A 57,671-nucleotide genomic window follows, 5' to 3' on the forward strand; every position below is an offset into this window, starting at 1 on the left:
TTAAAGTCATTGCTGACTTGTCTTGAATTCCCACCATTGGCGGAAATTCACTCTCAAGATACTGACGAACCTTCTTGCGAAGGTTACGTTTATTTCTTGTGAGCGTTTGATGCTATATTTTGAGCTGTCGGGGCCGAAGCCCCGGGCACATCATCAAACGCCCACACTTATCGACTGTTGATTGTTAAAGAATTCTGCGCTTTTCAGCGATTCTGCTAGTTCGACAAAGCGTTGTGTTTGTCAGCAGAGGAGCGAGATTATCTGGTGTTTCGTGATAACCGTCAAGCTTCTTTTTGCCCCGCTTCAACTTGCCGTCGTCACTTTCGTGCTAATGCGTTGCTGCGAGGGACAGAACTATAGCAAACGTGCCATCCGTCCGCAAGCCCCTTCCTGAAGCATTTTTGCAACGTCACGCGCGGCGCGTGCGCAATCCGTCGACTTCCGCCCGAAGCGCGGTACGGTCGGCATTCAGCGCTTCGAGCTGCGCACGCAATGCCTTGAGTTCGGAAGCATAGTTATCCCGCGCGGTAACGGCGCCAACCAGGTCCATTTCCGCGGCCAGCCGTGCGTCCGAATCGGTCGCGGCCAGTGTCACGCTGCGTTCCAGTTGCGAGCGCAGGTCGGCCAGCTGGCGATCCTTGCCATCGATCGCCAACTGGTCCTTGGCCTTGCCGACCAGCGCATTGCTGGCGACTTCGCGCGCATCGCGCAGCTCGATCGTCAGGCGTTCGATCTGTTCACCGCGCTCGGCCGCCAGGGCGTTCGCCGTCGACAGCTGCGCGAGCAGATCGTCACGTTCCGCTTCGAGCAGCTCTCCCGAGCGGGCCAGTGCTTCCAGGTCGCTTTCGGCCTGTGCCAGCTTGTCGCGATTGCCCGCCCCGGACTGTTCGGCGAACTGCCGCGCCCAGTCGGCCAGCGCCACTGCCAGCGGCTCGGGAATCTCCGCCTTCGGTACTTCGGCGGGCGGCACATTGTCCGCGCGCCAGGCGGCGAGCTGCTTGTGGATGGCGTTGGGTGATCCGCTGCCGCCGATTGCGTCGCGCACTGCCTCGACCGTTACCGGCTGGCCTTCGTTATGCAGGGCGCTTGCCGCCGCTGCAACTTCGTCGAATGTGGGTGTCTGGTCCAGCATGTTTTATCCGTGTCGTGAAGCGCGCAGCTTACTACAGATGCATCCTGGAAGGCACGAGCTTGGGATGCACTGCTCAGGAGGCTGATGCCGGGCGGACCTGGACGGTGGGTGACAGGCGGCGTAGCCGGTGCCGGCCTTCACGCCTGCTGCGACGCGACCAGCGCCACGCCCTCGCCTTCTCCGGTGCGCTGGATGCGTACGATGTGCAACGCATCGGCATTCTCGACCAGTACGCACGCCTTGCCGGTGCGCTTGCAGTGATCCTGCACGCGCCAGTAGGCGCCGTGGCTCATGCAGCCGGTCTGGCAGATCACCAGGTCGGCGGCCGCCAGATCGGCTTCCAGGCCCGCAAAGTCGTCGGCGGGCGATGCCGGCGCGGTTGACGTGCCCGCGCGTTGCGGTGCCGGCTGCCGGTCGCGCCGCTCCAGTTCGTCCATCAGCTCCCGGACACGCGCCTGCAACGCTTCCACGTTCCGTGCCAGCGTGACGCGTTTCGCAAGGCCGGGCATGGCGCGCTCCAGCGCGGCGCGGTCTTCCCTGGCCCAGGCCAGCGCGGTGGTGCGCTTGACCAGCTCAGCCCGCAGTTGCACCGTTTGCCCGTTCAGCCTCTCGATCTCGCGCGCCTGCGCCTGGATCTGCCTGGAACAGCGCACCTGCACCTCGCCGTATGCACGCAGCAGCGCGGCATGCTCCTGCAGCAACTGGTCCAAATCTTCGGCGGGAACCTGCATCTTGTATTTCCTTTGTTGAATCGTGGCACGGGCGCCCCATGCATTTTAAATGCGAATGATTATCATTACAAGGAAAGCACTCTTCATTTGTCCTGCGTCATGAAATGTCCTGGGGCCTGACCCGAGGACATTGCTTGATCTGACGCAAAGGTTACGGCGCTCGCAATACCGTCAGGACGCCAACGCGGCTGGCGCCCGGGTCCGCTTCCTGTGACTCGCGCGCGGAGGCGCACGCAATAGCTGGCGAATACGTTCGTCACTTCGGCGCGGCCGATCCGGAAGCCGCGCATCGTTTCGCGGTGCGCCATGGCTGGCCGCTCGTCCGGGCAGGCGCGCCTGAAGCTGGATTCCGTCAATCCAGCCGGTTCAGCCGTTCAGCGTAATGAACCCGCCATCGATCGGATAATCGCTGCCGGTGATGAACGACGCCTCGTCGCTGCACAGGTACAGCGCGAGCGCCGCCACCTCGTCCGGCTGCGCCATCCGCCCGATCGGCTGCGTCTTCGACAGCTTCTCGAACATCTCCCCTTCCCGGCCCGGGTAATTCTTCGCCAGGAAGCCGTCGACGAACGGCGTGTGCACGCGCCCCGGGGAAATCGAATTGCAGCGGATGCCGTCCCGCAGGTAGTCCTTGGCCACCGACAGCGTCATCGCCATCACCGCGCCCTTGGCCGTGGAATAGGCGAAGCGCTCGGCCACGCCGACCCAGGCGGCCACCGACGCCATGTTGACGATCACGCCGCCGCCGTTGGTGCGCAGTTGCGGGATTGCGGCATGCAGGCAGTTGTAGACGCCTTTCACGTTGACGGCCATCACGCGGTCGAAGTCGCCTTCCGCGGTGTTGTCGGCCTTGCCGATGTGGGCGATGCCGGCGTTGTTGACGAGGATGCCGAGCGGGCCGATGGCGTCGAACGCGGCCAGCACGTCGGCCTGCACCGCCACGTTGCAGGCGTGCGCCGTGGCCGTGCCGCCTTCGCGGCGGATTTCCTGCGCCACCTCGCGGGCGGCGTCCTCGCCGATATCGAGCACGTGGACGGCGGCGCCCCGGGCGGCGAGCAGCTTCGCGATGGACCGGCCGATGCCGCTGCCGGCGCCGGTGACGACGGCCTTCCTGTCGTTCAGATTAAACACGTTTCAATGCTCCATTGGTGAGGGGAGGAACCGGCGCCGCCCGGCGCTCCGCCGCGAGCACCGTGCGGGCGAACCAGGCAACGACGAGGAAACACACCAGCGGCACCACGTAGCCCAGCTGGATGCTGTGCGTGACATCGCTGACGAAGCCGAACGCCAGCGGCAGCAGCGCGCCGCCGACGATCGCCATGATGATCAGACTGCTGCCCATTTCCGTGTCGGCGCCGGCATCCCTGATGCCGAGGGCAAAAATGGTCGGAAACATGATCGACATGAAGAATACGATGCCGATCACGGCCGCCACGCAGGCGATGCCGCCGGCGAACATCGTCACCGCCGCCAGCAGCGTGCATAGCAGCGCATGCACCAGCAGCAGCCTGGCCGGCGCCACGTACCTCATCGCGCAGGTGCCGGCGAAACGCCCGACGACGAAGGCCACGCCGCAGCCCCAGCCCAGGTAATCGGCGGCAGCGACGTGCGACAGGCCCGCCGAGTCGGCGGCGAACAGGATGAAGAAGCTGAACACGCAGACCTGCGCGCCCACGTAGAAGAACTGCGCGATGACCGCGCGCCGGACCGGCCCGCGCCGCCACGCCCGCGCGATGGCGCCGGCGGCCGCTTCGTGCCGCCCATCGCACGCGTCGGGCCTGTGGGGGCGATCCGGTTCCGGCAGGCGGATGAACCAGAACACGATGGCGATGGCGAAGATCACCAGGCCCAGCACCAGGTACGGCCCTTTCACGCTGGCCGCTTCGGCCGCCAGCGCCGCCGTTCGCGCGCCGGCGCTCATCGCCTGCAGCTGCTGGTCGCTTGCCCCCTGCACCAGGATCAGCCGCGCGCCGACGATCGGCGCCACCGCGGCGGCCAGGCCGTTGAACGACTGCGCCAGGTTCAGGCGCTGCGTGGCGCGTTCGGGCCGGCCCAGCAGCGCGGCATACGGATTGGCCGCCGTTTCCAGCAGCGTCAGGCCGCACGCGATGATGAACAGCGCGGCCAGGAACACCGCATAGCGGTGGGTATCGGCTGCCGGGATGAACAGCAGCGAGCCACTGCCGAACAGCAGCAGGCCGGCGATGATCGCGGGGCGGTAGCCGGCGCGGCGGATCAGCATGCCGGCCGGCAGCGCCATCACGAAGTAGGCGACGTAGACGGCCGAATCGACCAGCGCGGCCTGCAGCACCGTCAGGCTGAACGAGCGCCGCAGGTGCGGAATCAGGATCGGATCGAGGTTGTGAACGAAGCCCCACAGGAAAAACAGCGTGGTGATCATCACAAAGGCGAACTTGTACGAACGCCGGGGGGAAAGTTCGGTCATGTCCAACGTCTCCAGTGGGGGCCGCGTACATTGCGCGGCCCTGTTCGTTCCAGACGATTCCCTGCAACCTTCGCCGCGCCGTGCATGCGCGGCGGCGCGGCGCTATGCGTCGAGCAGCTCCGCGTTCCACGCATGCACGGTCTGCCGCTGCTCGCCCAGCCCGGTGATGCCGAGCCGCATCACGTCGCCGGCGCGCAGGTACACGGGATCGGGCTTCTGGCCCAGGCCCACGCCGGGCGGCGTACCGGTGCTGATGATGTCGCCCGGGTGCAGCGTCATGAAGCGGCTGATGTAGCTGACCAGCTGCGCCACCGTGAACACCATCGTGCGCGTGCTGCCCTGCTGGTAGCGCCTGCCGTTCACTTCCAGCCACAGGTCGAGGTCCTGCGGATCGGGCACTTCGTCGGCCGTGACCAGCCACGGACCGACGGGGCCGAACGTGTCGCAGCCCTTGCCCTTGTCCCACTGGCCGCCCCGCTCCAGCTGGTACTCGCGCTCGGACACATCGTTGACCACGCAATAGCCGGCCACGTAGTCGAGCGCGTCGGCTTCCTCCACGTAGCGGGCGCGCGTACCGATCACCACGCCGAGCTCCACTTCCCAGTCGCTCTTGACGGAATCGCGCGGCAGCACCACCGCATCGTTGGCGCCGGCGATCGCGCTGGTGGCCTTCATGAACAGCACCGGCTCGACGGGCACCGCCATGCCCGATTCGGCCGCATGGTCGGAGTAATTCAGGCCCACGCAGATGAACTTGCCCGTATCGGCCACGACCGGCGCCAGGCGCACGGGCGCGGCGGCCGGGGCGGGCAAGGCGCGCCAGTCCAGCGATTTCAAACGCGCGAGCGATTCCTTGCCCAGGTAAGCCGATTCCACGTCGGGAATGTAGCCGGACAGGTCGCGCACGCGCCCTTCGGGGTCCAGCAGGCCGGGTTTCTCGTCGCCCTTCGGGCCGTAGCGCAGCAATTTCATGGGGTTTCCTTACATTGACGTTGACAACAAAAACCGTTGACTATCCCACCGGCACGGGCGCGCGCGGATCGATCAACCCGTCGCGTGCCAGCGCGTGCCAAAGGCCCGGCGGTATCGGCTGCGCGAACCAGGCCGCGTTCTGGCGCAACTGCGCCGGGCTCTGCGCGCCGGGGATGCACGAAACCACGGCCGGGTGGGCCATCGGGAATTGCAACGCGGCCGCCTGCACCGGCACGCCGGCCGCCCGGCATGCCGCGGTGATCGCGGCGACACGGGCGACGACATCCGCCGGCGCATCCTCGTAATTGAACTTGCGGGTGCCGGCCAGGATGCCCGAGTTGAACGGCCCGCCGATCACGATGCCGATGCCGCGCCCGGCGCAGCGGTCCAGCAGCGGTTCGAGCGATGCCTGTTCGAGCAGCGTGTAGCGGCCGGCCAGCAGCGCGCAGTCCAGGTCGCATTCTTCCATCGCGTCGGCCACCACTTCCCATTCGTTGACGCCGAGGCCGAAGGCGCGCACGCTGCCTTCGTCGCGCAGTTGCGCCAGCGCGCGAAAACCGCCCCCGTGCGTGAGCTGTTGCCAGTAGTGTTCGTGCCGGCTGCCATGCGTGACGCGGCCGATGTCGTGCACGTACAGGATATCGACGCGGTCCAGGCCCAGGCGCTGCAGGCTGTCCTCGTGCGAACGCAGGATGCCGGCGTACGTGTAGTCGAACTCGGGGCGGAACGGCAGCGGCGCGCCCCAGCCGCCCTCGCCCGGCCTGACGGACGGATCGGGCCGCATCAGCCGCCCGACCTTGGTGCTGATCACGTAATCGGCGCGCGGCCGGTGGCGCAGCGCGGCGCCGAGCCGGTGTTCGGACAGCGTGAAGCCGTAATAGGGCGCGGTGTCGAAATAGCGGATGCCGAGGCCCCAGGCCGCGTCGACGATGGCGTGCGCATCGGCGTCGTCCATCGGCTCGTACAGGCCGCCGAGCTGGGCGCAGCCCAGCCCCATGCAGGTCAGCGGCATGCGGCCGAGGCCGCGCATGCTGTGCTCGTTGATCCGGTGCGCGCCGGTGCGGACCGTGTTCATCAGGCGGCCCGCAACGGGAAGCATCCCGGCCCGGACGGCTCGAACTGCTTGTACGTGAGGATGAATTCCTGGTGGCCCAGCGCTTCCGAGCATGTCGGCTCGCCGTTCGCCACGCGCGCCACCAGTTCCACGATCTCTGTGCCCACCTGTTGCAGCGACGCCTGGCCGGTCAGGATGCGGCCGGCGTTCACGTCCATGTCTTCCGCCAGCCGTTCGTACGTGGCCGGATTCGCGCAGACCTTGATGACCGGCGCGATGGCCGAACCGACCACCGAGCCGCGCCCGGTGGTGAACAGCGTGACATGGGCGCCGCACGACAGCAGCTCGACGATTTCCGCGTTGTCGGAGATGTTCGGGAAGCCGAAGCGCACTTCGCCGTCCGGCACCACGTCCAGCAGGTACAGGCCGCCGGCCCCGGGCACGTCGCCCGGCTTTAGGATGCCCGAGATCGGCGAGGCGCCGCTTTTCGCATAGGCGCCCAGCGATTTTTCCTCCTGCGTGGTCAGCCCGCCATCGGCATTGCCCGGTGCGAAGCTGCCGTGGCCCAGCACCGTGTAGTAGCGCGCGGCCTTGTCCACGCAGCGCACGATTGCATCGCCCAGTTCCGGCGTGGCGGCACGCCGCTTCATGTGGAATTCGCAGCCCACCAGTTCGCCCGTCTCCTCGAAGATGCAGGTGGCGCCCGCCTCCACCAGTTGGTCGAATGCCACGCCGACCGCGGGATTGGCGGTGATGCCGCTGGTGCTGTCCGAACCGCCGCAGATGGTGGCGACGACGAGCTCATCGAGCCGCATCGGCACGCGCGGCTGCGCCGCCAGGGCGTCGAGCGCCCAGCGCACCCATTCCACGCCGTCCGCCACGCTGGTGCGGGTGCCGCGGTTTTCCTGGATCGTGATCGTGTGCACCGGCCGGCCGCCGGCCGCCACGGTCTCTTCCAGGCCGCGGCGGTTGAAGCTTTCGCAGCCCAGCGCCACGATCAGCGCCGCGCCCACGTTGGGATGCGTGACGAGCTGCTTCATCATGCGGTCGGCGTAGTCGTTCGGATAGCAGCCGGGAAAGCCGATCAGGTGCACGGGCTGGCCGTGGAACGCGTTCACCACCAGCCGCGCCACGTGGTGCGCGCATTCGACCGTGTAGACCACGACCACGACATTGCGGATGCCCTTGCGGCCGTCGGCGCGCAGGTAGCCGGCCAGCGCCGGCGGGGAGGAAGGAGCAGAGGAGTGAGCGGTCATGGTCGGTGCGTGCTTCCGGTGATGGACAGGCCGTCGCCGGCCTGCGCGGGAATGGAACCGGCATTTCCCGAAGTGGAATGCGCCGGGCCGGCATCGGTCGGGCTGCCATGCGGGGGGCTGTAATGCGTGGGGAGGTAGTCGCTGACCAGGTTATGCGTGTGCAGGATCGCGCCCCGCGCCACCGGCGCCGTGACGGTGCCGATCAGCGCGCCGTAGCGCAGCACCTTGTCGCCGGGCGCCAGCGCCACGCGGGCCACCTTGTAGCCCAGCGGCACGGCCTCGGGCAGTGCCACGCCGGCACCGTCGATGTCCGCCACGTCGCCGGCGGCGAGCGGCGTGCGGGCGATCAGGCAGTTGTCCTCGGGAGACATCAACAGAAACTGGGGCGCTGGGTGCGCCGGTTGCTCGGGCATCACGGTTCCTTTGCATCGCGGTTCGAATCCACGTCGTTGCCTCGAGAAACACGGTCTGGCGCGCGCCGTCGCGAGGTTGAGTCCAACACAATGTATTAAATATATTCTGTACCGTCAACCAGTTTGTGCACCGATGGTTACGGCAATCATCGACGTGATTGATTGCGCAAACATTTTCGCCACAGTGTTGTGAGCGCAAACAAAAAACGTTTTACTTACCGGGCACATGTTTCTAGAATAAATAAAAACAAAGACAACGGCATCCCCCACGGAGGAGACATGGATACCCTGCCCGATGGCGCCCATACTGGCACCTGCACTTGCGCCCATTCCCCTGCCCGCGTCCGGGCCCGCATGGCCACCGGCACCCTTGCCGGCACCCTCGCGCCCGCCCTGCTCGGCGCTTTCCTGCTGCTCGGCAGCGGCGGCGCCGCCGCGAAGGACCGCACCATCGTGGTGGCGCCCGACGGCACCGGCGACCACCGCACCGTCCAGGAAGCCTTCGCGGCCGTGCCCGACAACAGCGCCGACCGCACCGTCATCCTCGTCAAGCCCGGCATCTACGACGGCCAGAAGATCCTGCGCAAGGAAAAGAACAAAGTGACCCTGCAGGGCGAGGCCGCGGACACCACGATCCTCACCTGGCACATCAACACCAACGAGGAACAGCCGGCCGGCACCGACCCGCGGTACAAGGGCACGGCGCTGGTCGTGCTCGCCGACGATTTCCGCGCCGACAGGCTGACCTTCCGGAATACCTCGGGCGACCACGGCCAGGCGCTGGCGCTGCGCATCGACGGCGACCGCGCCGTCGTCACCAACAGCCGCCTGCTGGGCTGGCAGGATACCGTGATGCTCAACAACGGCCGGCACTACTTCCGCGATAGCTACATCGAAGGCCGCGTCGACTTCATCTACGGCAGCGCCACGGCGGTGTTCGACCGCTGCGAAATCCGGAGCAAGAACGGCGGCTACGTGACCGCGGCCAGCACGCCGCCCGAGCGGCCATACGGCTTCGTCTTCATCGACAGCAGACTGACGGGCGATCCCGCGCCGTGGATCGACCCGGCCGGGAAGATCGAAGCCAGGCCTCCCGGCGCCCTCGCCTTCCTGGGCCGCCCGTGGCGGCCCTACGGCAGCGTGACCTTCGTCAATACCGAGATGGGCGCGCACATCCGGCCGGAAGGCTGGGACAACTGGCGCAAGCAGGACAACGAGAAAACCGCCCGCTACGCGGAATACAACAGCCGCGGCGAAGGCGCCGCTCCCGGCAAGCGGGTTGCGTGGTCGCGGCAACTGGGCGATGCCGAAGGGCGCGGGCTGACCGTCGAGAAGATCCTCGGCGGCGCCGACGGCTGGCGTCCCGCCATGTAAGGCCGCCCGCCGCGTCGAGCCGGCTACCCGCCTCGCACCAGGCAAGCCGGCCACAAACCCGATTTCGTTTCATGACAAGCCAGGAAGCGGCCGGCACCGGCTCGCCCATATAAAACCATCACAAGCGCAATGGAGGAGACCATGGATTACAGCAGCCGCAAGCTCAGGGTTAAACGTTTAACGCAAGCGGTGTCGATCGCTCTCGTTTCGATCGCCACCAGCAACGCCGCGCATGCCCAGCAGGCCGCACCGGATGCGGGCACCACGGCCGACGGCGCGCCGATCCAGAAAGTGCAGGTGGTCGCCACGCGCGCCTCGCAGCAGTCCGGCATCGAGCGCAAGAAGAACGCGGCCACCGCGATGGATTCGATCGTGGCCGAAGACGTGGGCTCGCTGCCCGACCGGAACGTGGGCGAAGCGATCTCGCGCATGGCCGGCATCGTGCTGGATCGGGGCGACTATGGCGAAGGCGTGACGGTCTCCGTGCGCGGCAACGGCGCCGACCTGACCCGCGTGGAGCTCGATGGCCAGAGCGTGCAGTCCGCCGGTGGCACCGACGCCGGCGCCACGGGCGGCGCAAACAGCCGCGGCACCGAGTTCCGCCAGCTTTCGGCCGACCTGATCAAGAGTGTCGACGTGGTGAAAGGGTCGACGGCCGACATGACCGAGGGCGCACTGGGCGGCGGCATCGTCATCAAGACGCGCACGGGCCTGGACTTCAAGAAGCCGTTCGCCTCGCTGCGCCTGGGCGGCAGCCAGAACTCGCTGGACAAGAAGTGGAAGCCGGACGCCAACCTGATCCTGGCGAACAAATACCTGGACGGGCGCCTCGGCCTGATGGTCAACGCCTCGCACAGCACCCTGAACAACGAGGCGCACTCGATGCAGGTGTCGCAGACGGCGCAGCAGGGCTACTACCGCCTGCTGGACTTCGACGGGTCGCCGGAAAAGACCTACACGTTCCTGCCCAGTACCGTCAACGGCAACGACCTGACGGCCACCACGCCGATCGTGCGCACGCCGCTGGGCGGCAACAACTTCCTGAACTCCGAATCGCCGCTGTCGCTGATCACCAAGTCGGCCGGCGCGAAGACCAAGGCCGAATGCGCCGCCCTGTTCCCGAACTTCAGCGCCGCGCAACTGGCGCAGATCCCGCAGGGCAGCCGCGCCGCGGCGCTGACGCAGCGCGGCAACGAGCTGTTGACCTGCCTGAACCAGTGGAACGACTACACGCCGTCGAACGTGCGCTACTTCATGAAGAAGGAGCACGACCGCAAGGACAACCTGGACCTGCGCGCCGATTTCAAGGTGACCGACCGGCTGACCGTGTACGCCAAGGGCAGCTTCAACCGCCGCGAAACGCGCATCGAGCAGATGACCTACCAGCTCGGCCTGGTGAAGAATCCGAACCAGCTGCCCAATCCGCTGATCACGCCCGGCTACACCGGCACGGTGGTATCGGACGATACCGTCAACGGCGTGCGCACCGCGGCGCCCGGTTCCGGCTTCTACACGTACAACGCGCCGTACACGTATTCCACGCGCTCGAACAACTATCCGTTCATGGGCGCCGTCACCAACGTGGACCCGGCCTCGGTGCTGGTGGACGCGAGCCACCACCTGACGCGCTTCACGGTCTCCGACGGCCAGGCCATCCCGGACCAGACGCTGGAATTCGCCCGCACCGTCAGCCGCTACCTGCAGACGGGCGGCACCTACCGGAACAACGGCCTGACCGCCGAATTCTTCTTCGCCGATGCCCAGTCGGATTTCCGCCGCGTGCAGCAGCGCATGAGCTACACGCTGAACACGGGGCCCACCACGTTCGAGCTCGATCCGAGCGGTCTGTGGGGCTTCCAGTTCCCGGCCGGCGTCAACCAGGCCGATCCCGCCGGCTATGCGGCGCTGTTTCCGCGCACCGTCGGCGGGGCCGCGCTGGGCAACACCAACACCGTGTTCCGGCCGAACTACACGGCGGCGCAGCAGCCGCTGCGCACCACGGCGGCCGGCATCCTGTGGCTGCCGCAGATCCGCGAAACGGGCGAGCGTACCGCCAAGCTCGACGTGACGTACATGACGCCGGAAAGCATTCCGTTCTTCAAGCGCATCAAGGCCGGGTTCAACCTGCGCGACAACTTCAGCAACTCCTGGGAAGGCGGCGCCGGCGACAAGATGGTCAAGGCGCCCATCGGTACCTACGGCCAGGCCGGCTACGTGCCGGGCGTCTACCTGCCGCAGGCGCGCGTGGACAACCGCTTCGAAGGCTGCCAGAACACGCCCGGCTCGCTGGCCGCCGGCGGCGACGCCTGCAGGTACGGCTTCTCGCCTTCCCCGGACCCGCGCAACGGCCGCGACACCACGCTGGTGCTGACGCAGCAGGACTTCCAGAACCTGATCGCCCGGACGCTGACGAAGCCGGCCACCGGCACCTCGTATTTCAACGGCGCCAACGGGCGGCCCGGCATCCTGCCGCAGAACTGGACCGGCATCGACATCGCGAAGGCCGTCGAACTGACCAACTTCGCCAACCGCAACTGGGATTGCGTGCAGACCTGCACGGCCACCGACGGCAAGGTGTACGACCAGCCCGTGAACAAGCTCGAAGAGCGCATCGACGCGTTCTACCTGATGACCGACTTCGGCCTGGACCATGTGCCGTTCACCAGCCGCGCCCTGCCCTTCGGCCTGGAATTCGACGGCAACGTGGGCGTGCGCTACGTGCGCAGCCGCGTGCACGGCACCGGCACGATGACGTTCCAGTCGTATTCGAAGACGGCGGCCTACGACCCGGACGATCCGACCAATTCGGCCGGCTACGTGCAGTCGTCGATCGTGCAGAATACGGCCGTGGACGCCGAGACCACCGACGTGCTGCCGAGCCTGAACCTGGCCACGTGGCTGCGGCCCGATGAACTGGTGCTGCGCTACAGCGTGGCGAAAACCGTCGCGCGCCCGCCGATCCAGCAGCTGCTGCCGGCCAGCACCTGCATCTACGACGAACGCGCCGCCGACCTGGATTCCGACGGCACGCAGCGCTGCAACGGCGTGATCGGCAACCCGGCGCTGCAGGCGCGCAAGAACGTCAACCAGAACGTCTCGCTCGAGTGGTACCCGAACCGCGACACGATGTTCAGCCTGGCGTACTTCAACCAGAAGGGCAAGGTGGGCCAGTTCATCACCGAAGGCGTCAGCGGCGGCCAGCTGTTCGCCGGTTCCGACCTGGTGGACCCGCAGACCGGCGTGAAACTGTCCGACCTGCCGTTCAACTATTCCACCTACGTCAACGGCCCCGTTTCCACCCGCAACGGCGCCGAGTTCAGCACCAAGACGGCGTTCACGTTCCTGCCGGGGCTGCTGGGCTTCACCGGCTTCGACGCCAACTACACGAAGGTGAAGTCGAAGCACGTGACGGCCTCGATCGTCGACCTGCTGACCGGCACCCCGCTGCCGCCGGCGCGCGAGTCGGAATCGCAGTACAACATCGCGCTGTGGTACGACGACGGCAAGCTGTCGGCACGCGTTGCCCTGCAGGGCGCCGCCGCCTGGTTCACCTGCATCTCGCCGTGCGGCCAGACCCCGCGCGAGCTGATCAACTACCCGGCGCAGGGCGTGAACGTGAATGCCTCCACGCCGATCATCTACTCGCCGGGCTCGCCGAACTTCAAGGATGCGACGCGCTTCGTGGACGCCAAGATCGCGTACAGGTGGCGCCCGGACGTGGAATTCTTCCTCGAAGGCCGCAACATCGGCAACGCGACCACGTCGAACAGCCAGGGCCCGTATGCGCCGCTCAGCAACGGCGTACCGAACCTGCTGGACTACGCGTATGCCGGCCGGCGCATCATGTTCGGCGTGTCGTTCCGCACGCTGTAGACGAGGACCATGCCGCTCTCCGGTGCCGGATACCTTCAGGTGTCCGACACCGGTTTCGCAAACGTCTGCCAGCATCCGGGCAACAAGCCGGCCGGTCCGCCACAGCGGTTCGACACCGAATGGCAAACCCGGTCTTGCCCTCTCGCAGTCGCCCCTTATGCGTAGGTATCGACGACGCTGCCCAGCGTCGCCGTGCCGCCCGGCTGCGTCGACGCCGCGCTGTTCGTGCCCTGTTCCTGCGCCGCCTGCCGCTGGGCCGCCTGCTGGGCCACCTGCTGTGCCGCCTGGGCCTGCAATTGCGCGATCCGCTGCTGCAGGGCCTGGATCGCCTGCTGGATCTGCTCCGCTTCCTTCTGCCCCGTTTCGCTGGTGTCCTTCTGCGCTTCGGCCAGTTCCTTCTGCTTGCTCACCAGCTGCCGTTGCAGCGTGGCCAGTTGCCCGCCGCCCGCACTGGCGGACGATACAACTGTCGTGGCTGAACCTGCAGCCGAGCCGATCGATGCCACCATGTCTGTTCCTTTCGCTGTCGCCTGCGCTGTTGCATGCGCTGTTGCCTATTGTCGTCCATGCATTATCGGCACGTGCTGCGCGAACTGAACCGCCGGCGATGTAAAGCCACGTAAAGATCGGTCCGCCCCGGCCGAGCGTGTACACTGCGGCGGCGCCGGCTTTTCATTGCAAAAGCGCGCATCGCACGTCAACGACAGAGAGAATGCCATGAAGATTTCAAACTCGCTGCCCGCCTGGGCCATTGCCGCGCCCGTTTGCGCGTGGCTGCTGCTGGCCGGGAAACTGGCCGGCGCCGACCAGATGCTCGGCGGCGCGTACATCGCGCTGCTGGCCGCCGGCCTGTTCGCCGGCGTGCTGGCCGCCGTGTTCCACGCCGAGGTGGTGGCGCACCGGATCGGCGAACCGTACGGCACGCTGGTGCTGGCGGTGGCGGTGACATCGATCGAAGTGGCGCTGATCGTATCGCTGATGATCGCCGGCGGCGAATCGACCACCGGCCTGGCGCGCGATACGGTTTTCGCGGCCGTGATGCTGATCCTGAACGGCATGGTGGGCATCTGCCTGCTGGCCGGCGCGCGCCGGCACGGCGAACAGCGGTTCACGCAGACCGGCGTTTCCGCCGCGCTGGCCACGCTGTCAGCCATCGCCGTGCTGACGATGGTGCTGCCGAACTACACGACCACCACGCCGGGCCCGGTCTACAGCAGCAGCCAGCTGATCTTCATCGCCGTGGTATCGCTGGTGTTGTATGGCACCTTCGTGCTGGTGCAGACGGTGCGCCACCGCGATTATTTCCTGCCCGAGGCCGCCGTCGACAACGAGGAAGTGCATGCGCCGCCGCCGCCGAAGAGCGTTGCCTGGCGCAGTGGCGCCCTGTTGCTGGCGTGCCTGGCGGGCGTGGTGCTGCTGGCGAAATCGCTGTCGCCGCCGCTCGAGGCGGCGGTGCTCGCGCTCGGCGCGCCGAAGGCGCTGGTCGGCATCATCATCGCCGCCGTCGTGCTGCTGCCCGAGGGGATCGCCGCCTACCAGGCGGCGCGCGCGAACCGGCTGCAAACCAGCCTGAACCTGGCACTCGGTTCCGCGCTGGCCAGCATCGGCCTGACGATTCCCGCGGTGGCGATCGTGTCGCTGGCCAACGGCTGGACGCTGTCGCTGGGGATCGACGTCAAGTCGACCGTGCTGTTGCTGCTGTCGGTCGTCGTGGCCACGATATCGCTCGGCAACGGCCGCACCACGATCATGCAGGGCACCGTGCACCTGGTGATCTTCGCCGTCTACCTGTTCATCACGATCGTGCCCTGAACGTCCGAAAGTGCGTGTCCCGTGCCGCCCTCGCAGGCACGGGACACGCACTTTTTTTGTTGTCGGATTCGCCACGCCAGCAGTGCATCGCTTGTTCTTTTTACATGGTAATCTGCTCACATCACCGGCATCCGGAGCCGGGAAGCGCAAGCACCAGACACCCCCGGACCAACCATTCGTAGACAACGCAGACAAGTGAACGTGATGAAAAAGAACGTAGCAATTATCGGGGCAGGCTTCTCCGGCGCGGTCATAGCGCACCAGCTCGCCAAGGCGGGCCATCAAGTCGAAGTGTTCGAATCGCGATCGCACATCGCCGGCAACTGCTATTCCGAGCGCGATGCCGAAACCAGCGTGATGGTGCACGTGTACGGCCCGCACATCTTCCACACCGATAACGAACGGGTGTGGAAATTCGTCAACGAGTTCGGCGAGTTCATGCCATTCGTCAACCGCGTCAAGGCGATCACGAACGACCGCGTGTTCACGTTGCCGATCAACCTGCTGACGATCAACCAGTTCTTCAACAAGACCTTCCGCCCGGCCGAGGCGCAGCAGTTCCTGGCCGAACAGGGCGACAAGACGATCGAGAACCCGGTCACGTTCGAAGACCAGGCGCTGCGCTTCGTCGGCCGCGACCTGTACGAGGCGTTCTTCAAGACCTACACCGTCAAGCAATGGGGCCTGCAACCGAGCGAACTGCCGGCCAGCATCCTGAAGCGGCTGCCGGTGCGCTTCAACTACGATGACAATTATTTCAGCCACAAGTACCAGGGCATGCCGAAGGATGGCTACACGGCCATCGTCGAAAAGATCCTGAACGTGCCGGGCATCACCGTGCACCTGAGCACGCCGTTCAAGCCGGAACAGAAAGGCGATTACGACCACGTGTTCTACAGCGGCCCGATCGACGCCTGGTTCGGCCACCGCGACGGCCGCCTGCCCTACCGCACGCTCGATTTCGAAGTGCACCGCGACCAGGGCGACTACCAGGGCAATGCCGTGATCAACTATTGCGACAGCGCCAAGCCCTACACGCGCATTACCGAGCACAAGCACTTCTCGCCGTGGGAACAGCACGAAGGCACGCTGTGCTACTTCGAGTACAGCCGGCAGTGCGAGGAAGGCGATACGCCGTATTACCCGATCCGGCTGGCGCGCGACAAGGTACAGCTGGAAAAATACGTGAAGCTCGCGCAGGACGAACCCAACGTGACCTTCATCGGCCGCCTGGGCACCTACCGTTACCTCGACATGGACGTGACGATCGACGAGGCGCTGAAAGTGGCCGACAAGTTCCTCGCCTGCGCCACCGAGAACGCGCCGATGCCGGCGTTCGTCATCGATCCGCTGGCCTGACGAACCGGATCGCCAATCCACCGGCATCGGCCACCATTCCAGCGGGATGGTGGCCGATGCCGCTTTTGCCCCTGTTCTCGATTCCGCTTTTACTCCAGCGCCCGCGGGATCGCCTGCAACTGCGCGCATCCCATATCTTCCGGCGCCAGCAGCGACGCACGTGGCATGCCCGCGTGGGCGACGTGCCGCCCGAATGGCTGGTCGTGATCAGCCTGGTAAATAGGAACGCCGGATTACGTTGATGTTGCGCGTCAACGCCAGCGTGCACATCCGCTGCCGTGCGTGGTGAAGGTGTTCAAGGCGGCATCCGGATCGCCGACGCTGCCGGGCAAGGTCGGCCGGCAGGACCGACCAGCGCCGATCGGTACTGACTCGGATATCTGTAGAATCGAATTCTGCTGCGCCATCAACGGACTCACGACATGATTACCTGCCACGTAAAGTATATTATCGACCCCTATCAAATGGACGCCTTCGAACGCTATTCACGCGATTGGGTCCGAATTGTCAGGCGAATGGGAGGGGAGCACCATGGCTATTTCCTCCCTGCCGAGGGGGCTAACAATATCGCCTATTGTCTATTCAGTTTCGCCAGCCTGTCCGATTATGAACGGTATCGCCGGGAGGCCGCGGAGGATCACGAATGTATTGAACTGGTGGGCAAGGCCACTCAGCAGAAGTTTATCCTGAGCTATGAACGCAGTTTTTTGCGGCCGGTGCTTCAGTAAATACATTGCTTCCACCCTGAGTGTCCGACGCCAGGCTTCTGGCCGATGGCAGCCGGCGCAAAGCGAACATGACCATTTCAAACGCGAGCCGCTACACCCAGGTACGGGCCGGATGCGGTAACGCCGTTCACCCAAGCGAATCCCGATAGCGTTTGAAATCACGGGTGTCGGGTAGCGGTCTTCGCCGACATCCCATCACTTCGGCGAAAACCGGTGTCCGACACCAGTACTCCGGCGCTGCTGGCAGCATCGGGCGTCGCCGACCGACCGGCTTGGGCCGGATGCGGCAATTGCATGAATTTAATTAGGATGCTAAACTTTTCCCTCCTAACAAAAAGCGCACGCCATGACCGACTTCGACAAGACCCTGATGTCCCTGACCCACACGCTGATCCACGCGGCGCGGGCATACAAGGCGGCGGCGGACCGCGTGGCCGGCAACTTCGCGCTGTCGCACGCGAGCGGCTGGCCGGTATTGATGATTGCCCGGCTCGGCGACGGCGTGCGGCCCGGCCTCGTGGCCGAAGCGCTCGGCGTCGAGCCGCCGTCGCTGGTGCGCATCATCGACCAGCTGGTGGCGGCCGGCCTCGTGCTGCGGCAGGACGATCCGGCCGACCGTCGCGCGAAGACGCTGCACCTGACCGCCGAAGGCCGCGAATGCGCCGCCCGGCTGGAGGAATTGCTGCTGCCGTTCCGGCGCGGCCTGTTCGCGGAGATCGAGCAGGGCGACATCGAGGCCTGCCTGCGCGTGCTGACGCGGCTCGATGCCGTGCTGGCCTCCCAGGCGAAGGGCTGAGCGGCGATGGCGTTGCCGAAGTTATCGCTTGCGCCGGTGCAGCCGCGCGAGCTGCTGTTCTCGGCGAAGTGCTTCGCCGCGTCGATGCTGGCGCTGTACGTGTCGCTGGCGGCCGGCCTGCCGCGCCCGTTCTGGGCGATGATGACCGCCTATATCGTGGCCAGCCCGCTGGCCGGCGCCGTGCGTTCGAAGGCGCTGTTCCGCGTGTGCGGCACGCTGATTGGCTGCGCCGCCACGGTGGCGATGGTACCGAACCTGGCCAACGCGCCGGAGCTGCTGTCGCTGGCGCTGGCGTGCTGGGTGGCGGTGTGCCTGTACGTATCGCTGCTCGACCGCACCCCCCGCTCGTATATCTTCATGCTGGCCGGGTACACGGCCGGCCTGATCGGTTTTCCGGCCGTCACCGATCCGGCCACCGTATTCGATACCGGGCTCGCCCGCGTGGAAGAAATCAGCGTGGGCATCCTGTCCGCCACGCTGGTCCACTCGCTGGTGTTCCCGCAGGGCGTGGGCCCGGCGCTGCTGGGCCGCCTGGACCGCGCGATCGGCGATGCGCGCCGCTGGATGCTCGAAGTGCTGCGCCCCGGTGCGGGCAGCCGCGATGCGCATGTGCGCCTGGCGCTGGCGGCCGAGATCAGCGACATGCGCATCATGGCCACGCACCTGCCGTTCGACACATCGCACCTGCGCTGGACCGGCGCGATGGTGCACGCGCTGCACGACCGCCTGGCGGTGATGGTGCCGCTGCTGCTGGCCGTCGAAGACCGGCTGCAGGCGCTGGCCGAAACCGGCCCCGTCGATCGCGCCTGGCAGGCGATGCTGGACGACGTGGCGCAATGGATCGGCGAAGGCAAGGCCGCCGACCCGGGCCGCGCCGCGGGCCTGCGCGCACGGTTGCGGGAACTGACGCCCGAACTGGCGCCGCATGCCGAATGGCGCACGATCCTGCAGGTCAACCTGGCCCAGCGCCTGGGCGCGCTGGTCGCGGCCTGCGAGGAAAGCCTGGAACTGCGCGACAGCATCGATGCCGTCATGCGCGGCGCGCCGCCGGCGGCACCGAAACACCTGACACCGTCGGTACTGCACCGCGACCACGGCATGGCCCTGCGTTCCGCGCTGGCCGCGGCGATCGCGATCCTGGCCTGCTGCGCGTTCTGGATCGCGACCGGCTGGCCGGCCGGCGCCGCCGCGCCGATGCTGGCCGGCGTGGCCTGCTGCTTCTTCGCGACGATGGACGACCCCGTGCCCGCGATCACCGGCTTCGTGAAATTCACGCTGTGGTCGGTGCCGGTCTCGGCGTTCTACATCCTCGTGGTGCTGCCGGCCGTCCACAGCTACGAGATGTTCGTCCTCGCGCTGGCCCCGGTGTTCCTGGTATTGGGTGTGTACATGGCGCGGCCGGCCACGTACGGCAACGCGCTGACGTTCGTGATCGGCATCGCCGGCACGCTGGCGCTGCACGACACCAACCAGCTGGACATGGCCTCGTTCGTCAACGGCATGCTGGCGCAGCTGATGGGCTATATCGTCGCGGCGGTGGTCACGAAGACCTTCCGCACGGTCGACGGTCCGTGGATGGCGCGCCGCATGCTGGGCCACGCCCGCGCCGAGCTGGTGCAGCTGGCGCGCTCGCCCCGCGCGCCGGCCCTGCTGGAAGTATCGGCCCGCGTGGTCGACCGCGTGGGCCTGCTGATGCCGCGCCTGGCGCTGGCCGGCGCCGCCCCGGCGGTCCGCGCGGATGCGCTCGAGACCATGCGCGAACTGCGCGCGGGCCTGCACATCGCGCAGCTGCGCGCGCTGGCCCCGCGGCTGGAACCGGCGGGCGTACCGCTGGCACGGCTGTTCGACCGCGTCGCCGCGCATTTCGACACGCGTGCGGGCAACAGCTCGCATGCCGGCCTGCTGGCGCAACTGGACGGCACGCTGAGCGCCGTGTGCCGCGTGGCCGAAGGCGATGTCCGTACCACGGCCGCCGCCGCGCTGGCCAGCATGCGGCGCGACCTGTTCCCGCGCGCCGACATGTACCAACCCGCCCATCAACCGCACCAGGAGGAACCGCGATGATCGCCGAAATCAGCCTGCACGGCCTGTACGTGCCCACCCTGCTGCTGCTGGCGATGGCCGCGCTGGCCTGCACCCGCGTGCTCGGCAAGCTGCTGCTGCGGCTGGGCTTCTACCGCCTGGTATGGCACCCCGCCCTGTTCGAATTCGCGCTGTTCGGCATCCTGCTGGGCAGCTTCTCCATCCTGGTGAACCGTTATGGCTACTGAACTTACCCTGAAATCTTCCGCGCTGGCTCTGGCGCGCTTCCTCGTGACGCTGGCCGCCCTGTCCGCGGCCGGCGTCCTCGCGTGGCGCCTGTGGCAGCACTACGAGGTGGAGCCCTGGACCCGCGACGGGCGCGTCAAGGCCGACGTGGTGCAGGTGGCGCCGGACGTCACCGGCCAGGTCACGAAGGTGCTGGTGCACGACAACCAGCAGGTGAAGGCCGGCGACGTGCTGTTCGAGATCGATGCCGCCCGTTTCGCGCTGGCGCTGCGGCAGGCCGAGGCCGCCGTGGCGGCGCAGCGCGTGGCGCTGGACCAGGCGGTAAAGGATGCGCGCCGCAACGCCGAACTGCGCGAGCTGGTCGCGCAGGAAGTGCGCGACCAGTCGTCGGCGAAGGTCGACGAGCTGCGCGCCGCGCTGGCGCAGGCGGTCGTCGGCCGCGACGTGGCGAAGCTGAACCTGGATCGCACCCGCGTGGTGTCGGCCGTCAACGGCACCGTCACGAACCTGGACCTGCGCGCCGGCGCCTATGTGACGGCCGGCCACCCGGTGATGGCCCTGATCGACCGCGATTCGTACTATATCGAAGGCTACTTCGAGGAGACCAAGCTGGCCGCGATCGGCATCGGCGACCCGGTGCTGGTCACGCCGATGGGCGCCTCGGCGGTGCTGCATGGCCACGTGGAGAGCTTTGCCGGCGGCATTGCCGACCGCGACCGCAGCACATCGCCGAACCTGCTGTCGAACGTGAACCCCACGTTCAACTGGGTGCGGCTGGCGCAGCGCATTCCCGTGCGCGTGAAACTCGATGCGCTGCCGGCCGGCACGCGCCTGGTGGCCGGCCAGACGGTAACGGTGGACGTGCGCGCTCCTGCCCCGGCCGCGGTGGCCGGTGGCCCCGGCGCCACCCGTTCGTGAAGAGGACATCATGCGCAACCTGATCCGATTTCCCCTGTTTGCGTCGCTGGCCGTGCTGACGGCCTGCGGCACCGTGGGGCCCGACTACCGGCTGCCGGAACAGGCGGCCATCGGGCGCCCGGCCGCCGCCGCGCCGTTCGTCAGCGCCGCCGGCGCGGACGCGGCACTGTTCCGCAGCGAGCCGCTGCCGCCGGACTGGTGGCGGCTGTACAAGGAGCCGGCGCTCGACGCGCTGGTGACGAAGGCATTCGCCGCCAACACCGACCTGCGCGTGGCCGCCGCCAACCTGGCGCGCGCCCGCGCGGTGCAGCAGGAAGTCGCCGGCGCGGCCGATCCCGTTGTCGCTGCTTCCGGCGGACCGGCCTATGGCCGCGCTTCGGCGGCGGCCAAGGGGCTGCCCACGGCGCTGGCCGATGGCTACAGCCATGACGCCGGCATCGGCGTGTCGTACCAGCTCGACCTGTTCGGCAAGATCCGGCGCGGCGTCGAGGCGGCCGGCGCCGATCGCGAGGCCGCCGAAGCGGCGCTGGACCTGGCGCGCGTGACCGTGGCGGCCGACACCGCACGGGCGTACGTGGACGCCTGCGGCGCCCGCCACCAGCTCGGCGTGGTGCGCCGGTCCGTCGACCTCCAGCAGCGCTTCGTGGACTTGACGGCCAGGCGCATCCGCGCCGGCCGCGGCACCGCGCTCGACGACTCGCGCGCCCGTGCCCAGCTCGAACAGTTGCGCGCGGCGATCCCGCCGCTGCTGGCGCAAACCCGCACCGCGCAATTCCGGCTGGCCGCGCTGACCGGCCGCGCGCCGGCCGACATGCCCGAGGGCGAGATCGCCTGCGGCGCCGCGCCCCGGCTGGCACAGGCCATCCCGGTCGGCGACGGCGCCCGGCTGCTGCGCCGCCGGCCGGACGTGCGCGGCGCCGAACGCAGCCTGGCCGGCGCCACCGCGCGTATCGGCGTTGCCGTCGCCGACCTGTATCCCAGCGTGAGCCTGGGCCTGTCGGCCGGCAGCACCGGCGCGCTGGACCGCTTCGGCTCAGGCAACGCCTTCCGGTGGAGCCTGGGCCCGCTGATCTCGTGGACGCTGCCCACCAGCGCCGGCCGTGCCCGCGTGGCCGAAGCGGAGGCCGGCGGCGCGGCCGCGCTGGCGCGCTTCGACGGCGTCGTGCTCAATGCGCTGCGCGAAACGGAAACGGCGATGACGGCCTATGCCCGTGAACTGGACCGCAACGCCGCGCTGCGCGCCGCGCGCGATCAAAGCGCGCTGGCGGCCGGCCAGTCGCACCGCCTGTACCAGGCCGGCAAGATCGATTTCCTGTCGGTGCTCGATGCCGACCGCACGCTGGCTTCCGGCGAAGGCGCGCTCGCCGTCTCGGATGCGCAGGTGGCGGCCGACCAGGTCGCGCTGTTCCTGGCCCTCGGCGGCGGGTGGGAGTGAGCGGGCAAGCCGACGAAGGCCGCGCCGCGCAATGTCGGCTATGTCATTCGCGTATCGGGGCTGGCGCACTTCGGAAAAGCAAGCGAGAATGTGGTTCGCGCAGTGTTTCGAGGGTTTGACAACCGCAGCGCCTCAAAAAAAAGCGGCGGCCGGGAAACCGGACCACCGCGAAGGGAAGCGCGCCATGGGGCAGGCGCTGTCGAAACACTGTGCGAGCTGTATCGGTTGAACCCAGTGTAAAGCGTCTTGGCCAAACATATAAGACGAACTAATTTGAACGTCGGTTCGTAAAATACGAAGCATTCGCATCGGCTTGCGGCATTTCGCTGTGCACGGGCAAAAAAAAATGCCGGCACTGTGGCCGGCAAATTCCAATCCCGAGCGGAGTTGGAGGAGACAGGCATATCCTCTCACTCTCCCCGGCACGGCGCCACTTTATTCTGGCGATACCTCTCATCACGGGAACGCATGAGCACGGGTTTCCAGGTGCGGGCTCCGGTCCGGCTTGAAGCGCATGCCCGGAGCGCGCAATTGGAGTGCGTCATGAAAACGCGCGTCTGGAGGCACGCATCGAAGACCGTGCCGGCGCGGGCCGTCAGCCCGGCAGCCCGCCGCGTTCCGGCAGCGAGCCCACATAAGGGTTGTACGAATCCATGTCCTTGACGCCGGCGGCCATCAGTTCGACGAAATCCTTCAGCTTGCGCGACTTGTAGCGCTGCTGCTGGTAGGCGCAGTAGATGCGCGTGCGTTCCGGCTTCCAGTTCGGCAGCACCGGTACCAGGAACCGGCGCGACACTTCGGGCTGCACGAAAAAATCCGGCAGCAGCGCGATGCCGAAGCCATCCAGGCAAAAGGTCTTCATCACCCAGTGGTCGTTCGTGGCCACGCCGGTGCGCGGCACGTACGGCTGGCTGTGCCGGTCGCTGTGCAGCATGGTTTTTTCAGGCGGCGCGTCCGCTTCGCCCAGCACGATGGCGTCGTGCCGGGCGATATCGAGCGGCGTGACGGGAATGCCCTTGCGTTGCAGGTACGACGGGCTGGCGTACAGGCCGTAGCTGATCCGGCCCAGCAGCTTGCCGACCAGGTTCGGCACGTCGGGCGGCACCGCGCACACGTAGCAGTCGACATCCGCGACGGCCGGCGAATCGATGCGGTGCGCCATGTCCAGCCGGAACGCCACGTTCGGGTACCGTTCGCGGAACAGCCGTGCGACATGGCAGACGAACGTGGTGCTGAACACGCTTTCGGCGAGCACCGTGAGCGATCCGGTCACGCCGCTGTCGAGTTCCTGCACCTGCACGCGCGCCGTTTCGATACGCCCGGCCAGGTCGGCCAGCAGGCTTTCGCAATGCGCATGGAAGACACGGCCCGACTCGGTGGGCACGACACCGCGCGGCCCGCGCGTCAGCAGCGTGGAACCGAGCTCCGTCTCCAGCGCCAGGACCTGCCGGCTCAGCGTGGCCTTCGAAATGCCGCTCGCCTCCTCCGCCCGGGACAGGCTGCCGTGGCGCACTACCAGCGCGAACGCTTCGATCAGCCGCAGGTCCAGTCCCATTCGCCACCTTTCAGTCATGCCATGCATCCGCCCGGGCCGGCTTGCCGGAACGCGCGACAAAAAAAAAGCCGGCTCTGGGAGCCGGCAAATTCCAATTCTTGGGAAATTGGAGGAGACAGGTGCATCATGCCACCCGCCAGCCGGTCAGGCCAATTTATTCTGGCCATACCAATTATCACGCAAGTGGATAACTTGTCACAATTCGTCGCCTTGCCGTGGCCGGCCCGTGTGGCAGCCGCCGCGGCCCGCCGGCAGCGTCACCGTGAAGGTACTGCCCTGCCCCAGCCCGCCACTGCATGCCGACACCGTGCCGCCATGCAGCTGCACCAGGCTTTGCACGAGCGCCAGCCCGATGCCCAGGCCGCCCTGCGAACGGTCCGGCGTGCGCTCGGCCTGCGTGAACAGTTCGAATACGTGCGGCAGCACGTCGGCGGCGATGCCGACACCGTTGTCGCGCACCTCGACGACGACCTTGCCCGCCGCCGCGGACACCGCCACGGCGATCGCACCGCCCGGCGGCGTGTACTTGGCCGCATTGTTCAACAGGTTCGTGACGATCTGCACGAGGCGCACGCGGTCGCCGGTGACGGGCGGCAGCGTATCCGGCACGTCCAGCGCCAGTGCATGGCCGCGCGCGTCGAGCAGCGGGCGCACCTGCTCGACGGCGCTGGCCAGCACCGTCGGGATGTCGACCGCGTCCAGCTCCAGCTCCACCAGCCCGCGCGTGACGCGCGACACATCGAGCAGGTCGTCGACAAGGCTGGTCATGTGCCGCACCTGCCGCACGATCACCTCGCTCGTCGTCTGCACCTGCCGCGCATCGAAGCGGCCCAGCGCCAGCATGTGCGCGGCCGTGCTGATCGGCGCCAGCGGGTTGCGCAGCTCGTGCGCGAGCATCGCCAGGAATTCGTCCTTGCGGCGCGACTGCATGCGCAGCTCGTCCTCGCCGGCCTTCTTGTCATGGATATCGGTCAGGGTGCCCAGCCACCGGGTGGCCTGCCCATGCGCATCGATGGACGGCACCGCGCGGTTCAGCACCCAGCGGAACTGGCCGGAATGGTGCCGCAGCCGGTGTTCGATCTCGAAGCGCTGGCCGCTGGCGATGCTGGCCAGCCAGGCGTTCTCCAGCAACGGCAGGTCGTCCGGGTGGATCGCAGGGCGCCAGTCCCAGTCCGGCCGGCGTGGTCCCGGTTCGCCCGTGTATTCGAACCACCGGGTATTGACGTAGTCGTTGACACCGGCACCGTCCGCGGCCCAGACGATCTGCGGAATGTCGTCGGCCATCAGCCTGAACCGCGTCTCGCTCTCGGCCGCCCTCATCGAGGCCTCGGCCGCGGCGCGTTCGCTGGCGATGCGCCGTTCCTCCGCCAGCTTGTGGTCCGTGATGTCGACGGCGATGCCGGCGAACTTGCGGCGTCCGGTCCCGGGATCGGCGAATACCTTGCCGCGCGCATTGACCCACGCATCGAGCCCGGAGCGCTGTGGAATGCGGTATTCGATGTCGTACAGCGTTTCGGTGAGGATCGCGTTATCGATCGCCGCCAGCACGCGGGCGCGGTCTTCTCCATGAATCATGTCGGTGAAACGCGCCAGCTCCGTGCCCGAGCGGGCAATGGCGGCATCGACCTGGAACATGCGCGCGAAGCGCTCGTCCACATACGTGGCCGCCGTTTCCAGGTCGAACGACCAGATGCCGATATTGCCGGACGCCTCCAGCGACAATGCCAGCCGTTCCTCCGCTTCCTTGTGCCGCGCCAGCGCCAGCACCTTGTCGGTCACCTCGATCACGGTGCACATCAGGCCGCGCACGGTGCCCGCCTCGTCCCGCACGGGGCTGAACGAGAACGTGAACCAGGCCGCTTCCGGTTCGTCGCCGCGATACAGCGTGGTGGCATAGTTCTCGAAGAAGAACGATTCGCCGGCCATCACCCGCGCCGCGTAGGGGCCCAGGTCGTTCCACACCTCGCTCCATATCTCCGGGTACGGCAGGCCCAGCGCGCCGCCGGCCTTCTTGCCGAGCATCGGCACGTAGGCATCGTTATGGAACAGGTGGTAGCCATCGCCCCAGGTGACGAACGTGGGGAACGAGGAGCCGAGCATGATGCCCAGCGTGGTGCGCAGCGCCGCCGGCCATTGCGGCAGCGGGCCGAGCGGATGGCCGGACCAGTCGCGGTCACGTATCCGCGCCCCGGTGGCGCCGCCGTTGAGGGTAAAGGCGAAAAGCTGGTGCTGGTCTGTCACGAAGTCGGTCCGTATCGGAAGGTGAGCGATTCTACTGCACGAGCGGGTTGCAATGCCGCAGCAGGCACCTTTCCACGGGGGCGCGCCGCCCGTGCCGGCACGGCTGCGGGTGCCCGGACACCCGCGATGCGCAGTCCGGGTTATGCTGCCGTACCGCTCACCCTGTTTGCACGATCATGCCCACATTCGAAAAACGCCATTCCCACGCCATCCCGTCGCTGCGCTCGACCATCGAGGTCTATGTCGAACCGCTGTCGGGCGCACAGCACATCCACGTCGCCAACGAACACAGCGAACTGGCGTTCCTGGTGGCGTTCCCGACCGTGCCCGACACCAGCGACGGCCGCGCGCATATCCTCGAACACCTGTCGCTGGCGGGCTCGAAGCGCTACCCGGTGCGCGACCCGTTCTTCGCGATGATGCGCCGCTCCACGGCGCCGTTCATGAACGCGATGACGTATGCCGACCGCACCGTGTACCCGTATGCCAGCACGGACCGGAACGATTTCTTCAACCTGCTCGACGTGTACCTCGATGCCACGTTCTTTCCCCGGCTCGACTACCTGAACTTCCTGCAGGAAGGCTGGCGGCATACGCTGGCCGACGGGCAGCTGGGCTACCAGGGCGTGGTGTTCAATGAAATGAAGGGCGCGTTCAGCGACCCGATGCGGGCGATGTATGGCGGCATCACCGCGGCCCTGCTGCGCGGCACGACGTACGAATTCGTCTCCGGCGGCGATCCGCTGGCCATTCCCGACCTGACGCACCGGATGCTGAAGGATTTCCACGCCACGCATTACCACCCTTCGCAGGCGGTCTTCATGACGGCGGGACCGATCGCCGCCACGGAAATCCAGGAGCGCATCGCGCAGCGCGTGCTGGCGGAGATTCCCGGCGTGCTGCCGCGCCTGCAGCCGGAACTGGCCGATGTGGCGACGCCGCGCACGGCCGTCATCCGCGTACCGGCCCAGGCCGGGCGCGACGACGACTTCGGCTTCCAGCTGGCCTGGGTGACGGGCGAATCGGCCGACGCGGCGGTGCACTATGAAACACGGCTGCTGCAGGCGGGCCTGCTGGGCGATGCGTCGGCACCGCTGGCGCGGGCCATGGAAACGGCGGGCTTCGGCCGCCCTTCCCGCCTGAACGGCATGGATCCCGGCGCACGCCAGATGCTGTTCCACCTCGGCATGGCCGGCCTGCGCGAAGAGCAGGCCGACAGTGCCCGGCAGCTGCTATGGCAGGCACTGGAACGCACGGCGGAGGAAGGCGTGCCGCACGCGATGCTGCGCGCCGCCCTGCGGGACATCCGCTTCGGCCAGCGCGACACGTCGTCCGGCGGCATGCCGAACGTGTTGCAGCGCATGCTGCAGGCGGTTCCCGTCGTCATGCGCGGCGGCGACGTGCACGGCGCGTTCGACAGCGACAAGGCGCTGGGCGTGCTCGAAGAGCGGATCGCCGACCCCGCGTATTTCAGGAACCTGGTGCGCGCGATGCTGGACAACCCGGCGCGGCTGGAAGCGGCGATCGTTCCCGACCCCGGCTATTTCGACGCGCGCGCGGCGCTGGAAAAGGAGCGGCTCGCCGGGCGGCAGGCGGCACTGACCGAAGCGGAGCGCGCCCGCATCGTGGCCGACAGCGCGGCGCTCGACGAACAGCAGCGCCGGCGCGGCGACACGTCGGTGCTGCCGCGCATCCATCCTTCCGAGGTGAGCCGCGTCACGCGCACCCTGCCGGTCGTGCCGGCGGCGCCGGGCGGCGCCTTCCTGTTCCCGGTCGCCTCGAACGGGATTTCGCAGGCACGCGTGCAATACGATATTTCCGCGCTGCCGCCGGCCGACTGGCCATGGCTGCAGCTCTACTGCGAACTGCGCCAGGGCCTCGGGGTGGACGGACGCGATTACCAGGCCGCCAGCGCATGGCGCAAGGAGCGCGTTCCCGTGTTCGCCATCGGCCTGCAGCCGAGCCTCGGCGCAGGCAAGCCGCTCGCGCTGGAATTGCAGTTCCTCGCCAGCGGCCTGGAAGAAGATCATGCCGGCATCGCCGAAGTGCTGACGGCTTACGTGGGCAGCCCGCGCTTCGACGAGTACGAACGCATCGGCTTCCTGGCCGCGCGGCTGGCGCGCAGCAGGCTGACCAACCTGGCGCAGGCCGGCAACCGCTACGCCGCGCTGGCCGCCGAAGCGCCGCTGTCGGCGCTGCGGCGCTTCGAGGATGCCGTGGGCGGCGCCACCGCCCTGCCGTTCACCGGCGAGATCGAACGGCTGGCCGGCACCGGCGAAGGCCGCGCGGTGCTTGCCGCGCGGCTGGCGCAGGTGCATGCCGCGCTGCTCGGCTGCCCGGTATCGGTATTGTGCGCCGGCAGCAGCGGCGAACTCGCCGCGCTGGCCGGCGCGATCGTCCTGCCGGCGCCGGCCGCCGCGGCGGCCCGCTCGCCCGCCGCACCCGATGACGCGGCGCCATTGCCCGACACATCACTCGCCGCGCCGCTTGCCAGGCCGCTTGCCACGCCGCTTGCCAATGCTGCGCTGCATGCACCGGGCCAGGTCAACCATTGCAGCGCCGCGTGGGCCGTGCCCGGGCCGACGCACCCGGACGCCGCGGCACTGTCCGTCGCGGCGCAACTGATGACGAACCAGCTGCTCCATACCGCCATCCGCGAACAGGGCGGCGCGTATGGCGGCCATGCGAGCAACTCCCCGCATGCCGGCATCTTCAGCCTGGCGTCATACCGCGATCCACGCCTGGCCGCCACCTACGCCGACTTCGCGGCGGCCATCGAAGCGATGGCGACCCGCGACTTCGATACCGAGCAGCTGGAGGAAGCCATCATCGGCGTGATCAAGGGCCTGGACCGCCCGCTGTCGCCGTTCGACGCGGTGGGGGTGGCATGGACCGAGCACCGGCGCGGCATGGATGCTGCGACTCGGCAGCGCTTCCGCGAGCGCGTACTGGACTGCACGCTGGCCGAAGTTCGCGCCGCCGTGGACACGTGGTTGCGCACCGCGCCGGCCAGCCGTGCGGCCTTTGCCGGCAACCTCGCACAGGACCTCGATGGACTGGTGCCGGTGGACCTGGCGCAGCTGGCCGGCGCGGTGGGAGTGGCGGCCTGACGCGGCGAACATGGCGGATTGCCAGTACGCTCTCGCGCCGCCATGGCGGCGGCGACCGTTCTTCGGGCTGCGCTTCGTCTAACCCTGGCCGATGCCGCGCGTGAACGCGGCGATCTCGGCCAGCGCGAAGGAACAGGCGCAGTCGCTGCGCCCTTCCGGCTGGTCGAGCGGGGGCGGCGGCAGCCGTTTCACCGTCGTGGGAATGCCGCACTTGATCAATTTCGCGCCATACTGTTCCGCTTCGTCGCGCAACGGATCGTCCTCGGCGGACAGGATCAGCGCCGCCGGCAGGTTCTTCAGCCGGGAAGACTGCAGCGGCGACGCATACGGGTGCGTGCGGTCCGCGGCATTCGGCAGGTAAGCGCGGTAGCCGGCCGCGCAGCCACCCGCCACCTGGTCGGCGACGGCCGCCTTGTCGATACAGGCGGGCATGTCGCGCATTGAGCACGTGGACAGGCCCGGATCGAGCATCGGCATGATCAGGACCTGCGCCGCGAGCTCCGGCCCGCCCCTGTCGCGCGCGACCAGCGACACCACGGCGGCGAGATTGGCGCCCGCCTCGATGCCCGCCACCACGAGCCGCTTGCCGTTCCACGACAGCTTCGCCTTGTTCTTCTTCGCCCACAGCAGCACGGCATGCGCATCCTCGACCGCGGCGGGAAACGGTCTCACCGAAGCGAGCGTGTAACCGGCGGACAGCGCGACCTGGCAGCGATCCTCGCTCACCAGCCGCGACAGAAAATCGTCCGCCTCGTCGACCGCACCACCGACAAAGCCGCCGCCATGGAAGAACACCACCAGCGTATCGCGCTTGGTAGCCGGCACGCCGGCCAGGTACAGGCGTGCCGGCAGCGGGCTTTCTGCGCCCTGCACTTCCAGGTCGCGCAGCACGAGATCGCCGGCCAGCGGCGTGATGCCGGTCGTGTTCATCGTGTCACCAACACTTGCAGTGCACTTGCCGGGCGTGCACGGCACATCTTTTTACACTCATTCATCGGGTATTCCTTGAAACCATTGGGTGGACTCGGCAGGGGCCACCGTTACTCTGGCAAAAGCCGGTACTGCATGCGTCGCCGGCAATGGCGATCATCGAAACGGCCAGCAGCATAACCGCGTCGTCGCTCGTCCGGCGCCCGATATGGCGCGTCGTCGCACGAAACACGATCCGTGACGGCGCCTTTCGCCGCCGGCATGGGTCATGCGGCTGGCACTGGCTGCGGCCGGATGAAGCGTGCATGCATCTCACCCTGCAACTCTCCCTTTTGATGGATGTGAGGGCGGATGGACCGAATGCAACCGCGATACGTACATCGGCGGCAAGCCGTTGATGTAGGTTCGAAAATCGGCTGGTGTTGTACCCTGGCACCATGCCTTTCCGAGCTCGATCCAAAGTAGTCTGAAAACCACCATTCGATCGAATACAGCCCAGAAATGGCGGGAAACCACGCCAGGCAGATCGAAATAGCTTCCACCTCGGGCTGGGCAGATCAGTTTAAAACTACTGCCACGCCGGTTTGATCTAATCGGGGCCGCACGCTTGTCGATGCGCGGCGCCCATCCCTCGGCGATCTACGATGAACCGGATAAGCTGCGATAACCGACCAAAGGCAGGCCTATCGGTTTTAAATCGCTATCAGAGATTATTTGGCAACAGTTTCAATCGCGTTGACATCGGATTTTCAGGCAGCTAGAGTCGTATTCGCATTTGGCGAATGATTTACATGGAGCTAGCGCCCCCCTCATTGCTTGATCAACTTAAAGGTTCGAAACATGAAGACTTCAGCTCGTTTTGTTCTCGCGGCAGCTGCTTTTGTTTGTGGCTTGACCGCGCCTGGCGCTCACGCAGCAGGGAATTTCTGGGATCTTGGTTACGGCATCACGGTTTCGGGTTCTTCGGCTGACGGCAGCGTGATTGGCGCTTATGTTCAAAACGGGTCGTATTACATGTGGACCGCCGCCACCGGCGTTACGTCCATTGGGGGGACATGGCATGGTGGCGTGGCCAGCGTGTCGGCTGACGGATCGCGCATATCCGGCTCGGCCTACGGAAGCGACGGCCTGAGCTACGCCGGCTATTACTCGGTCGGCACTGGCCAGTGGACGACACTGGGCGGCATCGGCGGCAGCTCGGATGCCTCGGCCAGCTCCAGCTGGAACATCTCCGGCGATGGGAAGACCGTGGTTGGCCTGGGGTGGGTCAATGGAGGCACTGCCCATGCAACTGCCTCCACTTCGGCCGGCGCCATGAGCGACCTTGGCTCGCTCGGGGGATCGTCACGTGCCAACGGCGTGTCGTACGATGGCAGCGTCATCGCTGGATGGGTCGAGCAGCCAGACGGGCAATGGACCGGTGCCTACTGGAAGAACGGCACGTTGCATAACATGGTGGATGACCAGGGCAATGCGCTACAGGAGGCGGGTGCGGTATCGGCCGACGGCAACTGGATTGTCGGGCAGGGTCACTTCGGCCAGACCTGGCGATACAACACCGGCACCCAGCAGACGGAGTGGCTGGGTGACCTGGACGCGATGGGAGACTTTCAGGGGGCAACCGGCATCTCGGCGGATGGTCACATTATCGTTGGCTACGACCGTGGTTTCGGCCCCGCTGTCTATGGCCAGGGCACCATCTGGATCGAAGGTCAAGGCATGCTCAATTTTACCGATTACATCACGAGTCAAGGGGTAGACCTTGGCGGTCGTACCCTGGCATTGCCTCTCGGCGTTTCGGCCGACGGAAGAACATTCTATGGCATGGACAGTGCCGGCAGCGGCTTTGTCGTTACCGTGTCACCGGTTCCCGAACCAGCCACTTACGCCATGATGGCCTTGGGACTGGTGGGGCTGGCAGCACGTCGACGTCTGTGCGGTGGCAAGAAATGAATCAGTGAACGGAGTACGGGTTCGCTTATAAACAAGACATGCCTGCGAACCCGTCTACGACCCTCGTAAGAGTCGCAGCCGGTAATTGTCAACAATCGAAAAAGTTGCTGGCAGACTTTTTCGACGCAACAGCCCCCAAGCAGACATTTATATTGCTGAGGAAACGATCATACACAGGACACGAAGGCAGCAAAGGACCTCGAAAGCGGTCCTCCGGCAATCAGTCCTTGCTCCGTACCTTGCTGTTTGCATACACCCATGTGTATTCAGCGCCAAACAGGAAAATCTGGGCCGAATAGTAGAACCACGCGACGAGAATCACAATGGAGCCGGCCGCACCAAAACCGGAGGCCACGTCCGATTTTGCCAGGTACAAGGCAATCAGCGATTTGCCCACGTTGAAGAGCAAGGCCGTTACTGCCGCCCCCATCCACACGTCGTGCCAGGATATCTTTGCACTTGGCATGATCTTGTAGATCATCGCAAACAGAACCGTGAAGATGCCCAACGTGGCAGCAAAATTCAATACATTGGCGACAACGCTTCCCGCTTCCGAACCACCGCCCAACCATTCCCCGGACGCTGCAAGCGCAGCGCTGACGACGAGCGACATCATCAGCATGAAAGCGAGCCCCAGGACCAGGCCAAAGGATAGAACGCGGCTCCGTAACCATCCCCATATACCCGACGGCTTATCTTTTTCCGGCACCTGCCAGATGCGGTCCAGATCGGTTTGCAGTTCGCTGAAAATCGCAGTCGCACCCAACAGCAGCAGGAACCCGCCAGTGATGCTTGCAATGATTCCGGTCGACGATTCATTCGCAGCCTTGAGCAAACCCTGCACGGCAGTCGCCCCTTCCTCCCCCATGATACCTCCCAGCTGCGTGATAATCGCGCCTTGCGCCGCATCGTGTCCAAATACCATGCCGGCAATGGCGATGACGATGACCAGCAAGGGAGCCAGGGAAAACAGCATGTAATACGAAAGCGCCGCTCCCATGCTCGGTGCGTAATCATCGATCCATGCATTGCCCGCCGCCAGGAATATTTGCCACTGCCTGCCAATCCAGCTTGCCGAGGTTTGTTCGAACGTTGGGCGCGGGGTCGTGGTTTTGTCTGGTTGAGCATCCTTCACATCAGGCGGGTGGTCCTCCGAACGCGTCGGAACAACCTGTACGTCGTTCTTGATGGCGGACGCGTCGACCTTGGCGTTGCTGGTAGCCGAAGCAAAAGAGGCGGCCAGTGAAACAAGCATACCAACCACTTTCAGAATATCGCCCTGGTCCCCACTGCTCTCCGGCGGCGTATTGGTTGGTGCGGCTTTCTTATGTGGTACGGCTTTCTTATGTAGTGCGGCCTTTTTATATGGCGCGGCTTTCCTGTGCCTGACGAGCGCATAGCCCGCTGCCGCGATCCCCAGTGCAGCCCCGCCAAGCACATACGGAGAAGAGAGCACGTCCGAAGATCCGGATTTCGATGCTTTGGTTTGTTCATTCGTCCGCAGCTCGGCGGTGGCGATGCCGGTTTGGGCGTCATGCATTCCTGCAGCGGTATGGGTCATTTTTTTCCTCATCTGATAGGCATCCATGCCGAAGCGTCCCGGTGGGCGGCAAAAGACGACTTGACACCCCAGGATTACAGCAATCGAGTATAGAGAGAAAGGCGTCGGGTTCTGTGCGGTATTGAACGTAGTTGCCCCGGACGAGCGAATGATTGCAATCAGGCTCCCACAGCTTGACGGACACTTCAGCAAACAGAGGGCGGTCAGCCAATGAGTGCCTCTAGCCGAAAGCGAAGGTTCGGCAAGGGCCCTATACCTCAGCAGGACTGCGTACCGGCACTTTCTGGCAGTCGCGTCATCAGATGGAATCGACAGATGCCGCGGTGCTATCCTGTGCGGTCCCGTCACCTGATAAAGGACGTAACATGACCAACTACAAGCCACAGGGCCACAGCGACCTTTCGCCCTACCTGGTAGTCAACGGCGCGGCAGCAGTCATCGACTTCGTGAAAACCGTATTCGATGCCCAGGAGCTGTACCGCCATCCGGGCGAAAACGGATCGATCCTCCACGCGGAGGTGCGCATCGGCGACACCGTCGTCATGCTATCGGACCCGAATGCCGGTTGGGAGCCGAGGCCCGCCCACGTGCATGTCTACGTGCGCGACGTGGACGCCACGTATGCCAGGGCCCTCGCTGCAGGAGCCCAACCGCTCCAGGCCCCGGTGCGAAAGGAAGACCCTGACAAGCGCGGCGGCGTGCTCGATGCAGGTGGGACATCCTGGTGGATCAGTACGCGGCAGGCTTAGTACCTGCGCGTGAACGAGCAGCAAGCCGCAGGAAGCCTTCGCGCTCCAATGCATCATCCGCTCGAGTTGCCCGGCTTGCGCTGTTGACCCAGGTCGTGCAGATCGGGCGGTCAAAGCGACGCCTGCGTCGAGACGGTCAGAAAATTTTGCCAGATTCTGTTTTCATATTTTGTACTTGGTAAAGACAGCTTTTCGCCATTCGCCGAAGATTTTGGGCGGTTGCCGCTAAAAGAAACTCGTCATGGGCACCGCTGGGGCCACGCAGACGTAACTGGCCGAGTTTCAGGATCCGTTTGAGATGCGCAAACAGCATCTCCACCTTCTTTCGTTCCCGTCGTGACTGGCGATATGCGTCGGTCTTGCCGATAACACGAGCGAGATCGCGTGCAGGTTCCTGAGGGCTTCGGTCGATTTTTCGGATAACCATGTTGGGACAGCATTTCGTTTTCAGCTCACAAATCTGGCAGTCGTACTGGCTGGCCCGATAACGAAACGGATTTTTCTGCTGGCTACGTTGAGCTGGTTTCAGGTGTTTCCCGGCAGGGCAAACATCGCAGTTGTTTTCAGCATCGAAGATGAAGTCGGCACGACTGAAAGTGCCGTCGTGATGCTCGGATTTATCCCATGCCGGGACGTGAGGAACAATGCTATTTTTGTTGACCAGCCATCCCAGCATTGCAGCAACACCGCAGTTCGTGTCACCCACCAGACGACACGGTTTGATGGCGAACTTTTCCTCGACACGATCAATCATGGTTTTGGTCGCTTCGACCTCTGCTGTTTTGTTCACCGCTGAAGCCTCGACATCGACAATCATTCCAGCCTTCAAATCGATGAGGTAATTGGTGCAATAGGCAAGAATTGCCCGTCCTGCAGCAGCAGTCCAGGTTGCGGCCGGGTCGGGTAGAGAAATTCTTTTTGGTGTTGGCGGCACCGGATTGGCCTGTTCCAAGGCTGTCAAATACTCGCGCACTGGCCGACTTGCCTGTGCTGGGTCCCCCCAATCGATTCCGGCGTCGCCTGGACGAGATCGTTGACGCTGGGCGTGAGCCTTGATCATGCTGGCATCAGTCGCAAATCCCTCACCCTGCACTAAACCTTCAGCCATACAACGCCGAAGAACGGAATCGAACAGCTGGCGGAAAGCGTCGTGATCACGGAAACAGCCATGCCGGTTCTTGGAAAAACTCGAGTGATCCGGGACCTTGTCTTCAGACCGAGCCGACAGAACCAGCGGTACGCCAAGTTCATGCTGACTTCTTCGCATAGCCGTCGTTCTGAACGGATACCGTACGAGTAGCCAATAATCAGCATCCGTGCCATCAACTCAGGATCAATCGATGGCCGTCCGGTATGGCTGTACGAATCAGCCAGGCACAGCCGAAATTCGCTCAGGTCGAGATATCGGTCCACTGCTCTCAACAGATGGTCTTCAGGAACATATTCCTCTAGACTGATCGATACGAACAGTTCCCTCTTGGTTGCTTGACGTCCCATCATCGCAGCCTCCCGCTTTGCACCGTGTTCATAGACAACGGTAGGCCGCAACATGGCTGCAATCAAGGGGCGTTTTTCAACACAACAGGCCGGAAGCGGCCGGTCGAATTGCCTTAGAGCGCCTAACAATACCGGCCACTTATTCTGAGAGCAACAACATCACATAAACGGCTCTGCAACCGGCCACTTTCGACCAAGAGCTTTCATTAAGGCAAACGTCAGCCCCTCGCGACCCTTGGATGAGATACGCGCTCAAACCTTACCGTGTTTAGCTGGGCGTTACGCGTCTACATTCTGAACGTCGCGAGGCTTGACTGACAGCCGCTCATAGGTCGGACTTCATTCCTTTTAGAATCGTGGCCGTATGCTGACGTGCCAAACTTTCCAGATCGAGCCAATCGTTAGTAGAGCTGCGGAATACTTCTTGGTACAAGATTCCCATCAGCATTGGCCCCATAATGGACATTGCATGCAGCCGTGGATCGCCTGGGCCTAACTCACCACGTGCCTGCGCGCTGGCGATCATGCTTGTCATCGCCCCCAGCATTGGTGCCACTATCTCATCGTGCCAGATAGAGCTGAGATCGGGGAAACTGCGACTTTCTGCAAGCACCATCCTGACGATTGCTGGAATCTTGCTTTCACTGACGGTCTGCGCGATCCGTGCCAGCATGGTTGTCAACACTTGTGCAAACGGGCCGGTTTCTTGTAGCCCGGCCTGCCTTACTACTTCTAGGTTTTCCACCTGAAGGTGCTGCACGACTGCTCTGAAAAGCGACTCTTTGGTATCAAAGTACCGATATAGGGTGCCTTTGACTACGCCAGCCCGTTGCGCAACGTCGCTCAGTTTTGTCGCAGCAAAACCATTTACGACGAATAGCGCTAACGCCGCTTCGATGATCTCACCAGGGCGGTCGTCCTTACGCCGGCGCCGAGGTGGGACTTCCAGTGCCTTGCCGTCCTGCGTCATTTGCGAAGGGCGATCCCGTGCGCCGACATATAGCCGTCGAACGCGGTGATCGATTGATCCTGGCAGGCGAATCCCACATAGGTATCTGGGCGCAGCAAGTACGCGGCATCCTGCGCTAACCCGGCATCCTTATAGGCCGCGCGCCAAATAAAGGTCCGTAGCGTGACAGTATGTCGTTCGCACCATGCCTGTAATTCGGGTGACGCAACGCCATACACCTGCAGTTGCCATCCGATACTACGCAGTGGCTCGTAGTTATCGGTGTTGTCAATCGACACCCACGGCAGGCGGTCGCCCCCCTTGATACTTCCAGCTTCGCCTTTGCTGAGCGGACTTTCTTGGTAGGTCAGCATCGTTTGGGAAACCGTGCGGAACATGAACGCACGAACACTGTCAACGCCGTAGGCAACGCTTGCAACGGTAGGAAAGATGTGTGTACGTACGAAGTTTGCAAAGCTGCCTTGGGCCGTGGCAAAGGTAAACAGGCGATCAGTCGTATCGACGACCTTACGGGCGAACGTCCTACGCTCCGCATCGAAACTGTCGAGTAGCGTGTCGGACGCGCGGTTCTGCATCACCGCAGCGAGCTTCCAGGCCAGGTTGATGGCGTCGCCGATACCTGTATTCATTCCTTGTCCGCCGGCCGGGCTGTGAACGTGCGCGGCGTCACCAAGTAAAAAGGCGCGGCCGTGGCGGAAGCTGTCCGTGACACGGTGATGGACACGATAATGCGAGAACCAGTTTACAAGGTTGATCTTGACGTCAAGCTTGTCGATCGCTTCATGGCTGACATCATCGAAGGTAAGCGTGTCGGCCTGTTCTGCTCGCTCGCCACGAACGGTACCGATTAGGCGGAACTGGCCGCTGTCACCGTATGGAAGTACCATGACGAAATCGCTGCCGTCGAGTGCAATGTGGGCCTCGCTGGCGGGTTCCAAGCCAGTCAGTGTGACGTCAGCTACGTAGAAAACTTGCTTATATGTTCCGCCCTCGAAACTGCCGCCGAGCTGTTTACGCACCTGCGAACGGGCGCCGTCACAGCCGGCAATATACCGCGACAGGCATGTCTCCTCCGATCCGTCCGGCTTACGCAGTCGGACCACTACGTAATTGTCCTGCTCTTTGAACGACAGCATCTCTGTTTCGCGTTCGACCGTAACACCCATTGCCGTCAAACGCTCGATCAGAAAACGCTCGTGCTGATCTTGCGGATAAACCAAGAGGAATGGGTATGGCGTCATGCCTTCGCCTGCGTCGCCCAGCGATAGCTCGGCGCGACGTTCCCCCCCGGCCCAGAAGTTTATTGCTAAATCCTTATGGCCAGCCGCAACGACAGGATCAGCAAGGCCAAGCTGGCGATACAGTTCAAGCGTACGCGCCTGCACAGCCATGGCGCGAGAAGTTTCTCCCGCGCCAGTACTCTTGTCGATGATACGTACAGGTACACCTTGGCTAGTCAGCCATAGTGCCAACACTAGGCCAGTCGGGCCAGCGCCCACGATCAATACTTTGTCAGACATACAACCTCCACCGTTTATCTAGATAATGACTCTTGGGTCATTATCGTTCAGCTTTAGCTGCCTAGCAAGGTGTATTCATTGCAGATGCAGTGGCTACGTACTGTTGCCTGTCGGCCGCGTAGTCAGGCTTGAGTGGCAAGTTCGCGTTTTTGGCGAAAATTGGGGCATGGCGCGGCATAATTTCAACGACCGCTTCAAGGGCCGAAACGGACGTACGCGCTGCGGTGCGGGCGCTAAGATAACCACCGGTTTTGCAGACGGACAATGCTATGGCCTAAGCACTTCTCCCCGAAGACCTTTGGTCGGTTATCGAAGCTCATCTTTCAACTCGCTGTAGATCACCGAAGGGTGGGAGGCCGCGCATTAATGATCGTGCAGCCCTAACGGGAATCCTGTCTGTTCTTAGAACCGGATACCTGGGAGTACCTGCCGCGTGAGCTCGGGTGCGGCAGCGGCATGACGTGCTGGCGTCGGCTTCACGAATGGATGCAAGCAGGTGTCTGGCAGAGCGTGCACGAGGGGGTCCTGCGGCGGCTCCGCGAGTATGACCAGATCATGTGGGATCGAGCCTGCATTGACGCAGCCAGCGTGCCGGCACCGGCTGGGGGAGAGCATACTGGCCGAAACCCGACTGATCGCGGCAAGCTCGGCTGCAAACACCATTTACTAGTAGATCAGCGTGGACTGCCGCTTGTAGCGCAAATCACAGGCGCGCAGGTGGATGATTCGCGCATGCTCATCACTCTCGTGGAGTCCATCCCGGCTGTTAAGGGGCTATCCGGCCGCGCACGCAAACGTCCAGGTAAGCTACATGCTGATCGAGCCCACGCTTCAAGAGCACATCGAGTCTGGCTGCGCCGGCGAGGAATGTCTGCAAGGATCGCACGCTACGGCGTGGAGTCACGCGAAAGGCTTGGCCGATGGCGTTGGGTCGTTGAACGCACCCTCGGCTGGCTACACCGTTTTCGCAGGCTGCGCATTCGTTATGAACGACGAGCCGACATCCACCAAGCCTTTCTCTCACTTGCCTGCTCACTCATCTGTTGGAAATACGTCGAGAGGTTTTGTCAGGCGCTCTAAAATCTCACATGCCGTCCTGGATTATTTACCGTAGCAATCGCAGTAGCCGGTGGACTCGTTCCAATGGTTCACCCGCACGATTTCCGCTCCATTCATCGCTATTCGCGGTCAAGTCGTGCGCCCGGCCGGCCGCTTGCAGGTAAGGCGCCAGCCGCTCCCTTTCCGATGTGGACATGCAACCTGCGGCCTTCGATCTCAATCCCCATTCATTTCCGAGCCGGCAGTTTAATGCCGCTTTCTAATCTAAAACCGTCACCCATAAGCCGCCTCCATCAGCGCACTTGCCAGCAGCCCCAGCGTCCGATGATCGTGGCTGCCATTGTTAAATACGACGACGCTTGCACCATCCGCCAGCACGCGCCGCGCAACGAGACGGAAGCCGCCGTTGGCGCCGTCTTCCCAGGCCGCTTCGCGCGCCTTGCCGGCAATGGTTTCGATGCGGGTGCGGCCGCCCAGCGCGTAATGCTGGTCGGGCATGATCACGCGCACCAGGGCCGCGCGCGAGGCCGGGCCGAGGATGCCGCCGCCCAGCACGCCATCCATCAGGCGCACCATGTCCGGCGCGCTGCTGTAGAAGCCGCCCGCCATCGCCAGGTAGTCCGGCACCGCGGTGACCTTGCGCTGGAACGGCGGCGCCAGGCCGGCATAGGCGACGGCCATGCCGGGAACATCGCTCGATTCGCCGCTGAAGATGCCGCTGTCGCGCAGTTGCAGCGGCTCGAGCAGCCAGGCGGCAACGCAGTCGCGGTATCGCTTGCCACTGGCCCGTTCGACGATAGCCTTGACGATGAGCCAATTGGAGTGCGAATAATCCCAGGCGCTGCCGGGCGCGAAGCGCAGGTCGCCGCTGGCGAAGCGGCGCACCGCTTCCATCTGTTCCAGCGGCACGAGTCCCACCTGCGGATCGGCCTTGCGGGCCGCCACGATGTCGTTCGGCACGCCGCTGGAATGGCTCATCAGGTGGCGCAGCGTGATGCGCCCGCCCGTATCGGCCCGGTAGTCGGGCAGGTAGCGCGCGATGGGTTCATCCAGCGCCAGCTTGCCGTCGTCAACCAGTTTCAACACCACCATCGCGGCGATCCATTTCGACACCGAGCCGGCTTCGAAGCGGGTATCGACGGCCATGGGCGTGGCGGCCTGCGGATCGGCGAAACCCACCGCCGTGCTGAACCGGATGCGGGCGCCCTGCCCCACCGCCACGGTGCCGTTGAATCCGGTACAGGCGGCCAGCGCCGCCTCGTAGCGCGCCGCCGGACCGGCGGCGGAAACGGGAACCACGCGCCCCAGGGCGGCGGCCCCGGCGAGGGCGATGCATTGACGACGATTCACGGGGTGCCCTTTCGTGTGTGATGGCGGGGTCGCCACCCGCATTATGCAGCCGCCGCGCGAAAACGCCACGGGCGCTCAGTAGTCGATCTTCACCAGCGACACCGCCTGCCGTGGCAGCTGCATCTTCACGACGACCTTCTGCCCGCTGACGGCAACCTGCCGCGGTGCGCCCAGCGTGGCCAGCCGGCTGGCCCGGTCCAGCGCCGCCACCTGCGCGGCGTCCGGCTTTGCAGGAGAACCCAGGCGCTTCCACTCGGCGTACGAGTTGCCGTGCTGTTCGTCGACGCGGTAATGCGTGACGGTCGCCCTTTCCGCCGGCACGCCGGCCACCACCAGTTCGACCGGCGAGCCGCGGTCCTGCACATCGTCGTCGTGGTAGTTCCACACCATCACGGTCACGCTGCGATTTCCCTTGCTGGCCAGCGCATCGATGTCGGTGGCGGCGCCGCGCACGCCGCCGGCACGGATGGCGGCGGCATCGTAGGCGCGCGCGCCGCCGACGGCGATCCGTTCCGGCCCCATCATGCCGAACATGCGGAACACGTTGACCACCGGCTTGTTGACGCCATTGGTGGCCAGGTCGCGGAAGCCGGCGAACTACGGCTGGTCCTCGAACAGGAACGACCAGCTCACGGCGCCCAGCAGGTTCACGCCCGTCTCGTCGGCGATATCCTGCAGCCGCCCGATCGACGCGGCGGTGTAGCTGGCGTACATGGTGCCGTTGCGGTAGGCGTTTTCCGGATTGGTCTGCATGCCGCAGGCGGCGCAGCCCTCGGGATCGGATTCGCCCAGGATCACCGGCACGTTCTTCAGCTCCGGATACGCCTTGAGCTTGTTGAAGCCGTCGGTGATGCGTTTCAGGTGGATGCCCATGTCCATGCGCACCACGCCGTCGACGACCTTCGGCGAGCCCTTGGCATGGAAACCGACGAAGTCCAGCGGCGCGCCCACCTTGCCGGTGGCGTGGTTGGTCCCGTGCAGCACGTGCTTCAGGAAATTGTCGAAGAACGGCCCGGTGCCCGCCGTGTGCGGGCCGCCCATGCGGGCCGTCGGCAGCGCGCGCTTCACCGCGTCGGCCGCATGGTCGTACATCTTGAAGAATTCCTGCTGGCGGTCCGGCGCGATCAGGTAATGCCCATCGGGCTCGTTCCACAGTTCCCAGTACCAGCTTTCCACTTCGGCCTGGCCGTAGCGCTGCACGCAATGGCGCACCCACTGGTAGATCAGTTCGGACCATTTGGCGTAATCCTTCGGCGGATAGGCCCAGCCGGTCATGATTTCCTCGTACGGCCGGCCCGGTTGCCAGTGGTGGCGGTAAGGCTGCGGCCTGCTCGACAGCGCCTCCGGCATGAAGCCGATCTGCGCCAGCGGCTTCATGCCGCGCTCGATATACGTGTCGAAGATGCGGTCGGCGATGGTCCAGTCGTAGACCGGCTTGCCGTCCTTGTCCTCGGTGTACATGTTCGTCGAGCCCCACTTCAGGGCGTAGGAGCCGTCGCCGCTGGTCATCAGGTTGTGCGCCCGCACGTAGACCGGCACCCGGCTCAGCGCGGCCAGGTCGGACAGCAGCTTTTTGCCATTGGCGGTGTAGGTGTAGTTCGGCTCGTCGTAGCCGAACCAGGCCCACACCGGCTTGAGCGGGCCGCGCGCCTGCGCGGCATCGACGTTGATGGTGAAGGGAGCCGGCACCGGCGCGGCCGGCGCGCCCGAGGCGCCGGATTGCGCGGCGGCGACCAGCGGCAGGCCGGCCAGAAGGCCGATGGCAAGGGACAGCGGCACGGCGTTCATAGCGCTCCTTCACGTGGGGATGGGCGATTGTAAGGAACGCCGGCGCGGCTGGCGCGCGCCAGCCGATCAAGCGGATGACTATTGCGCGAATCCCCGGTGCTGCAGGCTCCGTCTCACATAGGCCGGCAGGTTGCGGTTGCCCAGCAGCCGTTCGACGAAGTGCGCGTCGTCCACCGCGGTGATCGGCGCCAGCTCCATCGGGCGTACCGGCGCCTCCGCCGCGGCCCGCAAGCCGATACCCGCCAGCGCCATGCCATGCGCGTGCGCGTGCCCGCCGTCCAGCGCCTCGTGTTCGCCGTGGTCTTCCATTTCCAGGTCGAGCCTCCAGGCCGGGCCGTCCGCCAGCGCCATCAGCGCGGTGGGGTGCGCTGATTCCTGCGCCGATTCCTCCGCCAGTTCGGGCAGGTGCTCCAGGCCGTACGCGAGCTTGTCCACGGCCGCCGCGAGCGACATGCCGCCCATCGCGTCGTCGCCGTCTTCCACCAGGTCGATGTGGTACTCCTTCCCGCCGATGGCGAACGATTCGCTGGTGAGCGGATCGCCGGCGGTGAAGCTGCCGGCTTCGCCGACCCGGATGCGGCCATCGATGAGGATCGCCCGGATCGCCGTTTCCCCGGCATCGATCAGTGCCGTGTAGGGGTCGGCATGCGCTCCCTCGACAACGAGCAGGTCGGCGCGCAGCCCCGCGGCGATGCTGCCCACATGGGCGGTCCATCCCAGCATGGCGGCCGGCACCGACGTGACCATCTCCACCAGCTCCCGCGGTGAAAAGAGCCCGCCCTGCTTCGCGCTGACCGCGCGGGCGATCTTCAGCTCGCCGAGCATGTTCTTGCAGCCGCTCGGGCTCCAGTCCGCGCCCAGCGCGATCGGCACGCCGCGCGCCTTGGCGGCGGCCACGTCGGCGGTGCGGCCGTAGAGCAGCAGGTTGCTGGTCGGCGACCAGACCATGCCGGCGGTGCGGGCCATCACCTTGAAATCCCGCGGCTTGAGGCCCACGCAATGGATGCAGATCATCGACTTGCCCACGGCCCATTTGCCGTCGTCGAGCAGCAGGTCGCGAAAGCGCTGGCGCGCCGCGCGGTCGGTGCCCTCGCTCAGGTGGTAGAAGAACGGATTGCCGCTGGACAGCGCCGGTACCAGCTTGGTCGGGATTTCCTCGCGCTGGTAGTCCAGCGTCTGGCATCCGGCCGTGGGCCAGCCCTGCTCGAGCGGCTGCTCGACGTTGCGCACCAGCCCTTCGAACAGCTTGCGCGTGCCGTTCGAAGACGACAGCGACATACCCTGCGCGGTGGTCACGCCGCCGAACAGGCTGCGGCATTCGGCATAGCGGATGATCGCGCGGGTGTAGTCGGCGTCCGCATGGCGGGCCAGCAGGCTGGCCGGGCGGGCGATGTCGGACTGGTAGCTCGTCTCTTCCGTGCGCCATTGATTGCGGTTCGTGTATTTCTTCGGCACGTTCCACAGCGGCAGCATGTTGTAGGTCAGGTGGTTGTGCAGGTCGATCAGGCCCGGAAAGATGGTGCCCTTCGTATCGATCGCCTCGACATTGCCGAATCCCGCCGGCAGCGGGTCCGCCGGCTTCAGCACGGCGACAATGGCGGCGCCGTCGATGCAGATGCGGCCCTGCCGGACGATCGTCCGGGCGCCATCCATCGTGACGACGTCGCCGGCCAGGATCTTCTTTTCCTGCCGCGCTGGCAGGCCTGTATGGAATCGAATCATGTGCCACTCCTCGTGCTTCAGACTTGTTCCGTGAAAGGGATACAGCGGCGGCCAGCATTGCACGGGCGCGGAGCGGGAGGTATTGCGCAATTGTCTTTCGATTGTCGCTACATGATTACGATAAGGAAGAGCAGACGGGATCGGCAGCCTCGGTGTGACGATACGGCGACGCGTATGCGGCCGGCCCGCGCGGCACAGAACTTTCCCTGCAGCACCAATTATTAACGCGATTGTTAAAGTTTTAATCCATGTTGTATACTGTACCCATGGGTATCGTTAAACCCGCTTTCGTGTGGCCGCACGCTTTATCAAAAAATTTCCAGAAATTGATCCATATGAAACTCTCACGCCATCCGTACCTGGCACTCGTCGTGGCGCTATGCGCCCTGCCAGTGCATGCCACCCCCGCCTCGAAGGCCGCCGCCGCCGAGACCGCCGCCGCGCAGCAGGAGCGCGCCGCGCGCGCCGACTACATCGAAAAGCAGAAGAAGCTGTTCGAGGAAAAAGGCATCGCCACCGACGCCCCGGCACAGCAGTCGTCGACGATCGTCGACCTGCCGCAGGACGAAGCCGACGCACCGAACACGGTGAAGAAATGATGCGCGCCGCTACCATCGGGCGTTTCCGGCGCACCCTGCCCGCCATCGCCGTGCTGTGCAGCATGCTGCCGGCGGCCCCGGCCCATGCCTTCGGCGTGCCGTTCAAGGGCAACGAAGTCGAGGCCCGCGTGGGCGCCATGATCGACAACATGAGCCTGCAGCAGAAGTTCGAATTCATCCGCGTGAACGACGGCCACATGCTGCCGCTGCTGCCGTCGCAAGGCCTGGCGGGCACCACGGCCTACGACTCGTCGATGGGCGTGCACGTCGGCCTCGGCACGTTCGGCACGCAATTCCCGTCGCAATCGGCGCTGGCGGCCACGTGGAGCATCAACCGCGCGCAGCAGTTCGGGCTGGCGATCGGCTACGAAACCCGCCAGGCCGGCGCCCAGCAGATGCTGTCGCCGGGCCTGAACATCTTCCGTACGCCGTACAACGGCCGCAATGCCGAGTATGTCAGCGGCGAAGATCCGTTCCTGGGCGCGGTGTTCGGCCCCGCCATCACGAACGCGATCCAGGCCCAGGGCATCCAGGCCGCGGCCAAGCACTACGTGGCCAACGACCAGGAAGCCAACCGGCACCTGACGAACGTGACGGTGGATGAACGCACGCTGCGCGAAATCTACCTGCCCGGCTTCGAATCGACCGTCAAGAACGCCAGCCCCGCTTCGGTGATGTGCGCGTTCAACAAGATCAACGGCGACTATGGCTGCGAAAGCCATCACCTGATCACCGAGGTGCTGAAGGGCGAATGGGGCTACCAGGGCTTCGTGATGAGCGATTTCAACTCGATCCACCACCCCCAGAAAGCCGCCTGGGCCGGCGCCGACCTCGACATGCCGAGCGCCCTGGCATTCACGGACCAGACCATGTACGACCTGGTTTACAGCAACCAGGTGCCGATGGTGGTGCTGGACGACAAGGTGCGTCGCAACCTGCGCGCCATGGTCAGCTTCGGCTTCGACAAGGCGCTGCCGGTGCCGACGGCGCTGGACACGGCCTACGGCGATGCCGCCTCGCTGGCGGTCGCCCGCGAAGGCATCGTGCTGCTGCGTAACGACAGCGGCAAGGGCTCGATGCCGGTGCTGCCGCTGGCCGCCAATGCCCGCGTCGCCGTCATCGGCGACATGGCGCAACAGGAACCCGCTTCCCCGTTCGGCACCGCCTGGGCGCCGACCAACCGCCACATCTCGGAACTGAGCGGCCTGCAGCAGCTCAACGTGGACCCGGCCAACGTCACCTTCATCCCGGGGCTGTCGCTGAATCCGAAGGAAGCCGTGTGGTACCAGCCCGGTTCCACGGCGCAGGCGCTGAACCCCGGCCTGAAGGCCGAGTACTTCGCCAATACCCAGCTGGCCGGCTCGGCCGCCGTCACGCGCATCGAACCCGGCGTGGCATGGAATTTCATGACCGGCGCCAATGTGACGGCGAGCGGATCGACCTCGCTGTCCGGCTTCGCCGCCACGCCGGGCGCATTCTCGGCACGTTTCACCGGCACCATCAAGCCGACCGTGACCGGCGAGCAGGTGTTCAAGGTGCGCGCCGACGGCGCCTACAAGCTGTGGGTCAACGACGAGCTGGTACTGTCCTCCGACGGCGCACCGATCGCGGGCGACGTCGTCAATGCCTACAGTGCTTCGGGCAAGACGGCGAAGCTGAAGGCCGGCTCGCTGTACACGGTGAAGCTGGAATACCGCCGCCTGTCGGGCGCCTACTTCCCGGTGCTGGGCAGCATCAACGGCATCCAGATGAGCTGGGCCTCGCTGGCCGCGCCGGACAGCCTGGCGAACTATGACGCGGTGGTTGTCGCCGTGGGCAAGAACGCCGAGTACGAAGGCGAAGGCGCCGACGTGGCCTTCGAGCTGCCGGAATACCAGTCGGAGCTGATCAGGAACGTGGCCAAGGTGAACTCGAACACGGTCGTGGTCGTGCATGGCGGCGGCCCGTCGGAAATGGGCGGCTGGGCGAAGAAGACGGCGGCGGTGCTGCAAGCCTGGTACCCCGGCCAGTTCGGCGGCCAGGCCGTGGCGGAAATCCTGTACGGCACCGTCAATCCATCGGGCAAGCTGCCGGTGACGATCGGCGGCGTCGCGGGCGACTACCCGACATCGGCCGGCTACGGCGCGATCGCGGACTACCAGCCATCGGGCAATTTCGCCGATGCGGCGACCAATCCGGCGAAGAAGACGCTGGCGTATTCGGAAGGCGTGTTCATGGGCTACCGGGGCTTCGACAAATCCGGCACCAAGCCGCTGTATCCGTTCGGCTTCGGTCTTTCGTACACCACGTTCGCCTACGGCAACCTGGCACTGTCGAGCAGCAAGCTGGCCGCCGGGGCCACCGTGAACGCCACGTTCACGCTGACCAACACGGGCACGAAGGCCGGCTATGAAGTCGCGCAGCTGTACGTGCGGCCCGCCACGGCGGCGGTGGCGCGGCCGAAACAGGAGCTGAAAGGCTTCGCCAAGGTGTTCCTGCAGGCGGGCGAGACCAAGACCGTGTCGATCCCGGTCGATGCACGCTCGCTGGCCTACTACACCACGGCCACGGGCGCCTGGCAGGTGGATGCCGGCAAGTACACGATCCATGTGGGCAGCTCTTCCGCCGATTTGCCGCAGAAGGCCGGGCTGACGGTGCAATCGGCGCTGCAGCTGTCGACCGCGTCGTCGAACCCGCTGCCGGCACCGGTGCAGGAAGCGGTGCAGGTCGCGGCCGGGCGCGCCTACTGACCACGGTGACATCGCGTGCCGCCGAATCCGCACAAGCGCGGCGGCACGCAATATACTGCGGGGCTTACCCCATCCTGCGGTCACCATGAGAAGAAAATCCGAAGAGCGGCGCCATCACATCATGCAGGTGGCGACCGCTACCTTTTCCGAACTCGGCGTGGAGAACACCACCATGTCCGAGATCGTTTCCCGCCTCGGCGGGTCCAAGTCCACGATCTACAGCTACTTTCCCTCCAAGGACGAACTCGTGCAGGCCGTGCTTGCCCAGGCGGCGGAATTTCGCCTGCAGGATGCGTTCGCCGCGCTCGATCCGGCCCGACCGCTGGCGGCAACGCTGCGGCAGTTCGGCCGCGCCTACCTGGCGCAGCTGCTGACGCCCGAGATGCTGTCGGCCACGCGCATCGCCCAGCAGGACGGCGCGCGCAACGGCAATGGCATGCGCTTCTACGACAAGGGCCCGCGCACCGGCTGGGCCATCGTGCAGGCCTATCTCGCGCACCACGCCGCGGCCGGCACGCTCGTCGCCGGCGACACGTGGGTGGCGGCGATGCACCTGAAAGGCCTGCTGCAGGGCGAGCTGCTCGATCGCGCGATGTTCGGCGAAGTGCCGGCGGAGCCCGCGATCCACGACGCCGCGGACCGTGCCGTCGAGGCGTTCCTGCGCGCCTACCTGGCCCGCTGACACGCCGGCCTGCCCGGTCACATTGCCGTCATAATTTTGACTTACGCTTGGATGACCCTGTGACTCATTGTTGAGGCAGATTGGCATGAGCGGTCTCGCGTACGTACTCGACTTCACCGCCAGTACCACAGCCTGCGTGGCGGTAGGACTGCTGGTGAGCGCGGCCGCGTGGCTGCTGCGCGACGGGCTCAGGCTGGTCACGCACCTGCGCGCCGCGGACCGCCTGATCGCCGCCGGCATCCCCGAGCGCGATGCCCTGCGCCAGGCCGGGTGCCTGTTCTGGCAAACGCCCTGGTACCGGCGCATCTTCCGGCGCTACCCACGCCTGCGGGCCTGACGCCGCGACAGCGCCGCGTGCCATGTCATCACCCCGTCAAGATCCTCCGTTACCGTGGGCGATGCTTTATTGCCGGCGAAGCGCGGCAGATCGCTGCCATATCCAGGATGGCCGGCCAGTTCAGATGGAGTTCAGATGGAAGAAAAGGTTTATAACGTGCTGTTCCTCGGCACGGGCAACGCCGCGCGCAGCGTGATGGCCGAGGCGCTGGTGTCCACGATGGGCAACGGCAGGTTCCGCGGATTTTCGGCAGGCAGCAATCCGGCCGGCGCCGTCGATCCGCTGGCGCTCGAACAGATCGCGCCGACCGGCTACCCGGCCGGCGCGCTGCGCAGCAAAAGCTGGGACGAGTTCGCCGCACCCGGCGCGCCGCTGATGGATTTCATCATCACGGTCTGCGACGAGGCGGCCGGCGAGGCCTGCCCGTACTGGCCCGGCCATCCGCTCACGGCGCACTGGAGCATCGAAAATCCCGCCGCGTTCGGCGATACCGCGAACGACCGGCGCGCCGCGTTCCACCGGGCGTTCTACGCGATCCGCGCGCACCTGAACATCTTCGTGAGCCTGCCGCTGCACATGCTCGAGAAACATGCCCTGCACCACGAAGTGATGGCCATCGGCCGGACGATCGCCTGACCGTCACCGAAGCCGGCGCCTCCCGGCGTTTTCGTCAGACGAGATTCACGGCCAGCACGAAGGAAATCTTGCCAATGTCGGCGCCGTGCTTCTCGACGGCCACCGAACGCAGCACCGGGATCACCAGCGAGGTGCCGGCTTCGTAGACTTCGCCATAATTGAGCAGATAGCGAAGTTCGGTTTCCGCCACCTGGAAGGGTTCGACCGAATAAGGCACGTCGGCGGCGACACACCCCGCCGACACCAGTCTTTGCATTACCCGCCTGCACGCCTCATCCACCGGCGCGTCTGCCACTGCCACATCTAATACCATGTTTCCCACTTTTGACTTCCTCCTCAGCGAGCGACCCGGACCGGGCACACCAACGTACGGGCTTTTGCCGCGCACGACTTTCGAACAACCATGACCCGGATGAGCGATGGTGATAGCGATATCAGTGCTGCATTTGGAGCTTTATTGGAGGACTCGAAGTGTGACAGATTTATGACAAATTGTAAATATTGCCCGGGTAGCCGCCGATCGGCCTTGCAGGTTCGGCAGCGCCCTCCGGGTCATGCCGTTACGGCGTTCAGGCCGTTGACGCAACCAGTGCCGAACCCGGCGTCCCCAGCCGGAATTGCTGCATCAATCCGCTGAGGACTTCGGACTGCCGGCGCAGCGATTCCGATGCGGCCGCCACCTGTTCCACCAGGGCCGCGTTGTTCTGCGTATCCGATTCGAGATCGGCGACCGCGCCGTTGATCTGCGCGATGCCCTCGTTCTGCGCATGCGAGGCCGTGCCGATGCGCGCCATCACGCCGCTGACGCCGCCTACGCGCTCGACCATGCCCGTCATGGTGGCCTCGGCGCCGCTGGCCAGCGCCGCGCCCTGCGCGATCGTTTCCACCGATTGCGTGATCAGCGCCTTGATCTCGCGCGCGGCCGTTGCCGAGCGTTGCGCCAGCGCCCTCACCTCGGCGGCCACGACCGCGAAGCCGCGCCCCTGTTCGCCGGCACGGGCCGCCTCGACCGCGGCGTTCAGCGCCAGGATGTTGGTCTGGAAAGCGATGCCGTCGATGACGGCGATGATGTCGACGATCTTCGCGGCCGACTGGCTGATGCCATCCATCGTGGCGGTCACCCTTGCAATCGCGCTGCCGCCCTGCGCCGCCACGTCCGCCGCGCCATGCGCCAGCGCGGCGGCATGCACGGCCTGTTCGCTGTTGGTGCGCACCGTGGCCGTGAGCTGGTCCAGTGCCGCCGCCGTTTCCTCGAGCGTGGCGGCCTGGTTCTCCGTGCGGCGGGACAGGTCGAGATTGCCGTGCGCGACTTCGGCCGATGCCACGTCGATGGCCGCGGCCGCATCGCGCACGCCGCTGACGGTATGCGCCAGCTTGCCTGCCATGCCGCTCAGCGCATCGAGCAGCCGGCCCAGTTCGTCCTGCCGGCCATGCCGCAGCGTCGCGGTCAGGTCGCCGTCCGCCGTGCGCCCGGCGAATACCAGCGCATCGCGCAGGGGCCGCACGATGCTGCGGGTGAGCATCAGCGCCAGTACCGCGCCGGCCGCCAGCGCAAGCAGCCCCATCCCGGCCAGCAGGGTACGCATCCACGTGAACGTGGCACGCGAATCGTCGGACAGCTGCTTTGCCGAAGCTGCCTGGTAGTCGAGCAAGGCATCCAGCGCGCGCAGATACTCCTTCAGGCGCGGCTCCAGCGACGCGGCGACGAGTTCCTCCACCTGCTGCACCCGGCCCATGTCCTTCTGCTTGAACACCTCGTCGCGCGCGGCGCGATACAGCTGCTGCCGGCGCAGCACGGCGGAGACCAGCGGCCGGTGTGCCGGATCGGCATCGTCATCGCCATCGAAGCGCGCCAGTTGGTCCTGCAGGCGCCGGGACGTCTTTTCGCCCTCGGCCAGTTGTCGCATGAAGAGATCGGCCACTTCCAGGCTGTCGCTGTGCGCGATCGACGAGGCCCGCAGCGCATTGAGCTGCTCGTTGCCGCGCAATTCGATGGTGATGCGCTGGCGGGCCAGCTTGTCCTCGGCGAGTTCCTCGGCGTTGGCCGCCACGCTTTGCAGCGACCACAGCGACGTTGCGGTAACGATTGCCAGCATGGCCAGGATCAGGGAGAACGCGGCGACAACGCGCGCGCCGGTGCGCTGGCGGAGGAGATTGAGCATGGTTGGATCGGTCTGGTTGGATCGCAAAGCCGGCCTGGGCCCGCGACCGGGTCGGAAAAACATGAAAAGCACCGTGACAGTACTTTCATTGCCACAAAACAATACGCCGGATTATAGGAACCGTTTATTACAGCCGGATGACTTTCAATTCTTTCTTGAAACGTATTTTTCTTCGCACATACGCACTGTTGTGCCAAAAAACGACCATTACGACGAACTTGGTACGGTTGAAAACGTTGGCTTGTATAGTAAAATCGAGGGCGTACCAACTGTCGTTCCCCACGCTTTACCATCCTCACGCCTGAATTCACTGACGAAGGAGCCCCCATGAATACCCTGAACACCGGCCGCCGCGGAACCGATCTTGCCAACCCCGCCCATGCCTGGATCACCACCGACACCGTACGCGAAGGCATCCTGCTGCAGCACACCTCCAACACCGTTACAGCCGTCGAGTTCCTGATGGCGCGCGGCATCGACAACGCGATCATCCGGCGCGTACTCAACGGTGCGGGCCTGCGCCGGGACGACGCGGAGGCGCTCGCCGCGGTGCGCGACGCGAAGGCGGTGGCATACTGACGAAACGAGCCGCGCGCATGCCCGTGCCGCGGTAGCATTCCTTGCAGTCCGATCCCGCACGCGGTGCGGGTCCCTCGCCCGCCCCGGCACTGCCGGGAATCGCCCTCGCGGCATACGGCCCGCTTTTCCACCGTCCTCTCAAAGTTCACTGCCTCGATGCACGCTGCCGTTCGTCCGGCCGCTGCCCCGCCGTGCCCACACGACATGGTTCCACAATGCCGCACTTCGTACAAACGTTTTATCTAATGCGAAATTTATGAATTTGATACCCTCTTTCGCATAAAGCATTCGTACAGTCGTCATAATCCAGTCATAAATCGCCGGTACGATCGCGGCTTCCTCATACCGACATCCATAAAGGAAGCCATGAACTACCGACTGGCCATCGCGGCCGGGCTGGGCATCTGCGCCAGCCCCGCCTTCGCACTGAACATCGTCCTCGCCAACGACGACGGACTCACCAGCAACCTGAAGGCGCTGCATGACGAACTGACGGCGGCCGGGCATTCGGTCATCGTGTCGGTGCCATGCACCGGCCAGAGCGGGCGCAGTTCCGCCATCGTCATGTACAGCACGACGACCATCGTGGCCGACAACGACAGGACGCAGATCGAAGCGGAAGGCGGCTGCCACAACGGCGCCGCGCCGCTGGGTGCGCCGGCGGTCGGCCCGTTCACCAAGGCCGGCTACACGGGCGGCGATTTCAACTATGTGCACGGCACGCCCGTGATGGCCACCATGTACGGCCTGGACGTGCTGGCGGCGGCGCGCTGGGGCAAGGCGCCGGACCTGGTGCTCTCCGGCCCCAACGAAGGCCAGAACGTGGGCAAGCTGGTCATCAACTCCGGCACGATCGGCAACGCCCAGTTCGCGGCCGGGCGCGGCATTCCGGCGATCGCGCTGAGCGCCGGCACCGATACTGTCGACAACACGGGCCTGGCCAATGCACGCTCGCGCATCGTCGCGCAACTGACCACGAAGCTGATCGCAGCGCTGCAGGCGAAGGCCGGCAGTGCCGCGCTGCTGCCGGCCGGCGTGGCGCTGAACGTGAACTTCCCGGATGCCCCGGCCGCCAACGCCGGCTGGGCTTTCGCACGCCAGGGCACGTACGATACGTACAACCTGAAGTTCAACAAGGCCGCGCCATGGGGCCTGTCGGGCTCGGCGCCCGCCGCGGCGACCGCCGACCAGGCCGAGGATGAAGCCCTGGTCTACAAGACCAGGGTTGCCGTCAGCGCCATGCAGGTGGGCTACGAGCAGCGCCCGGCCGGCCAGCAATGGCTGCGCCTGCGCCTGCGCGACCTGTTCACCCAATGAGCCGCGCCATGCAGCGCATTTCCGGCACCTGCGCCGCCGCCGCCCTGCTGCTGCTCGCCGCCTGCGGCAGCAGCGAACATGACACGCCTTCGATCGACGTGACCGAACTGCCTGCCGGCACTTACGCCGTCAGCACGGGCGACGCCGCCACCCCCACCGCCGGCAAGTACTACGCGGCGGCGGACGGCAGCCGCCTGCTGGTGCTGAACGACAGCGCCCAGCAAGCGGCCGCCCTCTACTGGCGGGAGGGGAACGGCGGGTGGCAGTCGGCTGCCGCCGCAACACAGGATGTGAAGGTGGAGCTGCTGAGCAGCAGTGCAGCGCCGTCGAACGTGCTTAATGCCACGTCGGTTGCCGGGAGCTACGCTGTGCGGCTGGCCTCGGGCGGCGTAGCCGCGTTTGCCGTGAATGCCAGTGGCGATATCGTGGCGGGCAGCACGACCTGCAAGCTGAGCGGCAAGCTGGCCACGGCCACGTTGCCCAATGCCCTGAAGCTGACGCTGGCAACCACCGGCTGCGGCAACCTGCCCGCCCGGGCGGACGGCTACCTGGTGGTCGACGGCGATTATTCGCCGGCGGGGTTCCGCCTGGTTGCCAGCGGCGGTGCCACGCTGGTTGACCTGTGGGCTTACCCGGAGTAATGCTGCCGGCGGGGCCGCGGAAGCGCTAGCGACCCTGCCGCAGCCACGCGCTGACGGCCCCGAACGCCGCCGCCACCGAGCGTTCGGACTCCTCGCCCGGCGGCTCGGTGTTGGTCAGGCCGGTGAGGCCCATCGACACCACGGACGTGCACAACGCATCGATGCCGCGCGCATCCGGCACGTATTTTTCAAAGACCTTCAGCAGGTTGCGACCGCGCCGGCCGCGCATGTGCGCGGTGTAGGCGGCCAGTTCCGGCATGCGCGCCGCGGCTAGGGCCACGGCGAAATTGCCGCGTGCAAGATCGAGCCTGTGGCCGTCGCCCCCGCCGGGCGAGCGCTGCAACCCCTCCAGGTTCCCGCCCTCCACCGCCGCCATCACATGCGCGGCAATCGATTCCAGCCCGGCGATCACGAGGTCGTGCTGGCTTGGAAAGCGGTAACTGAGCGTGGTGTGCGGAATGCCGATGTCCGCCGCGATGGCACGGTGCGTCAGGCCGCCGGCCCCGCGGGCCGCCAGTCGCATGCCGCAGGCGCGGGCCGCCGCCACGGACCATGGGGGCACACGCCCGGCTCTTTCTGCCGTGGCCGCGCCGGCCGCCGGCGCGGCGCCACCGTGGCCCATCCGCTCGCACAGCACGGCGAACAGCGCGCCATCGGCCGCGTCCGGCAGCGCGGCCCCGCCGGCAAACAGGCGCTGCAGGCATAGCCGGCGCACCAGCCGGTACGTCATGGAATCGTTCAGCGCCATGCCGTAGGCCAGTTCGGCGATCACGTAGCCATGCCACCATCCGCATGCCGGCAGTGCCGGCGCCAGCCCCGCGCGGGCACCGAAGTCGTCCCAGAACCGGCGCCGCGCCGCAGCCCATTCGCTGAAGGCCGGCCGCAGCGTCTCATCCCAGGTGCAGGCATGCAGCATTTCCAGGTAGAGCATCGACAGCGCACGACCGTTCGTGACCGCCTCTTCCAGGATGGCTTCCGCCACGCTTGCGGCCGTGGCCGGCGGCAGCGACGGAAGCGCCGCGAGCGTCTTGCGCCACTCGTCGAGGGGCGGCGCATCGTGTGCCGAGGCCGCTTCGCAGATGGCGGCCATGACGCCGGCCCGGTCGCCGTAATGGTGGGTCAGCACCGTGACGGATACCCCTAGCGCTCCGGCCAGCGGCCGCAGCGCCAGGCCGGCCAGCCCCGCCCCTTCGACGATACGGCAGGCCGCAGCCAGCAGGTCGGCGGCGTGGGGCGCCTTGCGGGATCTCGTTCTTGCGGCTTGCTCGGTCAACGGAAACTCATGGCGACGGGGTGTCGGGCAATTGTAGAGCATAGGTGTTGTGCCCCGCCAGCATGTCCGGGACAAGAAGCCCGGCCCGTGCTACTATTGGCTTACGGCATTATTTTGCCGATGCCACGGCCCCGCCCCCGCCCGCGCTTCCAGAATTCTCCGCAACTCCGCCGCCCCGGCTCTCGATACGATTTCGACACCATGAAACTTGCAAACCTGAAAATAGGCGTTCGCCTGACCTTGCTCGCGGGATTTTTCCTGCTGACCTTGCTGCTGGTCGGATTCACGGGCTGGAACGCGCTGCGTGACATGAATTCCCGCAACGCCGCCGGCTTCACCGAGGCCGATGGCCTGATGCGCGCGGTCGACGGCGCCCGTTTCGCCCAGGTCGAGTTCAAGATCCAGGTGCAGGAATGGAAAAACATCCTGCTGCGCGGGCGCGACCCGGCGCAGCTGGACAAATACACGAAGGCGTTCAACCACGCCGGCGAAGCCACCGCCAGCCAGTTGCGCACGCTGAAGGAAACCATGGGCACGCTCGCGCTGGACACGGCCGCCGTCGACGAAGCGCAGCGGCTGCATGCGGAACTCGTGCGCCGCTACCTCGACGCGCTGCGCCAGTTCAACGGCGCAGACCCGGACGGCGCGCAAAAGATCGACGCGCTGGTACGCGGCATGGACCGCGCCGCCACCGAGCGCATCGACGGCATCGTGGCCACGATCCGCAAGGAAGCAGCCAGCCGCATCGCCGCCGTGGAACAGCGCAATAACGATGTCTACCGCAACTCCGCGTTAACATTGCTGGCGCTGCTGGCCGTGGCGACAGGGATCGGCGCGCTGATCGTCGTGCTGCTGATCCGGGGCATCACGGTGCCGCTGGCGCACGCGCTGGGCATCGCCCGCGACGTGGCGGCCGGCGACCTGCGCAACGACGTGCGCAGCACCCGCGGCGACGAGATCGGCGACCTGCTCCGTGCGCTGGGCACGATGAACGGCAATTTGTCGCGGATCGTGGCGCGGGTGCGCTCGGGCACGCAGGCCATCGCCGTGGCATCGACGGAAATCGCGACCGGCAACGCCGACCTGTCCGCCCGCACCGAGTCGCAGGCCGGGTCGCTGGAAGAAACCGCCGCCTCGATGACCGAACTGACCAGCACTGTTCGCCAGAACCGCGACAACGCCGAAGCGGCCGCCAGCCTGGCCGGCAAGGCGACCACCATTTCCACGCGCGGCAGCGCCACGGTGGCCGAGGTGGTCGAAACGATGGGCGCGATCAACGGCACGTCGGCACGGATCGCCGACATCATCGGCGTCATCGACGGCATCGCGTTCCAGACCAATATCCTGGCGCTGAACGCCGCGGTGGAAGCGGCCCGCGCCGGCGAGCAGGGGCGCGGCTTCGCCGTCGTCGCCAGCGAAGTACGCGGGCTGGCACAACGCTCGTCCGTGGCCGCGAAGGAAATCCGCGAGCTGATCTCGACTTCGGTGGCGGAAGTGGAAGCGGGCCGCGCCCAGGTCGACCGCGCCGGCGCCACGATGCGCGAAGTGCTCGAGAGCGTGGAACAGGTCGCCGCGATGGTGCACCAGATCTCGCTTGCCAGCGGCGAACAGCAGCAGGGCATCGAGCAGATCGGCGAAGCCATCGCGCATATCGACGGCACCACGCAGCAAAACGCCGCGCTGGTCGAACAGGCCGCCGCCGCGGCCGAGTCGCTGCGCGAACAGGCCCGCCAGCTCGACGATTCGGTGGCCGTGTTCAAGCTCCGCGCGGCCTGATTGCGGGGCTGGTTGACGGGAATACTGTCGAGTCAGCGGCGTTCGATGCCGCCTTGAGGACTGGCGTGCCGGGTTGGACGCCGGTAGCACGAAGTCCAGCGGGCGTTGCGTTCACCGATTGAATCCACAGGCGGAAGCTGCCTGTCGTGAGACTCCGTGACTTTTCCGGTTCGGCGACCTGCTATGCTGGAGCGAGCGGCCGAGTTCGGGCTATTGTGTTGAAAAACTCGGATCCAGTTCCCGTTGGTAACGAAAGATCGGTAACTCGACTGTCCAGAACGGCCACCGTGGTCCGAGAGCGGATAGTTTGGAGTGCCAACATCAATGAAATCCGCTTGAAAAAGTTGCCGGGCGACTTTTTCAACACA

44 protein-coding genes and 3 pseudogenes are annotated in these 57,671 nt (G+C 65.6%); 25 read left to right on the top strand and 22 right to left on the bottom strand.

What is annotated here, in order from left to right; all coding sequences use genetic code 11:
• Window positions 1-409: 409 nt before the first annotated feature.
• From GJV26_RS02180 to GJV26_RS02215, 8 genes and pseudogenes are all read right to left on the bottom strand, one after another.
• Window positions 410-1,132: a DNA-binding protein gene (locus GJV26_RS02180; protein ID WP_155707272.1), complete on the bottom strand. Its 723-nt coding sequence runs from the start codon at window positions 1,130-1,132 to the stop codon at window positions 410-412.
• 137 nt (window positions 1,133-1,269) lie between these two features.
• Window positions 1,270-1,863 (bottom strand): DUF2325 domain-containing protein, encoded by a 594-nt coding sequence (locus GJV26_RS02185; RefSeq protein WP_155707273.1) that lies wholly within the window; start codon window positions 1,861-1,863, stop codon window positions 1,270-1,272.
• Window positions 1,864-2,229: 366 nt separating this feature from the next.
• Window positions 2,230-2,994 carry an SDR family NAD(P)-dependent oxidoreductase gene (locus GJV26_RS02190; RefSeq protein ID WP_189442254.1) on the bottom strand — a complete coding sequence of 255 codons (765 nt, stop codon included), beginning with the start codon at window positions 2,992-2,994 and terminating at the stop codon, window positions 2,230-2,232.
• Complete coding sequence (gene fucP, locus GJV26_RS02195) at window positions 2,987-4,309, bottom strand: L-fucose:H+ symporter permease (RefSeq protein ID WP_229419143.1); 1,323 nt, start codon at window positions 4,307-4,309, stop codon at window positions 2,987-2,989. The genes GJV26_RS02190 and fucP overlap by 8 nt, the downstream gene beginning before the upstream one ends.
• A gap of 102 nt (window positions 4,310-4,411) precedes the next feature.
• Complete coding sequence (locus GJV26_RS02200) at window positions 4,412-5,281, bottom strand: fumarylacetoacetate hydrolase family protein (protein ID WP_155707275.1); 870 nt, start codon at window positions 5,279-5,281, stop codon at window positions 4,412-4,414.
• A gap of 40 nt (window positions 5,282-5,321) precedes the next feature.
• Window positions 5,322-6,326 carry an aldo/keto reductase gene (locus GJV26_RS02205; protein ID WP_371866549.1) on the bottom strand — a complete coding sequence of 335 codons (1,005 nt, stop codon included), beginning with the start codon at window positions 6,324-6,326 and terminating at the stop codon, window positions 5,322-5,324.
• 29 nt (window positions 6,327-6,355) lie between these two features.
• Complete coding sequence (locus tag GJV26_RS02210; RefSeq protein WP_155707277.1) at window positions 6,356-7,591, bottom strand: UxaA family hydrolase; 1,236 nt, start codon at window positions 7,589-7,591, stop codon at window positions 6,356-6,358.
• A 122-nt stretch (window positions 7,592-7,713) separates the two neighbouring features.
• Window positions 7,714-8,004 (bottom strand): annotated as a pseudogene (locus GJV26_RS02215) (UxaA family hydrolase); the annotation flags it as partial.
• Window positions 8,005-8,283: 279 nt separating this feature from the next.
• On the opposite strand from GJV26_RS02215, the gene GJV26_RS02220 reads away from it, so the two are divergent.
• A complete protein-coding gene (locus GJV26_RS02220; protein WP_216643091.1) occupies window positions 8,284-9,378 on the top strand; it encodes a pectinesterase family protein in 1,095 nt (364 codons plus the stop codon).
• A 141-nt stretch (window positions 9,379-9,519) separates the two neighbouring features.
• Window positions 9,520-13,251, top strand: a complete 3,732-nt coding sequence (locus GJV26_RS02225; RefSeq protein ID WP_229419144.1) for a TonB-dependent receptor — start codon at window positions 9,520-9,522, stop codon at window positions 13,249-13,251.
• Between the two features lie 155 nt (window positions 13,252-13,406).
• Here GJV26_RS02225 and GJV26_RS02230 read toward each other — a convergent pair whose 3' ends face one another.
• Complete coding sequence (locus tag GJV26_RS02230) at window positions 13,407-13,760, bottom strand: FlxA-like family protein (RefSeq protein WP_155707283.1); 354 nt, start codon at window positions 13,758-13,760, stop codon at window positions 13,407-13,409.
• A gap of 208 nt (window positions 13,761-13,968) precedes the next feature.
• On the opposite strand from GJV26_RS02230, the gene GJV26_RS02235 reads away from it, so the two are divergent.
• The 9 genes from GJV26_RS02235 to GJV26_RS02275 all read left to right on the top strand — a co-directional run bounded on the left by GJV26_RS02235 (window position 13,969) and on the right by GJV26_RS02275 (window position 22,567).
• A complete protein-coding gene (locus tag GJV26_RS02235; RefSeq protein ID WP_155707285.1) occupies window positions 13,969-15,063 on the top strand; it encodes a calcium:cation antiporter in 1,095 nt (364 codons plus the stop codon).
• Between the two features lie 204 nt (window positions 15,064-15,267).
• Complete coding sequence (gene glf, locus GJV26_RS02240; protein ID WP_155707287.1) at window positions 15,268-16,422, top strand: UDP-galactopyranose mutase; 1,155 nt, start codon at window positions 15,268-15,270, stop codon at window positions 16,420-16,422.
• Between the two features lie 56 nt (window positions 16,423-16,478).
• A complete protein-coding gene (locus GJV26_RS02245; protein WP_155707289.1) occupies window positions 16,479-16,664 on the top strand; it encodes a hypothetical protein in 186 nt (61 codons plus the stop codon).
• Window positions 16,665-16,844: 180 nt separating this feature from the next.
• Window positions 16,845-17,150, top strand: coding sequence for an NIPSNAP family protein (locus GJV26_RS02250; RefSeq protein WP_155707292.1), 306 nt, complete (start codon window positions 16,845-16,847; stop codon window positions 17,148-17,150).
• Window positions 17,151-17,496: 346 nt separating this feature from the next.
• A complete protein-coding gene (locus GJV26_RS02255) occupies window positions 17,497-17,946 on the top strand; it encodes a MarR family winged helix-turn-helix transcriptional regulator (protein WP_155707294.1) in 450 nt (149 codons plus the stop codon).
• Between the two features lie 6 nt (window positions 17,947-17,952).
• Window positions 17,953-20,010 (top strand): FUSC family protein, encoded by a 2,058-nt coding sequence (locus GJV26_RS02260; protein ID WP_155707296.1) that lies wholly within the window; start codon window positions 17,953-17,955, stop codon window positions 20,008-20,010.
• The gene (locus GJV26_RS02265; RefSeq protein WP_155707298.1) at window positions 20,007-20,216 is read left to right on the top strand and encodes a DUF1656 domain-containing protein; all 210 of its coding nucleotides are present in this window, start codon (window positions 20,007-20,009) and stop codon (window positions 20,214-20,216) included. Before GJV26_RS02260 ends, GJV26_RS02265 begins: the two co-directional genes overlap by 4 nt.
• Complete coding sequence (locus GJV26_RS02270; RefSeq protein ID WP_155707300.1) at window positions 20,206-21,132, top strand: efflux RND transporter periplasmic adaptor subunit; 927 nt, start codon at window positions 20,206-20,208, stop codon at window positions 21,130-21,132. The genes GJV26_RS02265 and GJV26_RS02270 overlap by 11 nt, the downstream gene beginning before the upstream one ends.
• 10 nt (window positions 21,133-21,142) lie before the next feature.
• Complete coding sequence (locus GJV26_RS02275) at window positions 21,143-22,567, top strand: efflux transporter outer membrane subunit (protein WP_155707302.1); 1,425 nt, start codon at window positions 21,143-21,145, stop codon at window positions 22,565-22,567.
• A gap of 595 nt (window positions 22,568-23,162) precedes the next feature.
• On the opposite strand, the gene GJV26_RS02280 is transcribed toward GJV26_RS02275, so the two are convergent.
• Window positions 23,163-24,122: a LysR family transcriptional regulator gene (locus tag GJV26_RS02280; protein WP_155712197.1), complete on the bottom strand. Its 960-nt coding sequence runs from the start codon at window positions 24,120-24,122 to the stop codon at window positions 23,163-23,165.
• Between the two features lie 195 nt (window positions 24,123-24,317).
• Window positions 24,318-26,363 carry a sensor histidine kinase gene (locus tag GJV26_RS02285; protein WP_155707303.1) on the bottom strand — a complete coding sequence of 682 codons (2,046 nt, stop codon included), beginning with the start codon at window positions 26,361-26,363 and terminating at the stop codon, window positions 24,318-24,320.
• A 176-nt stretch (window positions 26,364-26,539) separates the two neighbouring features.
• Between GJV26_RS02285 and GJV26_RS02290 the strand changes: the two genes are divergently transcribed.
• Entirely contained in the window at window positions 26,540-29,473 is a 2,934-nt protein-coding gene (locus GJV26_RS02290) for an insulinase family protein (protein ID WP_155707305.1), read from the top strand.
• A gap of 78 nt (window positions 29,474-29,551) precedes the next feature.
• Here GJV26_RS02290 and GJV26_RS02295 read toward each other — a convergent pair whose 3' ends face one another.
• Window positions 29,552-30,403, bottom strand: coding sequence for an alpha/beta hydrolase (locus GJV26_RS02295; protein ID WP_155707307.1), 852 nt, complete (start codon window positions 30,401-30,403; stop codon window positions 29,552-29,554).
• A gap of 840 nt (window positions 30,404-31,243) precedes the next feature.
• Between GJV26_RS02295 and GJV26_RS02300 the strand changes: the two genes are divergently transcribed.
• The gene (locus tag GJV26_RS02300) at window positions 31,244-32,356 is read left to right on the top strand and encodes a PEP-CTERM sorting domain-containing protein (RefSeq protein ID WP_155707308.1); all 1,113 of its coding nucleotides are present in this window, start codon (window positions 31,244-31,246) and stop codon (window positions 32,354-32,356) included.
• A 220-nt stretch (window positions 32,357-32,576) separates the two neighbouring features.
• Here GJV26_RS02300 and GJV26_RS02305 read toward each other — a convergent pair whose 3' ends face one another.
• Window positions 32,577-33,917 carry a YihY/virulence factor BrkB family protein gene (locus tag GJV26_RS02305; RefSeq protein WP_229419146.1) on the bottom strand — a complete coding sequence of 447 codons (1,341 nt, stop codon included), beginning with the start codon at window positions 33,915-33,917 and terminating at the stop codon, window positions 32,577-32,579.
• Between the two features lie 365 nt (window positions 33,918-34,282).
• On the opposite strand from GJV26_RS02305, the gene GJV26_RS02310 reads away from it, so the two are divergent.
• Complete coding sequence (locus GJV26_RS02310; protein ID WP_155707310.1) at window positions 34,283-34,666, top strand: VOC family protein; 384 nt, start codon at window positions 34,283-34,285, stop codon at window positions 34,664-34,666.
• 136 nt (window positions 34,667-34,802) lie between these two features.
• On the opposite strand, the pseudogene GJV26_RS02315 reads toward GJV26_RS02310, so the two are convergent.
• The 3 genes and pseudogenes from GJV26_RS02315 to GJV26_RS02325 form a co-directional block, all read right to left on the bottom strand.
• A pseudogene (locus GJV26_RS02315) lies at window positions 34,803-36,166 on the bottom strand (transposase).
• Between the two features lie 322 nt (window positions 36,167-36,488).
• Window positions 36,489-37,133: a TetR/AcrR family transcriptional regulator gene (locus GJV26_RS02320; RefSeq protein WP_155707312.1), complete on the bottom strand. Its 645-nt coding sequence runs from the start codon at window positions 37,131-37,133 to the stop codon at window positions 36,489-36,491.
• Window positions 37,130-38,653 carry an FAD-dependent monooxygenase gene (locus GJV26_RS02325; RefSeq protein WP_155707313.1) on the bottom strand — a complete coding sequence of 508 codons (1,524 nt, stop codon included), beginning with the start codon at window positions 38,651-38,653 and terminating at the stop codon, window positions 37,130-37,132. The genes GJV26_RS02320 and GJV26_RS02325 overlap by 4 nt, the downstream gene beginning before the upstream one ends.
• Window positions 38,654-38,961: 308 nt before the next feature.
• Here GJV26_RS02325 and GJV26_RS02330 point away from each other — a divergent pair.
• Window positions 38,962-39,733, top strand: a protein-coding gene (locus GJV26_RS02330) for an IS5 family transposase (RefSeq protein WP_189441898.1) whose coding sequence is annotated in 2 segments (ribosomal slippage) — window positions 38,962-39,068 and window positions 39,067-39,733 — 774 coding nt in all. Because the reading frame shifts where the segments join, the coding sequence is not laid out codon by codon here.
• A gap of 252 nt (window positions 39,734-39,985) precedes the next feature.
• Here the strand turns inward: GJV26_RS02330 and GJV26_RS02335 are convergent.
• The 3 genes and pseudogenes from GJV26_RS02335 to GJV26_RS02345 form a co-directional block, all read right to left on the bottom strand.
• Entirely contained in the window at window positions 39,986-41,062 is a 1,077-nt protein-coding gene (locus GJV26_RS02335; RefSeq protein WP_216643092.1) for a serine hydrolase domain-containing protein, read from the bottom strand.
• 75 nt (window positions 41,063-41,137) lie between these two features.
• A pseudogene (locus GJV26_RS02340) lies at window positions 41,138-42,850 on the bottom strand (GH39 family glycosyl hydrolase).
• Between the two features lie 78 nt (window positions 42,851-42,928).
• Entirely contained in the window at window positions 42,929-44,572 is a 1,644-nt protein-coding gene (locus GJV26_RS02345) for an amidohydrolase family protein (protein ID WP_155707315.1), read from the bottom strand.
• A gap of 335 nt (window positions 44,573-44,907) precedes the next feature.
• Here GJV26_RS02345 and GJV26_RS02350 point away from each other — a divergent pair, with 335 nt between their 5' ends.
• The 5 genes from GJV26_RS02350 (at window position 44,908) to GJV26_RS02370 (ending at window position 49,555) form a co-directional block, all read left to right on the top strand.
• Window positions 44,908-45,171: a hypothetical protein gene (locus GJV26_RS02350; RefSeq protein ID WP_155707316.1), complete on the top strand. Its 264-nt coding sequence runs from the start codon at window positions 44,908-44,910 to the stop codon at window positions 45,169-45,171.
• Window positions 45,168-47,900: a beta-glucosidase gene (locus GJV26_RS02355; protein WP_155707317.1), complete on the top strand. Its 2,733-nt coding sequence runs from the start codon at window positions 45,168-45,170 to the stop codon at window positions 47,898-47,900. Before GJV26_RS02350 ends, GJV26_RS02355 begins: the two co-directional genes overlap by 4 nt.
• An 85-nt stretch (window positions 47,901-47,985) precedes the next feature.
• Entirely contained in the window at window positions 47,986-48,582 is a 597-nt protein-coding gene (locus GJV26_RS02360; protein ID WP_155707318.1) for a TetR/AcrR family transcriptional regulator, read from the top strand.
• 85 nt (window positions 48,583-48,667) lie between these two features.
• Entirely contained in the window at window positions 48,668-48,919 is a 252-nt protein-coding gene (locus tag GJV26_RS02365; protein WP_155707319.1) for a hypothetical protein, read from the top strand.
• 135 nt (window positions 48,920-49,054) lie between these two features.
• Window positions 49,055-49,555 (top strand): arsenate reductase ArsC, encoded by a 501-nt coding sequence (locus GJV26_RS02370; RefSeq protein ID WP_155707321.1) that lies wholly within the window; start codon window positions 49,055-49,057, stop codon window positions 49,553-49,555.
• A gap of 34 nt (window positions 49,556-49,589) precedes the next feature.
• Here the strand turns inward: GJV26_RS02370 and GJV26_RS02375 are convergent, their stop codons facing one another.
• Complete coding sequence (locus GJV26_RS02375; RefSeq protein ID WP_155707323.1) at window positions 49,590-49,811, bottom strand: hypothetical protein; 222 nt, start codon at window positions 49,809-49,811, stop codon at window positions 49,590-49,592.
• Between the two features lie 313 nt (window positions 49,812-50,124).
• Window positions 50,125-51,717: a methyl-accepting chemotaxis protein gene (locus GJV26_RS02380; protein WP_173346119.1), complete on the bottom strand. Its 1,593-nt coding sequence runs from the start codon at window positions 51,715-51,717 to the stop codon at window positions 50,125-50,127.
• A gap of 61 nt (window positions 51,718-51,778) precedes the next feature.
• Here GJV26_RS02380 and GJV26_RS02385 point away from each other — a divergent pair, with 61 nt between their 5' ends.
• From GJV26_RS02385 to GJV26_RS02400, 4 genes are all read left to right on the top strand, one after another.
• On the top strand, window positions 51,779-52,048 hold the full coding sequence (locus GJV26_RS02385; RefSeq protein ID WP_155707326.1) for a hypothetical protein: 270 nt from the start codon (window positions 51,779-51,781) through the stop codon (window positions 52,046-52,048).
• Window positions 52,045-52,296 carry a hypothetical protein gene (locus GJV26_RS02390; RefSeq protein ID WP_155707328.1) on the top strand — a complete coding sequence of 84 codons (252 nt, stop codon included), beginning with the start codon at window positions 52,045-52,047 and terminating at the stop codon, window positions 52,294-52,296. Before GJV26_RS02385 ends, GJV26_RS02390 begins: the two co-directional genes overlap by 4 nt.
• A gap of 366 nt (window positions 52,297-52,662) precedes the next feature.
• On the top strand, window positions 52,663-53,613 hold the full coding sequence (locus tag GJV26_RS02395) for a 5'/3'-nucleotidase SurE (RefSeq protein WP_155707330.1): 951 nt from the start codon (window positions 52,663-52,665) through the stop codon (window positions 53,611-53,613).
• 8 nt (window positions 53,614-53,621) lie between these two features.
• Window positions 53,622-54,254, top strand: a complete 633-nt coding sequence (locus tag GJV26_RS02400) for a hypothetical protein (RefSeq protein ID WP_155707332.1) — start codon at window positions 53,622-53,624, stop codon at window positions 54,252-54,254.
• Between the two features lie 25 nt (window positions 54,255-54,279).
• On the opposite strand, the gene GJV26_RS02405 is transcribed toward GJV26_RS02400, so the two are convergent.
• The gene (locus tag GJV26_RS02405) at window positions 54,280-55,527 is read right to left on the bottom strand and encodes a TetR/AcrR family transcriptional regulator (RefSeq protein ID WP_155707334.1); all 1,248 of its coding nucleotides are present in this window, start codon (window positions 55,525-55,527) and stop codon (window positions 54,280-54,282) included.
• Between the two features lie 201 nt (window positions 55,528-55,728).
• On the opposite strand from GJV26_RS02405, the gene GJV26_RS02410 reads away from it, so the two are divergent.
• The gene (locus GJV26_RS02410; protein WP_155707336.1) at window positions 55,729-57,303 is read left to right on the top strand and encodes a methyl-accepting chemotaxis protein; all 1,575 of its coding nucleotides are present in this window, start codon (window positions 55,729-55,731) and stop codon (window positions 57,301-57,303) included.
• Window positions 57,304-57,671: the final 368 nt, after the last annotated feature.

Origin of the sequence: Pseudoduganella dura, assembly GCF_009727155.1 — a bacterium.
Lineage (GTDB): Bacteria > Pseudomonadota > Gammaproteobacteria > Burkholderiales > Burkholderiaceae_D > Rugamonas > Rugamonas dura.

Bases quoted from the DNA above. Each gene is read 5' to 3' on its own strand.
- fucP (WP_229419143.1), bottom strand. From the start codon at position 4,309: ATGACCGAACTTTCCCCCCGGCGTTCGTACAAGTTCGCCTTTGTGATG.
- GJV26_RS02280 (WP_155712197.1), bottom strand. From the start codon at position 24,122: ATGGGACTGGACCTGCGGCTGATCGAAGCGTTCGCGCTGGTAGTGCGC.
- GJV26_RS02350 (WP_155707316.1), top strand. From the start codon at position 44,908: ATGAAACTCTCACGCCATCCGTACCTGGCACTCGTCGTGGCGCTATGC.
- GJV26_RS02310 (WP_155707310.1), top strand. From the start codon at position 34,283: ATGACCAACTACAAGCCACAGGGCCACAGCGACCTTTCGCCCTACCTG.
- GJV26_RS02295 (WP_155707307.1), bottom strand. From the start codon at position 30,403: ATGAACACGACCGGCATCACGCCGCTGGCCGGCGATCTCGTGCTGCGC.
- GJV26_RS02270 (WP_155707300.1), top strand. From the start codon at position 20,206: ATGGCTACTGAACTTACCCTGAAATCTTCCGCGCTGGCTCTGGCGCGC.
- GJV26_RS02325 (WP_155707313.1), bottom strand. From the start codon at position 38,653: ATGTCTGACAAAGTATTGATCGTGGGCGCTGGCCCGACTGGCCTAGTG.
- GJV26_RS02265 (WP_155707298.1), top strand. From the start codon at position 20,007: ATGATCGCCGAAATCAGCCTGCACGGCCTGTACGTGCCCACCCTGCTG.
- GJV26_RS02395 (WP_155707330.1), top strand. From the start codon at position 52,663: ATGAACTACCGACTGGCCATCGCGGCCGGGCTGGGCATCTGCGCCAGC.
- GJV26_RS02245 (WP_155707289.1), top strand. From the start codon at position 16,479: ATGCCGCTTTTGCCCCTGTTCTCGATTCCGCTTTTACTCCAGCGCCCG.
- GJV26_RS02365 (WP_155707319.1), top strand. From the start codon at position 48,668: ATGAGCGGTCTCGCGTACGTACTCGACTTCACCGCCAGTACCACAGCC.
- GJV26_RS02180 (WP_155707272.1), bottom strand. From the start codon at position 1,132: ATGCTGGACCAGACACCCACATTCGACGAAGTTGCAGCGGCGGCAAGC.
- GJV26_RS02375 (WP_155707323.1), bottom strand. From the start codon at position 49,811: ATGCAAAGACTGGTGTCGGCGGGGTGTGTCGCCGCCGACGTGCCTTAT.
- GJV26_RS02355 (WP_155707317.1), top strand. From the start codon at position 45,168: ATGATGCGCGCCGCTACCATCGGGCGTTTCCGGCGCACCCTGCCCGCC.
- GJV26_RS02380 (WP_173346119.1), bottom strand. From the start codon at position 51,717: ATGCTCAATCTCCTCCGCCAGCGCACCGGCGCGCGCGTTGTCGCCGCG.
- GJV26_RS02300 (WP_155707308.1), top strand. From the start codon at position 31,244: ATGAAGACTTCAGCTCGTTTTGTTCTCGCGGCAGCTGCTTTTGTTTGT.
- GJV26_RS02290 (WP_155707305.1), top strand. From the start codon at position 26,540: ATGCCCACATTCGAAAAACGCCATTCCCACGCCATCCCGTCGCTGCGC.
- GJV26_RS02260 (WP_155707296.1), top strand. From the start codon at position 17,953: ATGGCGTTGCCGAAGTTATCGCTTGCGCCGGTGCAGCCGCGCGAGCTG.
- GJV26_RS02210 (WP_155707277.1), bottom strand. From the start codon at position 7,591: ATGACCGCTCACTCCTCTGCTCCTTCCTCCCCGCCGGCGCTGGCCGGC.
- GJV26_RS02220 (WP_216643091.1), top strand. From the start codon at position 8,284: ATGGATACCCTGCCCGATGGCGCCCATACTGGCACCTGCACTTGCGCC.
- GJV26_RS02185 (WP_155707273.1), bottom strand. From the start codon at position 1,863: ATGCAGGTTCCCGCCGAAGATTTGGACCAGTTGCTGCAGGAGCATGCC.
- GJV26_RS02345 (WP_155707315.1), bottom strand. From the start codon at position 44,572: ATGATTCGATTCCATACAGGCCTGCCAGCGCGGCAGGAAAAGAAGATC.
- GJV26_RS02360 (WP_155707318.1), top strand. From the start codon at position 47,986: ATGAGAAGAAAATCCGAAGAGCGGCGCCATCACATCATGCAGGTGGCG.
- GJV26_RS02275 (WP_155707302.1), top strand. From the start codon at position 21,143: ATGCGCAACCTGATCCGATTTCCCCTGTTTGCGTCGCTGGCCGTGCTG.
- GJV26_RS02250 (WP_155707292.1), top strand. From the start codon at position 16,845: ATGATTACCTGCCACGTAAAGTATATTATCGACCCCTATCAAATGGAC.
- GJV26_RS02370 (WP_155707321.1), top strand. From the start codon at position 49,055: ATGGAAGAAAAGGTTTATAACGTGCTGTTCCTCGGCACGGGCAACGCC.
- GJV26_RS02400 (WP_155707332.1), top strand. From the start codon at position 53,622: ATGCAGCGCATTTCCGGCACCTGCGCCGCCGCCGCCCTGCTGCTGCTC.
- GJV26_RS02385 (WP_155707326.1), top strand. From the start codon at position 51,779: ATGAAAAGCACCGTGACAGTACTTTCATTGCCACAAAACAATACGCCG.
- GJV26_RS02235 (WP_155707285.1), top strand. From the start codon at position 13,969: ATGAAGATTTCAAACTCGCTGCCCGCCTGGGCCATTGCCGCGCCCGTT.
- GJV26_RS02255 (WP_155707294.1), top strand. From the start codon at position 17,497: ATGACCGACTTCGACAAGACCCTGATGTCCCTGACCCACACGCTGATC.
- GJV26_RS02225 (WP_229419144.1), top strand. From the start codon at position 9,520: ATGGATTACAGCAGCCGCAAGCTCAGGGTTAAACGTTTAACGCAAGCG.
- GJV26_RS02410 (WP_155707336.1), top strand. From the start codon at position 55,729: ATGAAACTTGCAAACCTGAAAATAGGCGTTCGCCTGACCTTGCTCGCG.
- GJV26_RS02200 (WP_155707275.1), bottom strand. From the start codon at position 5,281: ATGAAATTGCTGCGCTACGGCCCGAAGGGCGACGAGAAACCCGGCCTG.
- GJV26_RS02230 (WP_155707283.1), bottom strand. From the start codon at position 13,760: ATGGTGGCATCGATCGGCTCGGCTGCAGGTTCAGCCACGACAGTTGTA.
- glf (WP_155707287.1), top strand. From the start codon at position 15,268: ATGAAAAAGAACGTAGCAATTATCGGGGCAGGCTTCTCCGGCGCGGTC.
- GJV26_RS02390 (WP_155707328.1), top strand. From the start codon at position 52,045: ATGAATACCCTGAACACCGGCCGCCGCGGAACCGATCTTGCCAACCCC.
- GJV26_RS02305 (WP_229419146.1), bottom strand. From the start codon at position 33,917: ATGACCCATACCGCTGCAGGAATGCATGACGCCCAAACCGGCATCGCC.
- GJV26_RS02320 (WP_155707312.1), bottom strand. From the start codon at position 37,133: ATGACGCAGGACGGCAAGGCACTGGAAGTCCCACCTCGGCGCCGGCGT.